The sequence below is a fragment of the Granulicella rosea genome, from assembly GCF_900188085.1.
Lineage (GTDB): Bacteria > Acidobacteriota > Terriglobia > Terriglobales > Acidobacteriaceae > Edaphobacter > Edaphobacter rosea.
The window spans coordinates 1-56,562 of sequence record NZ_FZOU01000005.1; the positions used below are offsets into that span (position 1 = coordinate 1).

53 protein-coding genes and 1 tRNA gene (1 of these 54 only partly in view) are annotated in these 56,562 nt (G+C 63.8%); 31 read left to right on the forward strand and 23 right to left on the reverse strand.

What is annotated here, in order from left to right; all coding sequences use genetic code 11:
* Window positions 1-62: 62 nt before the first annotated feature.
* Both CHB87_RS14160 and CHB87_RS14165 read left to right on the forward strand, forming a co-directional pair.
* Window positions 63-731, forward strand: a complete 669-nt coding sequence (locus CHB87_RS14160; RefSeq protein WP_089409321.1) for an HAD-IA family hydrolase — start codon at window positions 63-65, stop codon at window positions 729-731.
* A gap of 61 nt (window positions 732-792) precedes the next feature.
* Window positions 793-2,334, forward strand: coding sequence for a hypothetical protein (locus tag CHB87_RS14165; RefSeq protein WP_142988357.1), 1,542 nt, complete (start codon window positions 793-795; stop codon window positions 2,332-2,334).
* Here the strand turns inward: CHB87_RS14165 and kdsB are convergent.
* Window positions 2,324-3,055: a 3-deoxy-manno-octulosonate cytidylyltransferase gene (gene kdsB, locus CHB87_RS14170; RefSeq protein ID WP_089409105.1), complete on the reverse strand. Its 732-nt coding sequence runs from the start codon at window positions 3,053-3,055 to the stop codon at window positions 2,324-2,326. The two genes, CHB87_RS14165 and kdsB, sit on opposite strands and share 11 nt — an antisense overlap.
* 170 nt (window positions 3,056-3,225) lie before the next feature.
* Here kdsB and CHB87_RS14175 point away from each other — a divergent pair.
* The 4 genes from CHB87_RS14175 to CHB87_RS14190 all read left to right on the forward strand — a co-directional run bounded on the left by CHB87_RS14175 (window position 3,226) and on the right by CHB87_RS14190 (window position 8,576).
* Window positions 3,226-3,302: transfer RNA gene (locus CHB87_RS14175), tRNA-Met, on the forward strand.
* Between the two features lie 154 nt (window positions 3,303-3,456).
* A complete protein-coding gene (locus tag CHB87_RS14180; protein ID WP_089409106.1) occupies window positions 3,457-4,530 on the forward strand; it encodes a GNAT family N-acetyltransferase in 1,074 nt (357 codons plus the stop codon).
* Between the two features lie 96 nt (window positions 4,531-4,626).
* Window positions 4,627-5,862 carry a S41 family peptidase gene (locus CHB87_RS14185; protein WP_089409107.1) on the forward strand — a complete coding sequence of 412 codons (1,236 nt, stop codon included), beginning with the start codon at window positions 4,627-4,629 and terminating at the stop codon, window positions 5,860-5,862.
* Window positions 5,863-6,110: 248 nt separating this feature from the next.
* Window positions 6,111-8,576 carry a penicillin-binding protein 1A gene (locus CHB87_RS14190; protein ID WP_089409322.1) on the forward strand — a complete coding sequence of 822 codons (2,466 nt, stop codon included), beginning with the start codon at window positions 6,111-6,113 and terminating at the stop codon, window positions 8,574-8,576.
* A 191-nt stretch (window positions 8,577-8,767) separates the two neighbouring features.
* Here the strand turns inward: CHB87_RS14190 and ribF are convergent, their stop codons facing one another.
* From ribF to ygfZ, 5 genes are all read right to left on the reverse strand, one after another.
* Complete coding sequence (gene ribF / locus CHB87_RS14195; protein WP_089409108.1) at window positions 8,768-9,721, reverse strand: riboflavin biosynthesis protein RibF; 954 nt, start codon at window positions 9,719-9,721, stop codon at window positions 8,768-8,770.
* A complete protein-coding gene (locus CHB87_RS14200) occupies window positions 9,718-10,302 on the reverse strand; it encodes a hypothetical protein (protein ID WP_089409109.1) in 585 nt (194 codons plus the stop codon). Before CHB87_RS14200 ends, ribF begins: the two co-directional genes overlap by 4 nt.
* Window positions 10,299-11,120 (reverse strand): MBL fold metallo-hydrolase, encoded by an 822-nt coding sequence (locus tag CHB87_RS14205; protein WP_089409110.1) that lies wholly within the window; start codon window positions 11,118-11,120, stop codon window positions 10,299-10,301. The genes CHB87_RS14200 and CHB87_RS14205 overlap by 4 nt, the downstream gene beginning before the upstream one ends.
* A 122-nt stretch (window positions 11,121-11,242) precedes the next feature.
* Window positions 11,243-11,887 (reverse strand): DUF1844 domain-containing protein, encoded by a 645-nt coding sequence (locus CHB87_RS14210; protein WP_089409111.1) that lies wholly within the window; start codon window positions 11,885-11,887, stop codon window positions 11,243-11,245.
* 31 nt (window positions 11,888-11,918) lie between these two features.
* The gene (gene ygfZ, locus CHB87_RS14215; RefSeq protein ID WP_089409112.1) at window positions 11,919-12,953 is read right to left on the reverse strand and encodes a CAF17-like 4Fe-4S cluster assembly/insertion protein YgfZ; all 1,035 of its coding nucleotides are present in this window, start codon (window positions 12,951-12,953) and stop codon (window positions 11,919-11,921) included.
* Between the two features lie 60 nt (window positions 12,954-13,013).
* Between ygfZ and CHB87_RS14220 the strand changes: the two genes are divergently transcribed.
* The 9 genes from CHB87_RS14220 (at window position 13,014) to CHB87_RS14260 (ending at window position 23,315) form a co-directional block, all read left to right on the forward strand.
* A complete protein-coding gene (locus CHB87_RS14220) occupies window positions 13,014-14,549 on the forward strand; it encodes a hypothetical protein (protein ID WP_142988358.1) in 1,536 nt (511 codons plus the stop codon).
* A gap of 156 nt (window positions 14,550-14,705) precedes the next feature.
* Entirely contained in the window at window positions 14,706-15,569 is an 864-nt protein-coding gene (gene mtnP, locus CHB87_RS14225; RefSeq protein WP_089409114.1) for an S-methyl-5'-thioadenosine phosphorylase, read from the forward strand.
* Between the two features lie 119 nt (window positions 15,570-15,688).
* Window positions 15,689-16,663: a PfkB family carbohydrate kinase gene (locus CHB87_RS14230; protein WP_089409115.1), complete on the forward strand. Its 975-nt coding sequence runs from the start codon at window positions 15,689-15,691 to the stop codon at window positions 16,661-16,663.
* On the forward strand, window positions 16,650-18,311 hold the full coding sequence (locus CHB87_RS14235) for an ArnT family glycosyltransferase (RefSeq protein ID WP_176441771.1): 1,662 nt from the start codon (window positions 16,650-16,652) through the stop codon (window positions 18,309-18,311). Before CHB87_RS14230 ends, CHB87_RS14235 begins: the two co-directional genes overlap by 14 nt.
* 18 nt (window positions 18,312-18,329) lie before the next feature.
* Window positions 18,330-19,031: an MgtC/SapB family protein gene (locus CHB87_RS14240; protein ID WP_176441772.1), complete on the forward strand. Its 702-nt coding sequence runs from the start codon at window positions 18,330-18,332 to the stop codon at window positions 19,029-19,031.
* A 266-nt stretch (window positions 19,032-19,297) separates the two neighbouring features.
* On the forward strand, window positions 19,298-20,101 hold the full coding sequence (gene dapF / locus CHB87_RS14245; protein WP_089409116.1) for a diaminopimelate epimerase: 804 nt from the start codon (window positions 19,298-19,300) through the stop codon (window positions 20,099-20,101).
* Entirely contained in the window at window positions 20,098-21,039 is a 942-nt protein-coding gene (locus CHB87_RS14250; RefSeq protein WP_245818001.1) for a S66 peptidase family protein, read from the forward strand. The genes dapF and CHB87_RS14250 overlap by 4 nt, the downstream gene beginning before the upstream one ends.
* 24 nt (window positions 21,040-21,063) lie before the next feature.
* Complete coding sequence (mpl, locus tag CHB87_RS14255; RefSeq protein WP_089409118.1) at window positions 21,064-22,488, forward strand: UDP-N-acetylmuramate:L-alanyl-gamma-D-glutamyl-meso-diaminopimelate ligase; 1,425 nt, start codon at window positions 21,064-21,066, stop codon at window positions 22,486-22,488.
* 101 nt (window positions 22,489-22,589) lie between these two features.
* Window positions 22,590-23,315 carry a lysophospholipid acyltransferase family protein gene (locus CHB87_RS14260; RefSeq protein ID WP_089409119.1) on the forward strand — a complete coding sequence of 242 codons (726 nt, stop codon included), beginning with the start codon at window positions 22,590-22,592 and terminating at the stop codon, window positions 23,313-23,315.
* Here the strand turns inward: CHB87_RS14260 and rodA are convergent.
* Both rodA and mrdA read right to left on the reverse strand, forming a co-directional pair.
* On the reverse strand, window positions 23,312-24,406 hold the full coding sequence (gene rodA, locus CHB87_RS14265) for a rod shape-determining protein RodA (RefSeq protein WP_089409325.1): 1,095 nt from the start codon (window positions 24,404-24,406) through the stop codon (window positions 23,312-23,314). The genes CHB87_RS14260 and rodA overlap by 4 nt on opposite strands.
* 108 nt (window positions 24,407-24,514) lie before the next feature.
* Window positions 24,515-26,461 carry a penicillin-binding protein 2 gene (gene mrdA, locus CHB87_RS14270; protein ID WP_089409120.1) on the reverse strand — a complete coding sequence of 649 codons (1,947 nt, stop codon included), beginning with the start codon at window positions 26,459-26,461 and terminating at the stop codon, window positions 24,515-24,517.
* 322 nt (window positions 26,462-26,783) lie between these two features.
* Here mrdA and CHB87_RS14275 point away from each other — a divergent pair, with 322 nt between their 5' ends.
* Entirely contained in the window at window positions 26,784-27,848 is a 1,065-nt protein-coding gene (locus CHB87_RS14275; RefSeq protein ID WP_089409121.1) for a rod shape-determining protein, read from the forward strand.
* Between the two features lie 120 nt (window positions 27,849-27,968).
* On the opposite strand, the gene CHB87_RS14280 is transcribed toward CHB87_RS14275, so the two are convergent.
* Window positions 27,969-28,406 carry a hypothetical protein gene (locus CHB87_RS14280; RefSeq protein WP_142988359.1) on the reverse strand — a complete coding sequence of 146 codons (438 nt, stop codon included), beginning with the start codon at window positions 28,404-28,406 and terminating at the stop codon, window positions 27,969-27,971.
* 597 nt (window positions 28,407-29,003) lie between these two features.
* Between CHB87_RS14280 and CHB87_RS14285 the strand changes: the two genes are divergently transcribed.
* On the forward strand, window positions 29,004-32,879 hold the full coding sequence (locus tag CHB87_RS14285; protein ID WP_089409123.1) for an Rne/Rng family ribonuclease: 3,876 nt from the start codon (window positions 29,004-29,006) through the stop codon (window positions 32,877-32,879).
* A gap of 277 nt (window positions 32,880-33,156) precedes the next feature.
* Here CHB87_RS14285 and CHB87_RS14290 read toward each other — a convergent pair whose 3' ends face one another.
* Entirely contained in the window at window positions 33,157-33,615 is a 459-nt protein-coding gene (locus tag CHB87_RS14290; protein ID WP_245818002.1) for a GIY-YIG nuclease family protein, read from the reverse strand.
* Window positions 33,616-33,716: 101 nt separating this feature from the next.
* Here CHB87_RS14290 and CHB87_RS14295 point away from each other — a divergent pair, with 101 nt between their 5' ends.
* Window positions 33,717-34,751, forward strand: a complete 1,035-nt coding sequence (locus tag CHB87_RS14295) for a hypothetical protein (protein ID WP_089409124.1) — start codon at window positions 33,717-33,719, stop codon at window positions 34,749-34,751.
* Between the two features lie 162 nt (window positions 34,752-34,913).
* Here CHB87_RS14295 and CHB87_RS14300 read toward each other — a convergent pair whose 3' ends face one another.
* The 5 genes from CHB87_RS14300 to CHB87_RS14320 form a co-directional block, all read right to left on the reverse strand.
* Window positions 34,914-36,416: a cellulose synthase family protein gene (locus CHB87_RS14300; RefSeq protein WP_425432487.1), complete on the reverse strand. Its 1,503-nt coding sequence runs from the start codon at window positions 36,414-36,416 to the stop codon at window positions 34,914-34,916.
* A gap of 212 nt (window positions 36,417-36,628) precedes the next feature.
* The gene (locus CHB87_RS22930) at window positions 36,629-37,117 is read right to left on the reverse strand and encodes a PIN domain-containing protein (RefSeq protein ID WP_425432484.1); all 489 of its coding nucleotides are present in this window, start codon (window positions 37,115-37,117) and stop codon (window positions 36,629-36,631) included.
* On the reverse strand, window positions 37,047-37,403 hold the full coding sequence (locus tag CHB87_RS14310; protein WP_089409127.1) for an AbrB/MazE/SpoVT family DNA-binding domain-containing protein: 357 nt from the start codon (window positions 37,401-37,403) through the stop codon (window positions 37,047-37,049). Before CHB87_RS14310 ends, CHB87_RS22930 begins: the two co-directional genes overlap by 71 nt.
* 69 nt (window positions 37,404-37,472) lie before the next feature.
* The gene (mqnC, locus tag CHB87_RS14315) at window positions 37,473-38,519 is read right to left on the reverse strand and encodes a cyclic dehypoxanthinyl futalosine synthase (RefSeq protein ID WP_089409128.1); all 1,047 of its coding nucleotides are present in this window, start codon (window positions 38,517-38,519) and stop codon (window positions 37,473-37,475) included.
* 108 nt (window positions 38,520-38,627) lie between these two features.
* Window positions 38,628-39,104, reverse strand: a complete 477-nt coding sequence (locus CHB87_RS14320; protein ID WP_245818003.1) for a vitamin K epoxide reductase family protein — start codon at window positions 39,102-39,104, stop codon at window positions 38,628-38,630.
* Between the two features lie 69 nt (window positions 39,105-39,173).
* Here CHB87_RS14320 and CHB87_RS14325 point away from each other — a divergent pair, with 69 nt between their 5' ends.
* Entirely contained in the window at window positions 39,174-40,088 is a 915-nt protein-coding gene (locus CHB87_RS14325) for a metallophosphoesterase family protein (RefSeq protein ID WP_089409130.1), read from the forward strand.
* A 129-nt stretch (window positions 40,089-40,217) separates the two neighbouring features.
* Here the strand turns inward: CHB87_RS14325 and CHB87_RS14330 are convergent, their stop codons facing one another.
* A complete protein-coding gene (locus tag CHB87_RS14330) occupies window positions 40,218-40,601 on the reverse strand; it encodes a VOC family protein (protein WP_176441774.1) in 384 nt (127 codons plus the stop codon).
* Window positions 40,602-40,891: 290 nt separating this feature from the next.
* On the opposite strand from CHB87_RS14330, the gene CHB87_RS14335 reads away from it, so the two are divergent.
* Complete coding sequence (locus tag CHB87_RS14335) at window positions 40,892-41,374, forward strand: hypothetical protein (protein WP_089409132.1); 483 nt, start codon at window positions 40,892-40,894, stop codon at window positions 41,372-41,374.
* Window positions 41,375-41,472: 98 nt separating this feature from the next.
* Window positions 41,473-42,681 (forward strand): lactonase family protein, encoded by a 1,209-nt coding sequence (locus CHB87_RS14340; RefSeq protein WP_089409133.1) that lies wholly within the window; start codon window positions 41,473-41,475, stop codon window positions 42,679-42,681.
* A gap of 94 nt (window positions 42,682-42,775) precedes the next feature.
* Here CHB87_RS14340 and CHB87_RS14345 read toward each other — a convergent pair whose 3' ends face one another.
* From CHB87_RS14345 to CHB87_RS14365, 5 genes are all read right to left on the reverse strand, one after another.
* A complete protein-coding gene (locus tag CHB87_RS14345; protein WP_089409134.1) occupies window positions 42,776-43,828 on the reverse strand; it encodes an NAD(P)-dependent alcohol dehydrogenase in 1,053 nt (350 codons plus the stop codon).
* Between the two features lie 92 nt (window positions 43,829-43,920).
* The gene (locus CHB87_RS14350; RefSeq protein ID WP_176441775.1) at window positions 43,921-44,988 is read right to left on the reverse strand and encodes an energy transducer TonB; all 1,068 of its coding nucleotides are present in this window, start codon (window positions 44,986-44,988) and stop codon (window positions 43,921-43,923) included.
* A gap of 75 nt (window positions 44,989-45,063) precedes the next feature.
* A complete protein-coding gene (locus CHB87_RS14355) occupies window positions 45,064-46,152 on the reverse strand; it encodes an energy transducer TonB (RefSeq protein WP_089409136.1) in 1,089 nt (362 codons plus the stop codon).
* 13 nt (window positions 46,153-46,165) lie between these two features.
* Complete coding sequence (locus CHB87_RS14360) at window positions 46,166-46,702, reverse strand: adenine phosphoribosyltransferase (RefSeq protein WP_089409137.1); 537 nt, start codon at window positions 46,700-46,702, stop codon at window positions 46,166-46,168.
* Window positions 46,703-46,709: 7 nt separating this feature from the next.
* Window positions 46,710-46,991 carry an acylphosphatase gene (locus CHB87_RS14365; protein ID WP_089409138.1) on the reverse strand — a complete coding sequence of 94 codons (282 nt, stop codon included), beginning with the start codon at window positions 46,989-46,991 and terminating at the stop codon, window positions 46,710-46,712.
* A 218-nt stretch (window positions 46,992-47,209) separates the two neighbouring features.
* Here CHB87_RS14365 and CHB87_RS14370 point away from each other — a divergent pair, with 218 nt between their 5' ends.
* Window positions 47,210-47,821: a hypothetical protein gene (locus tag CHB87_RS14370; RefSeq protein ID WP_089409139.1), complete on the forward strand. Its 612-nt coding sequence runs from the start codon at window positions 47,210-47,212 to the stop codon at window positions 47,819-47,821.
* A 76-nt stretch (window positions 47,822-47,897) separates the two neighbouring features.
* Here the strand turns inward: CHB87_RS14370 and efp are convergent, their stop codons facing one another.
* Window positions 47,898-48,455, reverse strand: coding sequence for an elongation factor P (efp, locus tag CHB87_RS14375; RefSeq protein WP_089409140.1), 558 nt, complete (start codon window positions 48,453-48,455; stop codon window positions 47,898-47,900).
* Window positions 48,456-48,631: 176 nt separating this feature from the next.
* A complete protein-coding gene (locus CHB87_RS14380; protein WP_089409327.1) occupies window positions 48,632-49,219 on the reverse strand; it encodes an anthranilate synthase component II in 588 nt (195 codons plus the stop codon).
* Window positions 49,220-49,512: 293 nt separating this feature from the next.
* Here CHB87_RS14380 and CHB87_RS14385 point away from each other — a divergent pair, with 293 nt between their 5' ends.
* The 9 genes from CHB87_RS14385 to CHB87_RS14425 form a co-directional block, all read left to right on the forward strand.
* Window positions 49,513-50,268: a tyrosine-type recombinase/integrase gene (locus CHB87_RS14385; RefSeq protein ID WP_089409141.1), complete on the forward strand. Its 756-nt coding sequence runs from the start codon at window positions 49,513-49,515 to the stop codon at window positions 50,266-50,268.
* Window positions 50,265-50,702, forward strand: coding sequence for a hypothetical protein (locus tag CHB87_RS14390; protein WP_089409142.1), 438 nt, complete (start codon window positions 50,265-50,267; stop codon window positions 50,700-50,702). The genes CHB87_RS14385 and CHB87_RS14390 overlap by 4 nt, the downstream gene beginning before the upstream one ends.
* A 301-nt stretch (window positions 50,703-51,003) precedes the next feature.
* A complete protein-coding gene (locus tag CHB87_RS14395) occupies window positions 51,004-51,228 on the forward strand; it encodes a hypothetical protein (RefSeq protein ID WP_089409143.1) in 225 nt (74 codons plus the stop codon).
* On the forward strand, window positions 51,228-51,503 hold the full coding sequence (locus CHB87_RS14400) for a hypothetical protein (RefSeq protein ID WP_089409144.1): 276 nt from the start codon (window positions 51,228-51,230) through the stop codon (window positions 51,501-51,503). Before CHB87_RS14395 ends, CHB87_RS14400 begins: the two co-directional genes overlap by 1 nt.
* Window positions 51,504-53,039: 1,536 nt before the next feature.
* On the forward strand, window positions 53,040-53,795 hold the full coding sequence (locus tag CHB87_RS14405) for a tyrosine-type recombinase/integrase (protein WP_089409141.1): 756 nt from the start codon (window positions 53,040-53,042) through the stop codon (window positions 53,793-53,795).
* Window positions 53,792-54,229, forward strand: coding sequence for a hypothetical protein (locus CHB87_RS14410; RefSeq protein ID WP_089409142.1), 438 nt, complete (start codon window positions 53,792-53,794; stop codon window positions 54,227-54,229). Before CHB87_RS14405 ends, CHB87_RS14410 begins: the two co-directional genes overlap by 4 nt.
* Window positions 54,230-54,530: 301 nt before the next feature.
* Window positions 54,531-54,755 (forward strand): hypothetical protein, encoded by a 225-nt coding sequence (locus tag CHB87_RS14415; RefSeq protein ID WP_089409143.1) that lies wholly within the window; start codon window positions 54,531-54,533, stop codon window positions 54,753-54,755.
* Window positions 54,755-55,030, forward strand: a complete 276-nt coding sequence (locus tag CHB87_RS14420; RefSeq protein WP_089409144.1) for a hypothetical protein — start codon at window positions 54,755-54,757, stop codon at window positions 55,028-55,030. Before CHB87_RS14415 ends, CHB87_RS14420 begins: the two co-directional genes overlap by 1 nt.
* Window positions 55,031-56,323: 1,293 nt before the next feature.
* Window positions 56,324-56,562: the 5' portion of an FMN-binding negative transcriptional regulator gene (locus CHB87_RS14425; RefSeq protein ID WP_089409145.1), read on the forward strand. The gene runs 319 nt beyond the window's last position; 239 of the gene's 558 nt are visible here — the first part of the coding sequence; its start codon is at window positions 56,324-56,326; the stop codon falls past the right edge of the window.

Genomic DNA, 56,562 nt, shown 5'->3' on the forward strand with positions numbered 1-56,562 from the left:
AGCGTCGATCTGGTGCTAAAGGCGGCGCAGGCCTTCGTACTGAATGGAAGTGCGGCTTGAGCATGAACGTTTCGGCAAAAGGCCTGCTGTTCGATAACGACGGCGTCATCATCAGTTCGATTGCGTCGGTGAATCGCTGCTGGAAGCTGTGGACGAAGCACTACGGGATCGAGGGCTGGGAGTCGTACGTGATCCCGCATGGCGTTCGTGCGACGGATATCATGAAGTCGCTCCGGTCGGACTTCGGCCCGGAGCAGTTGGCGGAAGGGCTGCGGCGGATCGAAGATCTGGAGATCGCGGATGTGGCCGATCTGCAGGTGCTGCCGGGCGTTCGCGTGCTGTTGAAGTCGCTGCCGCCGGAGCGCTGGACGATCGTCACCTCGGCGACGCGTCGCCTGCTGGTGGGGCGCCTGAAGGCGGCCGACCTGCCGCTGCCTCCGCGGGTGATCGTGGGGGACGAGGTGGTGAACGGCAAGCCGCATCCGGAGCCGTACATCAAGGGCGCGGCCATCCTGGGCTTCGCTCCGGCCGACTGCATCGTGATCGAAGACGCTCCCAGCGGTGTTGGCGCGGGTGTGGCTTCGGGCGCGCGGGTGCTTGGCGTGCTGGGAACGCATGAGGCGCATGAACTGTATGCCGCCGGCGCGAGCTGGGTGGTGCAGTCGCTGGAGATGGTCACGGCGACGCTGGTTGGCGACGAGCTTTCGTTGACGTTGGCGGCTGTGCTGTAGTCCAAGTAAGAGATAGATTCACAGGGCCCGTACATGCTGTCGCGGTGAAGGCGGGGTGCCGATGCGTCGATTTGCGTTTGCGAGGGTGCTGGTTGCGGCGGGGCTGTCGTGGGGGGCGTATTCCGTCCGCGCGCAGTCTTCTCCGGCCTTGCCTCCACCACCTGTCAAGGCAGCGAAGCTGCGGGACGATCCTGCATTCGAATCGCTGCGGCGCGGTCCGTTGACCATCTGGGTTCTTTATCACGAGCCGAAGAAGCCGGCGACGAAGACGGTTGCGTTGCCGGCGGTCTCTCCTGAACAAACATCCGGGAGCTTCGGTCAGACCTCCAGCTCGGTTGGCGTACCGTCGAGCGAGACAGGCCAGACCGCCGGCGGCTTTGGCCGGACCTCGAGCTCCGTGGGGCAGATGTCGAGTGCGACGGGTCAGACGGCGGGCAGCTTTGGCGTCTCCGGAACGCAACTGAACCAGATTCCAGCGCGCAGCCGGCCACCCCAGGCGGCGCACCTTGACCGGTTTAGGCGGGAGCTGAACTATCGCGGACCCTCTGGGTTCCCCGCCGCTCATTTTGTGGAGATCGCCGATGACGAGCTGGAGGCGCGGCTCGCGGCGACGGCAGGCACGGACGACGCGCCGGATGTGCTGCTGGGCGATCCGCTGCTGCCGCAGGTGTGGTCGGCCGCGGACCCTGGACTGTCGCAGCGTTACGGCGCGAGGATGCTGGGAGACGGTGTCCGGGTGGCGCAGGTAGAGCATGGCGGGTGGAATCGCGATCGTCCGCAGGCGGTAATCCTGTTGAAGGCCCGGCATCCGGCGCAGGCCGGGGCGTACATCACGTGGCTGCGGGATGGGATGGAGGATCGCGACGGGTGTCTGGGCTGCTGGATCCGGACTCCCGAGACCGACGCGCCGGTCGAAGCCGCCACGCGTGCTCTGCGCGATGTGATGAGCGGGCAGTGGCCGGAGGGGGACGCCGATCCCGAGATGGCACGGTTCGACGCTCGGTCGGCCGCGCTGACGGCGCTGGGATTGAACGAGCCGCTCGACCTGAGTCTGGACGTGGCCGTTTCGGATGCGTGGTTGAATGATCGGCTGGCCGTGGTGCGGCTTCGCGGCACGGTCTATAACGCCTCCGCCTTTGGCGTGGTGCATGCTCTGGCGGTGCTGCGGAAGGCCGCCGACGGCCGGTGGCGGGTGCTGCAACTGACGCCGAATCTGGATTCGTCCGAGATTGGCGGAGCGGCCGGGATGCTGGCGCGCTACGCCTCGCCCAAGCCGCCGGGCGCCGAGGAGACGGCGCAGGAGAAGCTGGGCGTATCGTTGGCCGCGCCGGTCGATGGCGATGCGCGTCCGGCTGTCCCGGAGCTATGGTGGGACAACGCCGGCGGCGCGACGTTGCAGGTCGTCGAGTGGCAGACCTGCGGGCGAAGCTGCACGGACTCCAACCTGTTCTTCGTCCCCGACGCCGAATCGCGGTTGCATACGCGGGTGTTGGCCCAGTTTGCGAATGGGCCTGAACAGTACCGGTGGCGGGTCTGGTCGCTGGGGTTGGGCGGCGCCATGGCGTTGAGTCCGTGGCGCAGGTTGAACATTCTTATGCAGTAAGGATCGCCTCGACCTGCTGCAGGTCTTCTTCCGTGTCGACCCCGACGGTGTCGCAGGGGGTCGGTTCGACGTAGAGGTTCAGGCCGTTTTCGAGCAGGCGGAGCTGTTCCAGGCGCTCGGTCTGTTCAAGCTGGCTGGGGGCAAGGGCGTGGAAGCGTTCGAGCGCGGCGGCGCGGTAGGCGTAGAGGCCGATGTGCTTCCACACCGGCGGCTGCGGGCCTCCGTCGCGGTTGTAGGGGATTGTGGCGCGGGAGAAGTAGAGCGCGCGGCCGTCGAGCGCGGTGACGACCTTCACGGCGTTCGGGTTGTCGATGTTCTCGGGCGTGCAGAGGACTTTGAGGGTGGTCACGTCGACGTGCGGCTGGGCAAACGGCTTCAGCAGCGCGGTGATGTGCTCCGGGCGCAGCAGCGGTTCGTCGCCCTGGATGTTGACGTAGATCGCGGCGGGATGCGTCTGCGCCACGGCGTGGACGCGGTCGGAGCCGCTCTCGAGCGCGGGCGAGGTCATGGCGAAGGGCCAGCCATGAGCGCGGCAGAGTTCGGCGACCTCGTCCGAGTCGGTCGCGATGACGACCTCGTCGAGCTGTGGGCAGGCGCGCGCGGCGTCGTAGACCCAGGCGAGCATGGGGCGTCCGGCGATCGTGCGCAGCACCTTCCGGGGCAGGCGGGTCGAGGCGAGGCGGGCAGGGATGACGCCGAGGATACGGTTGGGCTGGGTCATATTTCTTTTGAGATCGTATCGCTTCAGCGAGGCATTGTCTCGGAATCGAGACAAGGGGAGCCCGCATCCCTGCGGGGTTTGACCTCGGGGGCGCGGATTCGTATCATTGGAGATGGCTGTGCCTGTGCGTACGAACCAGCGCGGATGATAGCGGCCCTTCCTCACACCAAGGCGGTGTAGCTCAGATGGTTAGAGCGACGGACTCATAACCCGTAGGTCGACAGTTCGATTCTGTCCACCGCCACCACAAATTGATCTCGTCATCAATTTCTCTCTCTCGCGCGACGTGTGTTCTGCAAGAAAAAATCGCGAGATGGTGATCTTTCAGCCTCGGCGACCGTATACTTGGCCGACACTATCTCCTTTTCAAAAAAGTCGCTGTGGATCGAAGACTTATTTTTGTGTTTCTCAAAGGGCCAGAAGCGCACGCCTCCCATGCGGTGACGCTGAATCGTCTGCGCTGCGCGACGGGGCAGGATGGCAACATCAGCACCGATCCCCTGGGCTTCGCGACGAGTTCGGTGGACTGGGGGCGCAGGCCGTGGACCATTCTGCTCAAGGAGGACGGTCAGCCGGTGGGTGCGGTTCTGTTGCGCGAGGTGGTGCAGAGCCGGATTCCGACGGGCTACTTTTTCGCCTCCGATGCGGTTGGGGAGGAGTTCGTCCTGGCGCCGGCCGCGGAGCGGGAGTCGATCTTTCGGCGATGTATCGAGGCGCTGGTTCAGCGTAAGCCGTCGGCGGTGATCTTTTTAGGGACGCAGGCCGATCAGAGCCATCTGGGCTGGAAAGAGTTGAAGTACGGGGCGGGCAAGGGAGAGGTGCGGTATCGGCTGCCGATCCGGGGGACGGTCGCGGAGACGCTCCGTGAGATTGGCACGCACACCCGAAAGAATCTGCGTTACTACGCGACAAGCGCACTGCGCGCGGGCATGGTCTTCTATCCGTCGCTCCGTCCGGAGCAGATGCAGGATGCGGTCGCCTCCCTTTATCCCAAGTGCGACTACAGCATATCGGAGCGGGGACTCGCAGCGATTCTGAACGCGATGGGTCGGCTGGAGGGCGGCTTTTCCTCTGGATTGCGATCCGCGACCGGTGAATGGCTCAGCGTGGCGATGGGCTGGCGCGAAGGCGGCACTACCAATGTTTTCTTTCTGATGCACCACACCGGCTATCGCAAGGCGTCGCTTTCGACCACGTTGCGCTCCTTCATGGTGACCCATGAGGTGGAGCGCGGCAGCCGGGAGCTGATCGTGGTGGGCGGTGCGAATGCCGTCGTTGGACGAGGCTGCGTGCCGGATATTCGTCACGATCTGCTCCTGGGCAGACCAGGCTGGCGGCTGGCGCTGACGATCTGGATTGGTCGGCGCCTTTCGCCGAAGCACAGGTTGCGACAGTTTCTGGACCGGCTCAGTGTGGAGCGGCAGGGCGTCGAAATTCGTATCGCGACGCGCGTCGATCAGCGGAGCGGGACCTGAAATTCGCCGCCCGCTCGCCGGAAGAGTATCATTTCGCTACTGGGACCGTCTAACCCCCAGATTCAGGTTTTGCCGTTTTTTGGAGACGACTTCCGCATGCCCAAGAGTTCAAAGGTTCTGTTGCTCGCCGTATCGGTTGTGCTGGTTCTGACGGTGTTCGTGGGAGTTCACTCCACGGGCGTCAGCGCTGCGTCTGAGCCACAGGACGGCGCCTATCGCCAGATCAACGTCTACAGCGAGGTGCTGCGGCATATTCAGTCGGACTATGTCAGCGAGCCGGACATTCCGGCTGTGACAAACGGCGCGCTGCGCGGTCTGCTGGAGTCGCTCGATGCGGACTCGAGCTACCTGACGCCGGCCGACTACACGGCCTACAAGTCGGGTAAGGCCGGCAAGGCGCAGGTGGGCATCGTGGTGTCCAAGCGCTACGGCTATGCGACGGTGGTTTCGGTCGTGCCGAACAGCCCGGCGGAGAAGGCCGGCCTGGTGGACGGCGACATTCTTGAGGCGATCTCGAACCAGGATACGCGCGAGCTTTCGCTGGCGATGATTCAGATGATGCTGGCCGGACAGCCGGGTACGGAGCTGACCGTGGCCGTCGTCCGCCCGCGCAAGACGGTGCCGGACAAGCTGACAATGACGCGCACGATGGTCGTGGAGCCGCCGGTCTCGGAGCAGATGTATGAGAACGCGTCGATCCTGTATGTGAAGCCGGTGATCCTCGATCACGAGCATGTGCAGGCGGTCGAGGCCAAGCTGAAGGCGATGCAGAAGGCCGGGAACAAGAAGATTCTGCTGGATCTGCGCGACGTCGCGGCGGGCGACATGTCCGAGGCGACGCGGCTGGCGAACTTCCTGCTGAAGTCCGGGACGATCGCCTCGCTCGAAGGCCAGAAGGTGGAGAAGGTGACCTTCAACGCCGATCCTTCGAAGGCGATCAATGCGACGGCGCCGCTGGTGGTGCTGGTGAATCGCGGCACGGCTGGCCCGGGCGAGCTGGTGGCGGCGGCGCTGCTCGACAACAAGCGTGCGGACCTGGTCGGCGAGAAGACCTTCGGCGAGGGCGCGCAGCAGAAGACCTTCGAGCTGCAGGACGGCGCGGCGCTGATCCTGTCGGTCGCGAAGTACGAGACGCCGGACGGAAAGAAGATTGAGGACGAGGGCGTGACGCCGGGAACGCTGGTCGCCAGCGCGATCGACGATCAGGGCGCAGGCGACGACGGGGACGATGACGCCGCCGACGCCACAACTACGCCGCAGAAGAAGAACACGATCACCATCGACGATCAGTTGAACCAGGCGCTGGATCTGCTGAAGGCAAAGACCGCGTAGGATCGTTCCGGTTCGAAGGAAGGCCTAACGCCGATCCGCAACGATGACACGGATTCAGGACAGAACACGTCCTGATCCGTGTTTTCGGTTTAATGCGTGGTCGAGCCTTTTGGCGGCTGCCGTGCTATGGTGAGAGGGCTGTGAGCACCCTTTTTCCTTCAAGACGGGAGATCCCGCAACGCACCCGATCGCGCCGGTGGATCTGGAGCAACCGGTCCTTGTGGCGCGCGATCTTCGGTCGCGCGACCATGACCGGCCCCGACTACCGGAGCCGTCGCATCGCGGTGCGCGCGACGTTCGTGCTGCTGCTCATCATGTCCGGGCTGTTTGGCGCGATGTGCGGGCTGACGGTGGTGTATTCGGTCGATCTGCCGCAGATGGCGGATCTGGCGAAGTATCGCCCGAACACCACGACCGAACTGCTCGATGTGAACGGCAAGGTGATCGGCTCGTTTGCGCTGGAGCGCCGGGTCGTCGTGCCGTATAGCGCCTTGCCGCAGGTGTTGCAGGACGCGATCATCTCGATCGAGGACAAGAGCTTCGAGAGCAACTGGGGCGTCAACCTGATCCGCGCGGTGGGCGCGGCGTATCGCGACCTGCATACGAAGGGTAAGGGTCAGGGCGCGTCGACTTTGACCATGCAACTGGCGCGCAACCTGTTTCTGTCCTCGCAGAAGACCTACGGGCGCAAGCTGCAGGAGGTGCTGCTGTCGGTGCAGATCGAGCGCCGTTTCACCAAGCCGCAGATCTTCACCTTCTATGCGAACCAGATCTATCTCGGGCACGGGACGTACGGGTTCGAGGCGGGGTCGGAGTTTTATTTTTCGAAGCACGTGAAGGACCTGACGCTGCCCGAGGCGGCTTTGCTGGCTGCGCTGCCCAAGGGGCCGGAGGCGTATTCGCCCATCAAGTATCCCGACCGCGCGATGAAGCGGCGGAACCTCGTGCTGAGCGAGATGCTGGCCGACGGCAAGATTACGGCCGCGCAGGCCGCCGCCGCGCAGGCCACAACGCTTGGCCTGAAGATCGAGCCGCCGCCGAACTCGGTTGCGCCGTACTTCGTCGAGGAGGTCCGGCGGCAGTTGGAGAAGGAGTATGGCGTCGACGAGGTGCATGGCGCGGGTCTGCGGGTGTATACGACGCTCGACCTGAATCTGCAGATGGTCGCGAACAAGGCGGTGCTCGACGGCACGGCGGCCTACGAGCGGCGCCACGGTTGGAAGGGCAACCTGCAAAACGTTGTACTGGCAGGACTTGACCCGGAGATCTACCGCCATCCGGACTGGTTCCAGCCGGTGGTGAAGGGCAGCTACCTGCACGGGATGGTGACGCAGGTGACGGCGAACCGCGTGGTGGTGAAGGTCGGCACGGTGCTGGCGGTGATGGGGCCGGAGGACTGGAAATGGACCGGCAACAAGGACGCGGATGAGTTTCTGAAGAACGGCGACCTGGTCTATGTGCGGATCGAGGAGGCGCCGGCGATCGCCGAGGGCGTGGCGAAAGCGTCGTTGCAGCAGGACTCCGGGGTGCAGGCGTCGATGATGGCGATCGACAATGCGAACGGCGAGGTGCTGGCGATGGTCGGCGGGCGCGACTTCGCGTTGTCGCAGTTCAACCGCGCGACCCAGTCGCAGCGGCAGGTGGGCTCGTCGTTCAAGCCGTATGTGTACACGGCCGCGGTGGAGGCGGGAACGAAGCCGACGGACATCATCGTGGACGCCCCGGTCAGCTTCTGGACGCCGAACGGCTACTACACGCCGCATAACTACGAGCCGGACTGGAAGGGCGCCATGAGCATCACGTTGGCGTTTGCCGAGTCGCGCAATATCCCGGCGCTGAAGCTGGCCGATCATGTGGGCATCCGCAAGGTGATCGAGGTCGCGCACCGGTTCGGCATCACGAGCAATATGCCGGCGTTTCTGCCGATCGCGATCGGCGCGGCGGACATCACGCTGGCCGAGCAGGTGGGCGCGTACGCGGTCTTCCCGAACGACGGCATTCGGATCGAGCCGCACTACATCAAGCGCGTAACGCAGGCCGACGGCACGCCGCTGGACGTGAAGCCGACCGAGGTCAAGGAGGTCATCTCGGTCGATACGGCGCGTACGATGATGACGCTGCTGCGTGCGGTGACGAGCTTCGGTACGGCGGCGGCGGTAGCGCCATTGAAGCATCCGTTCGGCGGCAAGACGGGCACGACGAACGACTTTACCGATGCGTGGTTCGTCGGGTTTTCCCCGTCGGTGACCTGCGGGACGTGGATCGGCTTTGACGATCGCACCAGTCTGGGGTCGAAGGAGACCGGCGCGAAGGCCGCGCTGCCGATGTGGATGGACTTCATGAAGGAGGCCATCAAGGGCAAGCCGGACGAGATCTTCCCGACGGGCGACATGCCGAAGAAGCAGTTGGAGGTGGCGGTGACGCCCGCAGGCGCAGCCCCGGCTGTTGCTGCGAAGGCTGCTGCGAAGGAGAAGGAAGAAGATCCGGATATAGGCGATGTAGACGATACGGGTGGGCCGCCGAAGCCGGCTGCAAAGCCTGCGATTCCTGTTGCACCGGTGACGCCGATCAAGCCTCCGGTCGACCTTCCGCAGGATGGACCGGCTGAGGCTACGCCTTCCGTGAAGCCGGTGAAGCCGATCGTCGTGCCGACAAAGCCAGAGGCTCCGCCGGTTGCGATTGAGCCGGTCAAGCCGCCGGGCGGAGCTAATTAACGTCACGCATTTTGCTGGATAGCTCGCAAAACGCTCGTCATCCTGAACGTAGTGAAGGACCCCCGTATTCGCCTTTGCTGTTGTCTGTTCTTGTATTCGGCAGGAACAAACAACGACAAAAACAATACGGGGGTCCTTCGCTCCGCTCAGGATGACGATATTTGTGGCGGGGCGTAAAAGGCCAAGCCAACCTAGCTGCGATTCAGGTCCGTTCCGCGCAGACTAAAAAATCTCTGGGCCTTACCCACGTCTTTCTTGATCTGCGTGAGCAGGTCTGCGGGGCTGGGGAAGCGGCGCTCCTCGCGCAGGCGATGGAGAAAGGCCAGCTCCAGCGGCGCCTCGGCGGTCAGCTCCAGCGGGTGGAAGTTCAGAATGTGCGACTCGACCGTGAAGGAGTCCGCGCCGAAGGTGGGTCGGTTGCCGACGTTCGTGACGGCCTCGAACTCTTCCTTCCCGACCTTCAGCGACGTGATGTAGACTCCGTTCGCGGGCAGCAGCTCGCCATACGGCGCGAGATTGATAGTAGGAACCGTGTAGCGCGTGCCATAGCCGCGGCCGGAGTGCGGCGTGCTCTGCACGGCAAAGGGCCGGCCGAGCAGCGCGCGGGCCTGGCTGACGTCTCCCGCGAGCAGGAGCCGGCGGATGCGGCTGGAGGAGATGGCCTCGCGCCGCAGGATCTGCGGAGCGTAGCACTGAACGGCGAATCCCAGTTCGCGTCCGAGCGCTTCGAGCGAGTCGATGTCGGCCGCCGCGCCATGTCCGAAGCGGAAGTTTTCGCCCTCATGGACCTCGCGGACGTGGACGGCGTCGCGCAGGATCTCGCGGGCGAAGGTCTCGGCGGTCAGGTGCGAGAGGTCGAGCGTGAAGGGCAGGACGAGCGTGGCGTCGACGCCGGTGGTCGCGAGTTGTTCGAGCTTCTGTGCCAGCGGCGTGATGAGGGTGTGGGGCTTCTCCGGCCGCAGGACGCGTGCGGGATGCGGATCGAAGGTGATGGCGAGCGACTTCAGTCCGAGTGAACGGGCGCGGGCGTTCACTCGGTCGATGACCCAGCGATGGCCGCAATGGACGCCGTCGAAGTTGCCGATGGTGGCGACGACGGGGCCAAAGTCCGGCGGGAGTTGGGCGAGGGTGTGGAAGATCTTCATGGCTTCGGCTCCGCCTTCTCTGAATGAGCGATGATCTCCTCCAGCACATTGGCGATCTTGTCTCGATGCAGTTTGGGATTGGCGTAGTGACGGTTGATCGCTGCCGTGTATCGATCAACTGCGCGTTTCGTCACCGGGGGTTGGCGGCAGGCAAGATAGCCCTCCACGAAGGCATTTTGCGAGTCTAGCCAGTGATTGACGGGGCCGGTTCCCCAATAATCGCCGTCCAGAAAACCATGCGGACCCGACCAATTCTCCCCGCCTTTCAGCACGGCTTTCGACTTCATCTCGCGTGTTGCACTTTGAATGGTCTTTGGAACAGAATCCGGTTGATCTGACACATTTGCGCTGACGTACTGGATATAGTCCGCGTATGAAGCTCCTAGATGCGCCGATTGCAAACAATCCAGATAGCCGGCGACGAAGCCCTCCCGTTCCGCATCATGAATGGCCTGATTCCACCACCGTTCGTCGAACCGCAGGGGTGAGGCAGTCTGAGCCACCGCCATGGAAGTCGCGAGCGAAAGCGCGATGAGCGTCGAGCTAGAGGTTGACAGCAGGCCACGCTTGGAGATCGTCACGGTTGTTGCTCCGATGGGGTCGCGATCTCGAAGTCGAGCTGCAGGCCGTCGTAGGCGAGGCGGATGTGCGGCGGCAGGGTCGCTTCGGTGGCGGCGTGGTCGAGGGTGTGGCCCATGTGGGTGAAGTAGGCTCGGCGGGGCTTCAGCCGCTCGACGTAGGCGATGGACTTTTCCAGGTGCGAGTGGCTGTAGTGCGGCTCGTGGCGCAGCGCGTCGAGGATGAGAATGTCGAGGTCTTCGAGCAGCGGCAGGCTCTCGGCGGGGATGTCGGACATGTCGGTCAGGTAGGCGGCCGCGCCGAAGCGGTAGCCGGTGATGGTCGTCCGGCCGTGGGTGACGGGGATGCGGCGAAAGTCCGCGCCGAAGAGCTCGACGTGCGCGCCGGGATCGGCGCCGATACGGTGCAGGTCGACACGGGCGCTGGTGGGGTAGCGGTTCGCCTTGTTGAAGGTGTACTCGAAGACGCTTTCGATGACCGAGGCGGTGTTGTCGTCGGCGTAGAGGGGCAGGTTGCCGGGGTTGTGGAAGCTGAGCGGGCGCAGGTCGTCGAAGCCGAGGATGTGGTCGGCGTGGGGGTGGGTGTAGAGGACGGCGTCGACGCGGCGGATGCGCTCGCGGACGGCCTGCGCGTGGAAGTCCGGGCCGGTGTCGATCAGGACGGTGCGGTCGTTATACGCGAGGCGGAGCGAGGCGCGGGTGCGGCGGTTGCGCCGGTCGCCGTCCGGCGAGACGGCCGAGTTGCAGACCTCGCAGTCGCAGCCCAGCGTGGGTACGCCCATGGAGGTGCCGGTGCCGAGGAAGGTGAGGGTCGCCTGCATTGCTTCGGTTCGTTCTCCTTCAGGCTGGTTCGCTTTGTTAAGGGCATGGCTTTAGCCGCCTGCCTCGGATGATGTTTCCGGCACGGCTGAAGCCGTGCCCTTAACAAAACGGTTCCAGACTCCTACCGGACGATGCTGGGGCGGGGCGGCGGGCCGCCTGCCGGTGCGCCCGGTGCGCCGGCGCGGGCCTGGGCGGAGCGGGCAAGCGCCTGCGTGATCTCAAGGAAGGCCAGGCGCAGCTCGAAGATGGCGGAGTTGAGCAGGAGATCTTCCTGGGCGCTGAGGTTGCCGGCGCACTTTTCAGCCAGGATGCCGAGCATGTCGATGCTCTGGCGCGCGCCGAGCAGATCGACCTGCGGCTGTTCGCCCTGCTGCGCGCCGCCGCCGAGCTGCAGGATGGCCTGCATGTAGACCGACTGGACGATCTGGTCGAAGCTCATGGCCGGCGGGTGGTCCATGCCGGGGTTGGCGGAGCGGATGGCGATGTCGATGCGCTCGGCCGTGGACTGGTAGGCGAGGCGGGACTGCTCCATCTGCTCTGGTGTGGGGGGCGGCGGCATGCCGGGATCGTTGGGGTCTTCGGCGGCCTGGGGTTCCGGCGCCGGCGGCGGTTCAGGGGCAGCGGCCACGGGTTCGGGAGCTGGCTCCGGAACGACGGCGACGGGACGCTCGCGTTCGGGCGTAGGGTCGGCGTCGGGACGCGGGGTGCCGTCGGCGGTGAACTTGCGGCGGTCGGTGATGACGAAGGGCTTGTTCTGCTCTGGCATTTGAACTCTTTCCTGGGCTGTGTGCTCCGCGTTAGGATGCGCGGAAGGGTAATACAGATGGGGTGGCGGCGCCGCCGGGATAGGCGAGGGGCAGGCTGCGTTCGAGGGCTTCGCGGCGGATGTAGCCCAGCGCGCAGGTCTGTCCGCCGATGGAGGCGGCGCTGGTGATCTCGCCGACGGGCTTGCCTTCGGCTTCGAGAATCGTGCCGGTTGCGGGGAGTTCCCCGGTCAGGGTGAACCCGGAAAAAGTCCTGTGGACGGCGCCGCGCGAGCGGATGCGCTCGACGATCTCCTGCCCAAGATAGCAGCCTTTGGCGAAGTGCAGGGCGCGGGTCTGGGCGGTCTCCTGCGGCAGTTCCTTGTCACGGATGTCCGTGCCGTAGAGCGGCGTGCCTTCGAGGATGCGCAGGTCTTCGAGATCTTCGGCGGTACAGGTCGCGGCGCCTTCGGCTTCAAGCGCGGCGGCGAGCGCTTCGGCTTCGGTGGGGTCGTCGGCGTCGATCCAGAGCTCGTAGCGTGGGACCAGCGGGCTGTGCTGGTGGACGACCGTCAGCCTGGCCGACTGCCAGGTGGTGTGGATGAGCTTTGGCGCCGGCTGCTGAACCCAGGCCTCGAAGTCGAAGGGCTCCGCGCCTGACTCGTCGGAGATAATCTCGGCGAGCAGCGCGGGGGCGTTCGGCCCGGCCAGCGCGTAGCCGATCTGGGTGGCGCTGACGTCGTGCAACTCCACGTCGTCCATGATGATGAAGCGGTCGAGCAGCGTCATCAGCGCGGGCAGGCGTTCGCGGTCGGTTTCGAGCAGGAGCGCCGACGGCGTCTCAAACGCAGTGCCGTCGCCCTGGATGCGTCCTTGCGCGCTGAGGATGAAGTTGTAGCAGCCTTCGCCCGGCTTCAGGCTTTGGATGGAGTTCGTCACCATGCCGTTCAGCCAGCGGACGCGGTCTTCGCCGGTGATGCGAAGCCAGCCCGTCGCCGTAAGTGGCGCAATGCCAGCGCCGTGGAGCAGCGCTTCGAGCCTGGATTGAAGGCCTGTAACCGGTACATCCGTATGTGTCGTCAAAGTCATCGCCAGTGTCCGCACAAACTCTGCGTACACTTGATTATAGCGATTGGGTGGAGGATTCATTTGGCGTTGGGACGGGTGTGGGGGCGTAGGCCGGCGGCGGCCGTCGGGGTGGCGTATTGTCTGCTGACGGCGGGGTCATGGGCGCAGGGAACGGTGGCTGCGCCGGAGAAGGCTCCGACGACGATGAGCAAGGAGCAGGTCAAGGACCTCTTCAACTCGGTCGACGACATCCTCTCCTTCGCCAGTACCGATACGAAGCTGCCGGTGCTGCACAAGGTGAAGCGTACTCTGGTCTCGCGCGACCAGGTGATCCACTACCTGACGAAGAAGTTCAGCGAGGACGAGAGCGCGAAGCGGCTTGAAAACTCGGAGATCGTGCTGAAGAAGTTCGGTCTGCTGGATCACGACTTTCACCTGCAGCCTTTCATGCTGAGCCTGCTGACGGAGCAGGTGGCTGGTTTTTACGACGAGAAGACGAAGACCGTCAACCTGCTGGACTACGTCGCCGCGGACGAGCAGAAGCCGGTGCTGGCGCATGAGCTGACGCACGCGCTGCAGGATCAGAAGGTGGGGCTGGAAAAGTGGTCGGCCTCGCCGGTGCAGGGCTCGAAGAACGTCGGCGAGGATAACCGCCGGCTGCAGGTAGACGAGCTTGAGACCGCACGGCAGGCCGTGACCGAGGGTCAGGCGATGGTCGTCTTCATCGACTACACCCTGCGCACGAGCGGCAAGACGCTGGCCGATATGCCCGAGATGGGCGCGAAGATGCGCGACATGGCGGCGGACACGAGCGGCTCGCCCGTGATGGCGCGCGCGCCGTTGCTGCTGCAGCGGTCTTTAACCTTCCCGTACAGCGATGGGCTGAACTTCGAGCAGCAACTGCTGCTGAAGGGTGGCAAGGATATGGCGTTTGCCGGGGCGCTGGATCGTCCGCCAGGTTCGAGCTTCGAGATCATCCACCCTTCGGCGTACATCGCGAAGGTTCCGGTTCCGGTGCTGCCGCTGCCCGACGTCCACGGGTTGCTGGACGCGGACTGGGCGCCGTACGACATGGGCGTGATGGGCGAGCTGGACGTGCAGATCATGACGGAGCTCTTCGGCGGACGGCAGATGGCGGTGGCGCTGTCGCCGCAGTGGGCGGGCGGCATCTACTACGCGGCGCAGAAACGCAGTGCGTCGGCGGAAGAGAAGCTGAAGACCTCGTCGATCGGGCTGATGTACTTCTCGAAGTGGAAGGAGCCGGACTCGGCGCGGTCGTTCCTGCACGTATATGGGTCGGAGCTGGCGCGGAAGTACGGGCATGTCGTGCGGCGGCCGAAGGACGAGAAGAGCGACGACATCGGCGACGACGAGGAGGTCTACACGACCGACGAGGGCGACGTGCTGCTCTCGATCACCGGGGCGACGGTGTTTGTGTCGGAGGGCTTTCCGCTGGCGACGGCGCGCAGGCTGCGGGATAGTGTGCAGGCCGTGCAGCCGACCGGGCGGGTGCAGTCGGTGCAACTCGATGCGCCAACGCTGCACGATCCGGCGCTTGGGCTGGTGCGCAGCTTCGCCAGCTATGGCGTGATGAAGGTGGCGACCCATGTTCCGTAGCCGGCCCGATATACTTTGAAGTGGCGCTGAGCCTGAGAACGGGCAACAGCAAAGACGAAATACGGGGGTCCTTCACTGCGTTCAGGATGACGAGCGTTTTGCGAGGGGCCAGCGAGACAGTTCAGCGGGATACAGAGGGACATAAGGAGCGGCGGCGTGCAGAAGGTTGAGATTGGAATCATCGGGGGCAGCGGGTTGTATGCGATGCCTGGGCTGACGGGGCTGCGCGAACAGGTCATCGAGACGCCCTTCGGCGCGCCATCCGATGCGTATATGGTGGGCGAACTCGACGGTCGGCCGGTGGCGTTTCTGGCCCGTCACGGGCGCGGGCACCGCATCCTGCCGAGCGAGCTGAACTTTCGCGCGAACATCCACGGGATGAAGCAGTTGGGTGTCGAGTACATCCTTTCGGTCTCGGCTGTCGGATCGCTCAAGGAAGAGCATAAGCCGACCGACTTCGTCATTCCCGACCAGTTCATCGACCGCACGTTTGCCCGCCAGGGGACGTTCTTCGGCGACGGCATCGTCGCGCATGTCGGCTTCGGCGATCCCATCTGTTCGGTCGTCGCGGAGGCCTTTGCGAAGGCGTGCGAGGAGGTGGGCGTCGTCGGCAAGCGGGGCGGCACGTACGTCTGCATGGAAGGTCCGCAGTTCTCGACGCGCGCGGAGTCGAACCTCTACCGGAGCTGGGGCGCGGACGTGATCGGCATGACCAACCTGCAGGAGGCGAAGCTGGCCCGCGAGGCGGAGATGAGCTATGCGACGCTCGCCATGGTGACCGACTACGACTGCTGGCGCGAGGGCCACGACGATGTGACGGTCGAGCAGGTGATCGCGGTGATGCACCAGAACTCCGCGAACGCCGGCAAGGTCGTGCGCGCGGCGGTCGCGGCGCTGCCCGCGCCGGGCGGCAAGAGCCCGTTCTCGGATGTTCTCAAGTACGCGATTATGACGGACAAGACGAAGATTCCGGCGGCGACGCGCGAGAAGCTGGACCTGCTGATCGGGAAGTACCTGTAACGGTGAAGAGAGCATACCCCAGGGGCTAAAGCCCCGCGTTATCGCTGGGTTTTGATGCCAAGGCTGAAGCCTTGGCCTACCTAGAAGCAAAGGCTGGCAGCAGCTTTCGAGGAGAAAAGATGTCGATTCTGGTTGTAGGTTCGGTGGCGTTCGATACGATCGAGACGCCGCATGGCAGGCGCGAGCGCTGTCTGGGTGGCGCCGCCACGCACTTTGCGCTGGCCGCCAGCTACTTTACCGACGTGCGTGTGATCGGCGTCGTGGGCGAGGATTTTCTGCCCGAGCATGAGGCGGTGCTGACCAATCGCGGCATCGACACGCGCGGCATCGAGCGCGCGCCGGGGCTCAGCTTCCACTGGACCGGAGCCTATGGCGGCGCCATGAACGAGGCGAAGACGCTGGGCACGGACCTGAACGTCTTCGCGACGTTCTCGCCAAAGATTCCCGATGCGTACAAGGACAGCGAGTTCCTCTTCCTCGCGAACATCGACCCGGTGCTGCAGGCGCAGGTGCGCAGCCAGATGCCGGATGTGAAGCTGGTCTGCGGCGACACGATGAACTACTGGATCGCGGATCATGCGGCGAATCTGGCCGTGGTGCTGAAGATGCTCGACGTGCTGTTGATCAACGACACCGAGGCGCGCATGCTCTCGGGCGAGACGAACATCGTCCGCGCGGCGGCGGGCGTGCTGGCGCTGGGGCCGAAGGCGCTGGTGATCAAGCATGGCGAGTACGGCGCGACGAGCTTCTTCTGCGACCGGTCGTTTCCGGGCGCCGACTCCGTCGCCAAGCCGTTCCGCGCGCCGGCGCTGCCGCTGGCCGAGGTGGTCGACCCCACCGGAGCGGGCGATTCGTTCGCCGGCGGCTTCTACGGCTACCTCGCCTCGCAGCCGAAGCTGACGCCCGAGGTCTTCCGCCGCGCACTGTTCTATGGCGGCGTGATGGGTTCGTTCGCGGTGGAGCGCTTCGGCACGGAGCGGCTGCAGAGTGTGACGCGCGAGGAGATCGAGGAGCGCTTCAACCTCTTCGTCGAGATCTCGCATTTGGACCTGGTTTCGAATGGCGCTGGAAACGCAGCCGATGCCGGCGCGTAGGCCTGGGCGGGTCTCGACCCGCGGCCGGCTGATGGCGGGTCTGATCGCGGGCACGACCGATGCGGTGCGTCCCGCGAGCCGCGAGGAGACGATGCCGGTCGGCCTCGCGGCGCTGGCGCTGGGCTTCATCGCGCTCTGGATAAGCTCCATCCACGGTTACATGTTGATGTATGGCGACGCTGTCGCTCATCTCGGCACGGCTCGCCGCATCGTCGACTCGCGCAACCCCGGCCTGCAGCAGCTTGGCGGCGTATGGCTGCCGCTGCCGCATCTGCTGATGACGCCCTTCATCGGGCGCATGGAGTGGTGGCAGACGGGCATGGCCGGCGCATGGCCTTCGCTGCTCTGCTACATCCTCGGCGTCATGGGCTTCTACCGGCTTTGCCGCCGCATGATGACGGGCCGCTGGTCGTTGATCGCGACGGGCTTCTACGCGACGAACCCGAACCTGCTCTATCTTGCGACGACCGCGATGACGGAGCCGCTGTTCCTCGCGCTGCTGATCTGGATCGTGCTGCTGACGCTCGAGTGCATCGCGGCCTTGAAGGCCGGCGCGGAGAAGCTGGTCGCGCGCCGGTTCGTCTTCCTCGGCATCCTCAATCTCTTTGCGGTGATGACGCGCTACGACGGCTGGATCCTCGCCGCGGCCGTGTGGCTGGTGCTGGCGATCCAGCTTGCGCGCAGCGGACAGTTCTCGCGCTACACGCGGTCGTTCGCGACGTTCACGCTGCTGACGGTTGCCGGTCCGCTCGCCTGGTTCTGGTACAACCAGCACTACTTCCACGACTGGCTGGACTTCATGCGTGGGCCTTACTCGGCCGTGGCGATCGACAGGAAGACCTCGCCGCCGGGCTCGCAGCATTACTGGGGCTGGCATCATCCGTTCAAGGCGCTGGTCTTCTACACGCGCACCGCGCAGGTGGATGCGGTGTGGTGGGAGCTTGGCTTCGCCGCGATGGTTGCGGCGGTCGCGGGTCTCTACAGGACGCTGCGCGACAAGGTCGAGATGGGCTCTCTGCTGCTGTGGCTGCCGCTGCCGTTTTATGTGTACTCGGTGTCGTATGGCTCGGTGCCGATCTTCATTCCGCAGCTCTATCCGCATGCGTATTACAACTCGCGCTACGGCATGGAGATGCTGCCCGCGCTGGCGCTCTTCGGCGTCTTTGCGGTGGAGTGGCTGCAGGAGCGGTTCAACCTGGCGCAGCCGCTGGTCGCGCGTCTGATGCCTCCGCTGGCGATGGGCTTCATCGCGCTCAACGCCATCGGCATGATTCACGCGACGCCGCTGGTGTTGAAGGAGGCGATGGTGAACTCGATCACGCGCATGGCGTTCGAGCGTTCGCTGGCCGACCAGCTGGTCGCGCTGCCGCCGGCGGTGCCGATCCTGATGCAGGAGTCCGACCACATCGGCGCGCTGCAGCAGGCGGGCATCCCGCTGCGTCGCACGATCAACGAGACGGACTGGGATAGCTGGTCGGCCGCGCTGGCCGACCCCGCGGGCAAAGCGGCGTTCGTCATCGCGTTCACGGATGGACCGGTTGCGAAGGCCGTGAAGGATCATCCCGGGGGGCTGACCGAGACCATGGTGCTTTGCACCCAGGGCCAGACCTGCGCGCGGATTTATAAGTCGGATAAGTACGGCAAGTAGTTTAGGATCGCAGCCAGCATGATTCTGCCCTCGAACTTTCATTTCAGCCAACTCGACCAGATGCACCTCTCGCCCGGCACGGCGGCGAAGCTGCTGACGGCGTGTCTGTGCGGCGGCGTGATCGGGCTGGAGCGCGAGGCGCGGCACAAGGCGTCCGGTCTGCGGACGAACATGCTGCTCTGCCTGGGCTGCGCGTGCTTCACCATGCTCTCGCCCCTGATTGCCGGCGAAGGTGGGAACCATGCGCAGATCGCCTCGAACATCGTGCAGGGCATCGGCTTTCTGGGTGCGGGGTTGATCCTGCATACGCGCAGCCGGGTGCTGGGGCTGACGAGCGCGGCGACGGTGTTTGTGGTTGCGTCGATCGGCATGGCATGCGGCGCGGGCCTGTATATCGAGGCGGGACTGGCGACGTTGATCGTGCTGATCGCGCTACAGTTCATCGGCATGCTCGAAGGCGGGATGAAGTGGAAGCGCTATCCGCTGCTCTACGAGGTGCGCGGCACGGACGCGGGGCAGATGTACCGGGCTATTCTTAGGGTGATGGATCACGCCGGCTACCGGATGAACGTCATCGAGCGAGACAGCCTGCCGGGCTTCGAGCGCGTGACCTTCGTGGTCACGGTGAATCGACATAGACACGCGGATCTGCTGGCCGCGCTGCGAGCGAGCGACGACACGGACCAGGTCGTCGCCTTCGCGGATACAGAACAGGACTAGAATCGAAGCAGAAAGCTATATACGCAACGCACACAAGACTGCCCTCGGTGGCTTGGTTAACGGCATGGCTTCAGCCATGCCGCATCGCCCGCCACGTGTCCGGCTTTAGCCGCTGGGGTACGGTTTCGCTTCGGTCGCCGCAGAAGAAAAGGCGTACCTCAGCGGCTGAAGCCGCGCTGCGAACGGCGGACGGTAGCACGGCTGAAGCCGTGCCCTTAAGCAAAGCACTGTCGTTTGAATCGTTGGAAAGAAACGGGACGGAAGCAATGATTTCTTTTGTAAAAGTGCACGCCTGCGGTAACGATTTTTTGATCCTCGAAGAGACGGTCGCGAGCCGCAATCACGCCGAGCTGGCGAAGAAGCTCTGCTCGCGCAACACCAGCATCGGCGCAGATGGCATCGAGTTCCTCGAACGCCGCTCGTACGATAACTTCTTCCTGCGACTCTTCAACGCCGATGGGAGCGAGGCGGAGCTCTCGGGCAACGGCACGCGCTGTGTCGCCGCGTGGCTGGCCAAGAGCGAGGGCATCACGGAGCTGACGCTGGGCACGCATGGCGGCCTGCGCACCTGCAAGGTGATCGACGCAACCGATCCGCTGTACCTGATCGAGAGCGGCATGGGCATCCCGCGCGTGATGCAGCGCACCATCGTCATCCCCGGCGTGGGCGAGGTTCCGGGCGCGATGGTGAACGTCGGCAACCCGCACTTCGTGCTCTTTACGGAGACGGAGGACTTCAGCGCGCATGGCCTGAGCTGGCAGCAGCTGGGCGCGAAGATCAGCGTCAGCCCGCTCTTTCCGCATGGGACGAACGTCGAGTTCGTCCGCGTCAACCGCCCGGAGGAGATCGAGTTTCGCATCTTCGAGCGCGGCTGCGGACCGACGACCTCGTCGGGCACGGGCACATGCGCTTCTTCGACTGCGGCGATTGCGCTGCGCGGCGCATCGCGTGAGCTGACGGCCATTGCGCAGGGCGGTCCGCAGCAGATCGTATGGCCGGCGAACGACCAGGAGATGCGGCTGACCGGACCGGCGGAGATCGTCTGCATCGGCGAGGCCTGGGGCCTGTGACTGCGTTGACGAAGCCGAAGACCTTGAAGCCCGGTAGTACGCTCGCGGTGGTCTCGCCCGCAAGCACGCCGAGGCCGGAGCTGGTGGCGCGTGGGCTCGAAGCCCTGCATGCACTGGGGTATAAGACGGTTCTGTATCCGTCGGCGTTACAGAAAGGTCCGCTCTACTACGCGGGCACGGTGGAGGAGCGGCTGCGCGATCTGCACGCGGCGTTTGCCGATCCAGCCATCGACGGCATCCTCTGCACGCGCGGCGGCTGGGGTTCGGCTGAGCTTCTGCCGCATCTCGATGCGGCGCTCATCCGGGCAAATCCAAAGGCTTTTCTGGGCTACAGCGACCACACCTCGATCCACATGTGGCTGTGCAACGAGGCGCAACTCGTCAGCTTCTACGCGCCGATGGTGGCGGCGGACTTCTCGCGCGAGAACGGCGGCGAGATGCGGAGCTGGCGCCATGTCTTCGACGGCGATGCCGAGTGGTCGCTGGGCGCGGCTGACGGCCTGCGCGTGCTGCGTCCGGGACTGGCCGAGGGGCAGGTACACGGCGGCTGCCTGTCGATCTTCGCCGAGGGTCTGGGCACGCCGTATGGGCCGCGCGCCGAGGGCGGCATCCTCTTCCTTGAAGAGGTGGGCACGAAGCCCTATCAGTGGGACCGGATGCTGCTGCACCTGAGGCTGGCCGGGATGCTCGAGGGCGTGACGGGCGTCGTCTTCGGCGACATGGCGCAGTGCGTCTCGTCGCCGGCCGAGGAAGAGCTGCTGGAAGGCGCGCTGATGCATGCGCTGCGCGACTTTGCCGGGCCAATCGCCATCGGGCTGCGTTCGGGTCATGTGAGCGCGCCGAACATCACCATGCCGCTTGGCATCCGCGCGCGGCTGGACCTGACCGATGCGGGGAACCCGCGCATGCACTTTCTCGAAGCGGCCACCGAGGGCTAGGCTGTACATAGCGCTGAGGGCCAAATGCAAAGCAAACACATTCATCTGATCGGCATCTGCGGCACCGCCATGGCGTCGCTCGCCGGCATGCTGCAGGCACAGGGACACCGCGTCACCGGCTCGGACGCCGCTGCCTATCCGCCCATGAGCGACCAGCTCGCGGCGATGAAGATTCCAGTCCATGAGCCGTACGCCGAGGCCAACCTCGCGCAGCGGCCCGACCTTGTCGTCGTCGGCAACGCCATCTCGCGCGGCAATGTCGAGCTGGAATACGTGCTCGACACGCGCATCCCGTTCTGCTCGATGGCGGCGATCCTGCACGACGAGTTCCTGGTCGGACGCGAGTCGCTGGTCGTCGCGGGCACGCATGGCAAGACGACGACGACCAGCATGCTCGCGTGGATCTACGAGGTCGCCTCGCGCACGGATGCGGCGCTTGCGCCGTCGTTCCTGATCGGCGGCGTGGCGGAGAACTTTGGCACGAGCTTCCACGTGCGGCCCACGCGGCCCTTCCTGCTCGAAGGCGACGAGTACGACACGGCCTTTTTTGACAAAGGGCCGAAGTTCCTGCACTACTTCCCGGACGCCGCGATTCTGACGCATGTGGAGTTCGACCACGCCGACATCTACGAGGATCTGAAGGCGGTGAAGACGGCCTTCAAGCGCTTCGTCAATCTGATCCCGCGTCGCGGTCGCATCGTCGCCTTCGATGGCGCGGAGAATGTAACCGAGTGCGTTGCAAAAGCCTTCTGCGCCGTGGAACGGTACGGCTTTGCGCCGTCCTCGCACTGGCGCGTGACGGGCATGACGCACGACGCGCATGGCACGCGCTGGACCGTTCTGCGCGCGGGCGAGCACTTCGCCGACCTGACCCTGCCGATGGCGGGCGAGCACAACGCGCTGAACGCGACCGCCGCCGCCGCGCTGGCCGCGGGGCAGGGCGTTCCGGTCGCCGCGATCGTCGAGGCGCTGGCGAGCTTCCGCAGCGTGAAGCGGCGGCTCGAGGTGCGGGCTGAGGTCGGCGGCGTGACCGTGATCGACGACTTCGCGCATCATCCCACGGCGATCCGCGAGACGCTGCGCGCGCTGCGCAACGCCTATCCCGGACGCCGGCTGTGGGCGGTGCTGGAGCCGCGTTCGAACACGCTGCGCCGCAATGTCTTCGAGGAGGCGCTGGTCGAGAGCCTCTCGCTGGCGGATCATGTGGTGCTGGCGGGCGTCTTCAAATCGGAGAATATTCCGGTCCACGAGCGGCTGGCGCCGGAGAACGTCGTCGCCCGGCTGAACGAGGGTGGAACGCCGGCGGAGCTTTGCGCCGACGCCGATGCGATTGTCGCCTCGATTGCGCCGCGTCTGGCGGCGGGGGATGTCGTGGCGATTCTTTCGAATGGCGGCTTTGGGGATATCTACCACAAGCTGCCGGCGGCGCTGGAACAGGTCACTGCATAGTCTGGGCGTCTCACCCTGTGCCGGGTACGGAAGAAGCAGATTCCCTTTGGGAATGACCAACAAGAAAAGCCGAAGCGCGTTGCGATAGTCTGGTAAGCGGAATGTTTGCGACCTTCAAGCTGCTCTTCGTCTACCTGTTCTTCGGCATCCCGACTGGGCTTGTCGGCATCCCGTATACCGTTTTGTCTGGCGATATCCGGCCGCTTTACCGGGTCACCATGTGGATTGTGGCCGCGGGTGTGCGCGCGGCGGGGATTCGCGTCGAGGCCTCCGGTCTGGAGCTGCTGCCGGAGGGCCGGCCCTGCATCTTCATGTGCAACCACGTCTCGAACCTGGACCCGCCGGTGCTGCTGCCGTCGCTGCCGGGCATGTCGTCGGTGCTGCTGAAGAAGGAGTTGATGAAGATCCCGATCCTGGGGACGGCGATGCGTATCGGCAAGTACGTGCCGGTGGGCCGTGGCGGCAGCCGGGCGGAGGCGCAGGCGTCGGTGGTCGCGGCGGCGGACGCACTGAAGTCCGGGCTGCATATCCTGGTCTTCGCCGAGGGCACGCGCTCGAAGGACGGGCGCCTATCGAGCTTCAAGAAGGGCCCGTTCTTCCTGGCGCAGCAGACCGGCGCGCCCATCGTGCCCATCGCCATCGCGGGTACGCAGACGATGATGCGCAAGGGCAGCGCGGCGATTACGCCGGGGTTGGCGACGGTGAGGTTTCTGGCGCCGATCGAGCCTGGCGAATACCGGTCGCGCGAGGATCTGATGCGCGCCGTGCATGAGGCGATCGCGGCGGCTCTGCCGGAGGAGATGCGGCCGCTGCCGGCTGCGGACTAGTTCACAAACCGCCGCATGCGGATGTTCATCACGATTCCCAGCGCCAGAAAGGTGAACAGCACCGACGAACCGCCGTAGCTGAGCAGCGGCAGCGGGATGCCCGTGACCGGCATGATGCCGACGACCATGCCGACGTTCACCGCGATCTGGAAGACGATGACTCCGGTGACGCCCATGATGATGAATGTGCCGGGCAGGTCCGACGCGGTCTGCGCATTCTGAATGAGCCGCATCAGGATGAGGAAGTAAAGCATCAGCACGACCAGCGCGCCGACGAAGCCGTGCTCCTCGCACAGCGCGGCGAAGATGAAGTCGGTGTAGGGGATGGGCAGAAAGTCGCCCTGGGTCTGCGTGCCCTTGTTCGCGCCCTTGCCCCAGATGCCGCCGGAGCCGACTGCGATCAGCGACTGGCGAATCTGGTAGCCGGAGCCGCGCGGGTCGTCGTCGGGGTTCATGAAGCTGGTGAGCCGCTGCACCTGGTAGGCCTTCAACACCTTGCCGGACTTCAGAATGCCGCCGCCGATCAGCGCGAACGCAAGCAGCAGAATGCACGCCTTGCGCCAGTCGATGCCGCCGAGGAACAGGCCGACGATCAGCACCGGAACATAGGTGAGCGAGGTGCCGAGGTCGGGCTGTTTGAGCACCATCAGCAGCGGCACGCCGACGAGCGCGAAGGCCTTGAAGATGTCCGTCCAGGCGAGTTCGCGCCCGGCGCGGGACCAGAAGAAGCGCGCGACGACGAGGATGAGGACGAGCTTCATCCATTCGGATGGTTGAAAGTGGATGGGGCCGAGGCGAATCCAGCGGCGCGCGCCCAGCACCTTCGTCCCGACAAACCGCACGGCGACGAGCGAGACGATGCCGACGCCGTAGGCCCAGGGCGCGATGTCGACCAGCCGGTGATAGTCGATCAGCGAGATAAGGAACATCAGCACGATGCCGATGGCCAGGAAGCCAAGCTGCTTGTGGTCGAAGCCATGAAACTTCGTCATGGCCGTGGCGGAGCGGATCTCCAGCACGCTGACAAGCGAAAGCAGGAGCACGAAGCCCAGAAGAACCCAGTCGAAGTCGCGGAAGGAAGAGAAGCGCATGTGTGCTGTCTTCCAGTTTAGACGGGCGCGAGCAAAATGATTGTGATCCTTCGCGAAGCTCAGGATGACAATCATTTGTGGCAGCCGGCTTCCTGTCGGCAGGTCGCTCTAGTGACTGTACGAAGTTGGCGTCAGCCTGGCTGGAACGTCGGCCGGCTGGGGCTCCGCGCCCGGTGCGGCAGGCTGCGGCGCGGGTTTCGGCGTCTCGGCGATGCGCAGGTTGTTGTCCTTCTTCCTCTGCTTGGTCACGAAGGCGTCGATGATCTGGGACGCCAGTTTGGCGGAGTTGTTGCCCCAGTTGCCGTGCTCCCAGAGGACGGCAACGACGATGTCCGGATTGCGGCGCGGCGTCATGCCGACGAACCATGCGTTCGGCAGCGTGTTATGACCCTTGTTCGTGCGGGCCAGCGCGTCGTGGCCGATCACCTGTGCGGTTCCGGTCTTGCCGGCGAAGTCGATGCCTTCGAGGTGCGCCGCGGCGGCCGTTCCCGTGGCGGTGACGGCGGCCATGCCGTCGGTGATGGTCTGCCAGTTTTCGGGGCTGAGCTGAATGGTCTTGTCGCCGGAGCCAGGGAAGTTTTCGAGGATCGACTGGGTCGTCCGCGGGTCGATCTGGCCGGGCATGACGACATGCGGACGCCGCAGGACGCCGCCGGAGGCGATGCCGCTCAGCGCGCGCGCCAGTTGGATCGGCGTCGCCGTGACCGCGCCCTGGCCGATGCCGACCGAGATCGTCTCGCCGGCGAACCACTTGGCGTGCTGCGTCTTGAGCTTCCACTGGGTCGAGGGCACGGTGCCGACGACCTCGTCGGGCAGGTCGATGCCGGTGCGTACGCCCAGGCCGACCGAGTTCGCATAACGCGCGATAGTGTCGATGCCGAGGCGGTTGGCGAGCGTGTAGTAATAGGTATCGCAGGAGAGCGGGATGGCGTTGTGGATGTCCACGCCGCCGTGGTGCGCGTCGCAGCCGTAGAAGTGACCGTAGAAGCTGGCGCCGCCCTGGCAGTTCACGCGCATGTCCTGCGCCGCGCCCTCCTGCAGGCCGGCGACCGACATGATGATCTTGAAGGTCGAACCCGGCGCAAGCTGGGCCTGGATCGCCTTGTTCAGCAGCGGATGGTCGGGGTTGTTCAGGATCGAGGTCCAGTAGCTGTGGGTCAGGCGGACGGAGAACTGGTTCGGATCGAACGTCGGCCGCGAGACCATGGCGAGAATCTCGCCCGTATGCGGGTCCATGGCGACGATAGCGCCGGTCTTGCCATCGAGCGCGCGCTCGGCGACCTTCTGCAGGTCCAGGTCGATGGTCAGCTTCAGATCCTGCCCGGGTACGGCGAGCTCCTGCCCCAGGTGGCCGACCTCCTTGCCGTGCGAGTTGACGATGATGTCGCGGGAGCCGTCGGTGCCGCGCAGCACGGCGTCGTAGGTGGCCTCGACGCCGGACCGGCCGACGACGTCGCCGGGGGAGTAGAGCGCGTAGCGGTCGTCGTTGGCAAGCATCTGCTCCGACACCTCGCCGACGTAGCCGATCAGGTGGGCGGCAAAGCCGTCGCGCGGATAGAGGCGGCGCTGCTCGTCCTGCGTCTCCAGCTCGGGCAGCTCGTTGCGGTGCGCCTCGACGAAGGCCTGCTCGTCCGGCGTGATGTCCAGCTTGATGGGGATGGGTTGATACTTGGCGTTGCCCTGGTAGCGCTTCAGCACAGCCTGAATCTGCTCGATCGGAATGTGCAGGCCGGCGGCGATCATGGGCAGCTCGACATCGGCGTCGCGGATCTGCTCGCGCAGGATGTAGCAGGAGGTGGACGGGTAGTTGTCCACGATGATGCGGCCTTCGCGGTCGAAGATCTTGCCGCGCGGGGCGAGCACCGGCACCTTGCGGATGCGGTTAGCCTCGGCGAGCGACTTGTAGTTCTCCGCGCCCAGCACCTGCAGGCGCCACAGGCCGACCAGCAGAATGCCCAGAATCGCCACCACGACATACTGCGCCGCGTGCAGCTTGCCGGGGGCCAGCTTCTCTTCGCGGTCGATGCCGCCGGCGCTTTGTGGGGTAGTTTCCATGGATGTCGTCCGCTGCGTGTCTGGGTGTGTCGCACCGCCTAAGGACATGGCCGAAACCATGTCCTTAAACACGATCGAGCCTTGTTGCAGTGAGGCAGTGTCCTCTCCCTATAGTTTAGACCGTCCACGCGCACAAAGGTACTGGGTTAGTTACGGGTCCGTGCGCGGCGATTCACCGCGTCGGAAGCCGTTGCGTGCGGGTGTGGGTTCGGTTTTTTGCGGTTGTTTGCGATTGCTTCAGGCCTTTTCCGGTTCACAGACGCGTGCTACCAATGGGGGATACACTGTATGTAGCGTCCAAGTCAGCGAAAGAGCCTCACCCATGTCTTCGAACAATTTTCAGATGCGTTATTCGCGTGTGCATAACATGCGCTCGCTGTTCAGCCTCTTTTCTTCCGACCTCGCCATCGATCTCGGAACCGCGAATACGCTGGTCTTCGCCCATAACAAGGGCATCATCGTGAATGAGCCGAGCATCATCGCCGTCAACTCGGTGACGGGCGAGGTGGAGGCCGTCGGCAAGGAGGCCAAGGAGATGCTCGGCCGCACGCCGGGCAACATCGTCGCCATCAAGCCGATGAAGGATGGCGTCATCGCCGACTTCAAGCAGACGGAGAAGATGCTCAATTACTTCATCCAGAAGGCGCACAACCGCAAGATGATGGTGCATCCGCGCATCGTCATCGGCGTCCCCAGCGAGATTACGCAGGTGGAAAAGCGCGCCGTCATGGACTCGGCCTATCGGGCCAAGGCCTCCGAGGTGCATCTCGTCGAACAGGCGATGGTTGCCGCTATCGGCGCCGGTCTGCCGATCACCGAGCCGGGCGGCAACATGGTCGTCGACATCGGCGGCGGTACGACCGATATCGCGGTCATCTCGCTCGCCGGTATCGTCTATTCCCGGTCGGTTCGTATGGCGGGGAACCAGATGGACGAAGCCGTCATCACCTACATTAAGCGGAAGTACAACCTGCTGATCGGCGAGCGCACGGCCGAGCAGATCAAGATGGAGCTCGGTTCGGCCTTCCCGCTCGACAAGCCGATCACGAAGATGATCACCGGGCGCAACCTGATCGAGGGCGTGCCGAAGACGATCCAGATCGACGATTCGGAGATCCGCGAGGCGCTCGGCGAGTGCATTGCGACGATCATCAACGGCATCCGCGTGGCGCTTGAACGCACCCCGCCGGAGCTTTCGGCGGATATCTCAGACCGCGGCATCGTGCTGACGGGCGGCGGCGCGCTCATCAAGAACCTCGACAAGCGCATCCGCGAGGAGACGGGCCTGCCGGTCTCGGTCGCCGACGATCCGCTCGCGTCGGTCGTGCTGGGCACGGGCAAGATGCTGTCGGACTTCAAGCTGCTGCGGAAGATTTCGATCGACTAACTGCAACTCCTTAACACCGATCTGCACCGACAACACCGATCAAAGACAAGGCTTGAGAGCTTTGTCTTGATCGGTTTTGCATTGCTTGTTGTCATTCCCGCAGGGAATCCGCTTTGCTTTTTACATCTTCATCCACGGCGTGGGGTCGGTGGAAACCACCGTCTCGGGCATGCAGGTACGGTAGCTTTCGGTGATCTTCGACGTATCGGCGTAGAGCTTCACGAAGGCGTCGAAGCCGGCGTCGCGCACGGGTTCGGTGGCCGGTGGGTTGATGTGATAGGTGATGAACTTCGTGCCTGAGTACGCGCCGTGGTCCTCGATCCGGGCGACGACGATCTGGTTGTCGCGTGCGCCGTGAGCTTTGAACCATGCGCGGTGCGCCGCGACGGCAGCCATGAACTTCTCGGCGCTGCCGCCGGGGGTGATCTCGGAGACTCGGACCATCACGACGACGCCGTCGCAGGCGGGGGCAGCGGGTTTCGTCGGAAGAGGAGTTTGAGCGTGAGATGCCGGGGCGCAAAGTGCGGCGGCGAGAGCAAAGACGCGGATGAGACGCATGGACGAGACCTCGAACCGGGATTGGGTCGATCTTACGGCATGTCCTCCGGAACCGCCCAAAAATGAATGCTGCGTTACAAATCCTTCGGTGCGGCTCCCCAAATCACCGTCTCTGGTGCATACTACAAATAGATAGCGCGAGCAAAAGCTGCTCGCAGCATCCTCCGCTCCCTTTGGCGCCAGGCGCCGGCAGCGGAAATAAAGACTTTAGATAAAGGCCGGCCAGGCTGAGATCGACTCCGTTGGCCGGACAGGTTTGGGAATGATCGCATCCGGATGGATAACGGCCCCGCCTCAGCACGAGGTTGTACTGGTCACAAACTCCGCATGCCATGCTCCGCAGGAAGCTCCCCCCCGTAGCGCCGATTTCTCCTGTTCCGCCGCACGCACCGCCTCGTTTCTTTTCAGAAACTTAGGCCGTGCCGAGGCAGGGTTGTCCGCAAGCCCACGACACCTCGTAACAGCATTCGACTCTGCAGCTTCCGCACTTCCATCCATGTCCGCACTCACGGTGGGCCGCGCATAGCATCCTGCTAGCGCCGTCCGCGATCTCTGCCTGCCCTGCCGCCCACAACCGGGCAGAAAGCAGAACAGAGCATGTCGAAGGAAATTTACATCTCTTCCACGCCGCATGAGACGCGGCTTGCCATCGTCGAAAACGACGCCCTCACCGAGATCTACTACGAGCGCGAGAACGAGTACACGCTTGCCGGCTCCATCTACAACGGCAAGGTGACGCGTGTGCTTCCGGGCATGCAGTCGAGCTTCGTGGACATCGGCCTCGAACGTGATGCGTTCCTCTATATCACTGATTTCATGGAAGAAGCGGGCGATTCGGCCGACTTCGAAGGCGCCTCCGCCAATGGCGACGGGCAGCGCGCGGCGCGTCCGGAAGGCGCCCAGAACGGCAATCGCGACGGCGGTCAGCAGCGCCGGGATCGCGGCGGCGACCGGGGCGGACGTCCCGACCGCAACCAGGAACGCGGCGAGCGCCCGGAGAAGACGCAGGAGCGCACCGACGCCGAGCTGTTCAAGGCCGCGGTCTCGGACCTCGATGAGTCCGCCGCGCCTTCGCGCCAGAATGAATCCGGCGATCGTCCGGAGCGGAACGACCGTGGCAACCGCCGTGGCGGACGCAACCGCCGCGACCGCGGCAACCGTCCCGACCGCACGCCCGAGCAGCAGAACCGTCCCGAACAACTGGCTCGCCCTGCCGCTCCGGCGCCGTTCGTTCCCGAAGAGACCAGCTTCATGCCGCCTCCGACCCGCGTCGACACCGACGAGGTAGGCGAGGGCGCCCCGGGCGCTGATGGCAGCCGTCGCTGGCGCGGTCGTCGTGGACGCCGTGGAGGCCGTGGTCCGGGCCGCGAGGGGTTCGTCCCCGCCGCCGCCGCGCAGCCGATCGCACCGGAGCCGGTCGACCTTTACGCAGCCGAGGAGCCAGTTGCCCCGCCGGTGATTGAGGCCGCCGCGCCCGAGACTCCGCGCTTCGAGCGTTCGGAACGCCCCGAGCGCAACGACCGTGGAGACCGTGGTCCGCGCCGCGACCGGAATCAGGGAGGCAAGGGAGATCGCGATCAGCGTTCGCCTCGTGGCTTCGAGCCGCGCAGCTTCGCACCCGCCGAGCCGGTCTACGGCCAGGAAGTTTATGCCGAGACGCCTGCCGAGCCGATCATTCTGCCGGGCGAGTCGCTCGGAAAGTACCGCAAGGACGCCTCCGGGGCTCCGGCGCCGGAGGCTGCAACGGTAGTTGCCGCGCCGGTTTCGACCGAGTTCGTCCTTCCCGGTGCGTGGGATGGCGGCGCGGTTCTGCCGGGCGAGACGATCCGTCCGCGCAGGCCGGAGCAGTCCGGTCAGAATCCGTCCCGGCCGCAGCGCGAGCAGCGTCCTCCGCGTGAGCCGCGCGAGTTCCGCGAGCAGGCCAGCCACCAGGCGCCTGCGCCGGTCAGCCACTTCACCGCGCCGGTTGCGGAGCCTGAGACAGCGCCTGCCGTCGAGCCGGTTTCGGAGCCGGTATATGTTCCAGAGTCAGCGGAAGCTGCAGTCCCGGCGGAGGTCGCGATTGAAGCGGCGGCGCCGTTCGAGCCGATCGCCGAGCCCGCTGCCTTCGAGCCCGAACCGGTAGCCGAGGCAGCCCCTGAGGCGGTTGAGGCGGAGGCGCCTATCGCCGAGATTCCCCAGGAGTATGAGCCGACCGAGGCGTCCGTCTCGTTCAAGATCGACCCTGTCGCTCCGCGCGAGTACCGCCAGTCGGCCCCTGTGGCCGAGGCGGAGCCGGTCGCCGAGACGGTAGCCGAGATTCAGGCTGACGAGCAGCTTGTGCCGGTCGAGTTCGCGCCGGAGCCGGTTGCGGAGGTCGCGACCGAGGCGCACCACGACATCACCAGCATCCAGGCTACGGGCGAGATGATCTCCGAGCCGGTTCACGAGACCGTGGAGGCGGCTCCGGTGACTCACGAGGTAGCCGAGGAGTCTGCCGCGCCTGTGATCGAGGAGCCTGTGATCGAGGAGCAGGTTGTCGCGGAGCATTTCGCTGAACCCGAGACGCCGGTTGTGGAGCTTCAGGAGACCGCCGTCGAAGAGGATGAGATCTTCGAGGAGGCTGTCGCCCAGCAGATCGACGCCGAGGGCGGCGTTGAGATTGCCGCTCCGTATGTCCCGCCGGTTCAGCACTTTGCGCCGGGCGCGGGAGATCTGGAAGAGGAAGAGATGGAGGAGTTCGACGAGTCGGAATCCGACGACGACGCCGATCTCCGCATCGTTCACGCGCGCAGCGTGGCGCAGGCGCTGGCCGAACAGCAGGTCGAGACGCTCGAAGGCGCGGCCGATCTCGGCACGATGCTGCGCGACCTGTCGATCGACGAGGAGACCGACGAGGACGAGGAAGACTTTGAGGAGGACTTCCTCGAAGAGGATCAGGACCACACGCTCGAAGAGGCCGACGACGAGCCGGGTGTGGACGACTTCGACGACGCCGAGGCTGAGAGCTATGCCGCGGATGAGGCCGAGGGCGAGGAGTTTTCGGGTGAGGAAAATGACGGCGCCGGCGCACCGGTCGCCGAGGGCGCGACGCGTCCCGAGGGCGGACGCCAGGAGGGCCGGGGCCGTCGTGAGGGCCGCAACCGTGGCCGTCGCGAAGGACGCGGCGACCGCAGCAACGCCGCGCCGTCGCAGCCGCAGGAACGCAGCGAACGGAGCAACGGCGGCGGACGCGACAGTGGCCGGCGCGATCACCGGGGCGGCGGGCGCCAGTCGATGCAATCGACCAACCTGCCTGCAATCAGCGAGTTGCTGAAGCCGGGCCAGGAGATTCTATGCCAGATCGCGAAGGAGCCCATCGCCAAGAAGGGCGCCCGCATCACCTCGCACATCGCGCTGCCGGGCCGGTTCCTGGTGTTCATGCCGACGGTCTCGCACACTGGCGTCTCGCGCAAGATCGAGTCGGATGGCGAGCGCCGCAGGCTGAAGGAGATTCTGCTGAGCGAAAAGGGTGAGGCCGCGGGTGGATTCATCGTCCGCACGGCCGCTGCTGGAGCAAGCGAAGAGGAGCTGCGCAGCGACCTGCGCTTCCTGCTGAACCTGTGGGCCGACATCAAGACGCGCTCCGAGGCGAGCAAGTCGCCGGCGCTGATCTACCACGACCTCAACCTGATCGAGCGCATCCTGCGCGACCAGGTGACGGACAACTTCTCCGCCATCTGGGTCGACACGGAGACCGAGTACGAGCGCGTCCTGCGCTTCCTGCAGCGCTTCCAGCCGTCGCTGATCCGCCGCGTGAAGCTCTACACGAAGGAGACGCCGCTCTTCGAGCAGTTCGGCATTACGGAGGAGATCAACAAGGCGCTGCGCTCGAAGGTATGGCTGAAGTCCGGCGGCTCGATCGTCATCAACCAGACCGAGGCGCTGGTCGCCATTGACATCAACACCGGCAAGTACGTCGGCAAGACGGCGCGGCTCGAAGACACGATCGTGAAGACGAACCTGGATGCGATCCCCGAGATCGTACGCCAGATCCGGCTGCGCGACCTGGGCGGCATCATCATCATCGACTTCATCGACATGGACGAGCGCAAGAACCGGAACAAGGTGATGGCCGCGCTCGAAGAGGAGTTGAAGTCGGATCGCGCGCCGTCGAAGGTATTGCAGTTCAACGACTTCGGCCTGGTGGCGATCACGCGCAAGCGGGTGAAGCAGTCGCTGGAGCGGACGCTTTCGACGACCTGCGGCGTCTGCGCGGGCACGGGCATGGTCAAGTCGCCGATCACGGTCTGCAACGACATCTACGTCGAGATGCGCAAGATGCACAAGCACCTGGACCGCGGCGATGTGATGCTGCGCGTGCATCCCGAGGTGGTGAAGCAGTTGAAGTCGCCGCAGACGCACTGGCTGCAGGAGATGGAAGAGATGTGCGGCAAGACGATCCTGGTGAAGAGCGATCCGAGCCTGCATCCGGAGCAGTTCGACATTCACTAAATTGTTGTTTATTTGAAGTGAACGGTGGGCCCAACGCGGGTCCGCCGTTTTTTTGCTTCACCCAACATCTCGTCATCTCGACCGTAGCAGCGCGGCTTTATCGCGATGCGGAGCGGAGAGACCCCCGCATTACGTCTTTGTTGTTGTTTGTTCTTCGCGCGAAAAGCAAGAACGAAAGCAAAAGCGAAATGCGGGGGTCTCTCCGCTGCGTCGCGGACGATGAAGCCGTCCACTACTCCGGTCGAGATGACGGAGTTTTGGGTTGAGCGAAGGAAAGCTATTCCTGCGGCGGGCTCGGGTCGGAGTAAAGTCTCATGGGCTTGCCCCAGTCTTCACTCAAATCTCGCCATGTAGGATTCTCCGCGACGATCAGGCGGATCTTTTTGATTCTCGACCAGCGCTTCAATTGCTTTTCACGAGCAATCGCCGCCGTCATCTGGCCGTAGGTTTCGAGGTAGACGAGTTGGTCGATCCGGTAGCGAGAGGTGAAGCTATCCGGAAAGATGGCGTTCTTGTGCTGCCATATGCGGTTCTCTATCTCCGATGTGACGCCGATGTAGAGATGTTTGAAGCTACTCGCGAGAATGTAGACGTAGCCGTTGCCGGGCATGGCGGCATTGTCGCAGTTTGAATTGGAAAAGCAAAGGAGAAATGCGGGGATCTCTCCACTCCGCTGCGCTTCGGTCGAGATGACGAAAGTTTGGGTTGGGCTGCCGATGAGGCGGCAAAACGCCATGTGGTCTAAACTTGGGATTTACGCGTCCAACACAACATGATCCGCACGTTCGGGTTGAAAGAGAATATAGATTCGGCAGCACCCATAGGGAGTCTTACACGATGCATATTCCTCGTCTCAACGTCGTCAACCCTTTTGTCTTCGCACGCCGCGCCGCAGGTTTAGCGGTGTTCGCCGGTGTGGCCACGCTTGGCCTGCACGCCGAGCAGCCGGTGGTCGCGGCCAGCCAGCCTGCGGCGCCGTTTTCGTCCTATCTGAATGCTTCCTCCCCCGTGGCGTTCAACCTTTCGCCCATCTCCTCTTCGAGCGATTCCGACATCGCCTATAGCTCCAGCACAGGCTCCGCGGAGACGTCCGCCGCTGAGTCCTTCATGGCGACGACCGATGCGACGCAGCCTCCTCCGCGCCGTCGCTACGGTCGTCCGCGCTACTCGGACGGCTCGCACAATGCGGATGGTTCGAACAAGTGGACCGGCGAGGCTGGCGTTGGACTCACGATTCCAGTGGGCAACACACACGCCTATTACACCCCGAGCTATGCGTTTCAAGTCGGCTTTGGACGCAACTTCAACAAGAACGTCGCGCTTCTAGCCCAGTTCGACTGGGACAACCTCGGGCTGCAGGGCAAGACGATCAATAACGAGAGCGAGCTTTACTTTGGCGTGACCGGCGTGGGACTCGACGGACACGCTCACGACTGGTCGTTCACGCTGAACCCGATGTATACGCTTTCGACGACGGGCTCGGTTGGCGCGTATGTCGTGGGCGGCGTGGGTTTCTACCATAAGGTGACTGATTTCACGGTTCCCGGCAGCGCCTGCGCTGACTACCTCTGCGAGTTTCAGTACACGGTGAACGAGACTTACGACCACTACACTTCGAACGCCATCGGAGTCAACGGCGGCCTCGGCTTCACCTACAAGCCGTCGCGCTTCGCCAACGAGCGTTTCTTTGTCGAGGCGCGGTATGTCTATACGGCCAACTCGCAGCGGCAGGGAATTACCGTGGCGAACGAATCAACTCCCCCGTACGGTACGCCTGCTCTCCCTGGCAGCACTTATACGGGCTACAACTACTTCCCGGCTAGCAGCCACCGTACGACGTACATTCCGATCAAGTTCGGTCTGCGCTTCTAACTTCCGCTGCTTCGTAACAAGAAATGGCCCGGCGATCTTCGCTGGGCCATTTCTGTTCTGATGGGTGTGTGGCTTCGTGCGGGAAAGAGAAAGCAGATCCTTCACTCCGTTCAGGATGACAAGCATTTCTGGCCGGCGTTGGGTAGCGGAAGATAACCTGTTCTAAATTCCCACCGGATACGGCTTCTCGTGCGCGTCCGCTCGGCCTGAGCGCTCGAAGCGGCCCTGCAGCAGGCTCAGCAGGCCGGTGTACCAGTAGCCGAAGACGAACAGCAGCAGGAACGGCACGGTGAAGTAGTTCTCGCTCGTGACCGCGTACCAGACCGTGACGACGAAGTAGCATCCGATCGACAGCTCGACCCACGGCACCCAGCCCAGGCGCTTGCGATACTTCTGCGCCTGGCTCTTCTCGCCCTTTTTCTGGACGCTGTACTTCGGCGTGCGGGCGAAGGCGCTCTGCACGCCGAAGAGCGCTTCGAGCACGGCCTTGGTGTTGGTGATGGTCAGGCCGACGCCGAGCGCCATCAGGCACGGCAGGTAGAGAAACGTCTTGTACCAGCGGCCGGGGAAGAGCTCCTTCTGGCTGACGAGGTAGAAGCTCGAGACGCTCATCGTGCTCGCCATAAAGAGCGGGAAGTCGATAAGCATCATCTGGATCCAGCCCTGGTAGCTGCGGATGATCATCGCCGGCATCAGCAGCGTGCTGAGCACGATCATGAGCGGATAGCTGAGATTGGCGGTGAGGTGGTACCAGGCCTCCAGCTTGATGTGGAAGGGCGCATCGGATCGTAGAACGCGGGGAAGAATTTTCTTGCCGGTCTGGATGAGCCCCTTGGCCCAGCGCGCCTGCTGGGTCTTGAAGGCGGTCATCTCGATGGGCAACTCGGCGGGGCACTCGACGTCCTGCAGGTATTTGAACTTCCAGCCGATAAGCTGCGCGCGATAGCTGAGGTCGGTGTCCTCGGTCAGGGTGTCGTGCTGCCAGCCGCCGGCCTCGCCGATGACGCGGGTACGCCACATGCCGGCGGTGCCGTTGAAGTTGAAGTAGACGCCCGCGCGCGAGCGGCCGCCGTGCTCAAGGACGAAGTGGCCGTCGAGCAGGATGGCCTCGACCTGCGTAAGGAAGCTGTAGTTGCGATTCAGGTGCGTCCAACGCGTCTGCACCATGCCGACGCCGGGCTCGGCGAAGTGGTGGATGACCTGGTGGACCCAGTTCACGGGCGGCACGAAGTCGGCGTCGAAGATGGCGACGAACTCGCCGCGCGCAACCTTCAGGCCCGCGTCGAGCGCTCCGGCCTTATAGCCGTAGCGGTTCGTGCGATGGAGGTAGAAGATCGGCTGCGGGGCCATTGGATTCGGCCCGTCGAAGCCCGCGGCGTAGCGCTCGACGATCTCGCGTGCGACGGAGGTGGTCTCGTCGGTGGAGTCGTCGAGGAGCTGAATCTCGAAGCGGTCGCGCGGATAGTCCAGGCGGCAGCAGGCCTCGATCAGGCGCTCGATGACGAACTGCTCGTTGAAGATAGGGAGCTGGATGGTGACGAAGGGCAGCTCGTCTTCAGGGAACTTCGCGACGGGCTCGGCCCAGCGCGCGGTGTTCTTCTTGTTGCGGTAGTAGAGCCAGACGAGCTGGTAGCGGTGGATTCCGTAGAACGCCAGGATGACCATGACGATAAAGTACGGAATCAACAGGCAGAGATCGAAGCCGTTGAGCTGGTAGATGCCCTTGAAGGTCTGGTCGAGATAGTGCGACTTCCAGTAATGGCCCAGCCCCTTGGGGGCGAGCGCGAAGGCAAGGATGTGCAACTGATTGAGCAGACGAGGCTCCGGTACAGGGATTCTGGGCGTTGACCGCCCCTAGAGATTGTACGCGAGCCGATTCAAGGAATCAGCCTGCTTGCGTACTTGGTAAGGAAGCCGCGCGGACTGACGATGTTCAGATGGAGAACTCGTGTGTTATGCAGGTGGCCGAAGTGATGGAAGTCGCCTGTAACGAGGTAATCGACGCGCGCAAAGAGAGCGGACGCCAGAATCGGGCGATCTTTTTCGACGAGTATGATGCCGCGTGGGATGGTATCAATGGGGCCATCGCCGACGGTGGCAGTCTGCCTGAGCAATTCATCCAGTCGCGAGCGGTGGTCGGCGGATTCTATGTGGTTCGCGATCTCCCCCAGTACAAATGGGGAGACCACCGGTGTGATGCGGGCAAGCTTCCAGAATTTGAGGAAGTCGGCATTCGCTGAGCGAGATGCGGAGAATAAGACGTTCGTGTCCAGGTAGACGCGTAGCGGATGAACGTCATGCACTGCGTTTCTCCCGCGCGGTTCTGAAGTGTGCGTCCCATTCCGCTTCGGTAGGCAGAGTGTCACGGTGGCTCGGGGAGAGACCCCGGATGTTCGCCGGGTCAATGCCCATCTCCAAAACGTCAGGCAGATTACGATCCCACTCTTCCTTGGTCATGGAGTTGATCAGGATGAAGTAGCTGCGTTCCTCATCGGACCACACCTCAGGTTCGTAGGCGTAGGCAGGGCGGATACTGATCTTTCCGTCTACGACATCGACGTTCAGCAGCGATCCATCTTCCAGCCCAAACTGCTTGCGCAGCTTCGCCGGCAGAACGATGGTTCCACGCTTACCCATTTTGATGGTTTCCATGGCTGGCCTCCTGAGACGTCAGAATCTCTGAATGTCAGAATATCAGAGGTTCTGACGTCCGATCGAAGGCTAGTTCAGGAACATCGTGCGGTAAAGCGTATCTCGCTGCACCGGCTTGAAGCCGGCGTCGCGGATGATGCGGCGTAGCTCTTCTTCGGTCGTGCAGTTGCTGGTGCCGGCCGCGCGGACGACGTTTTCCTCGATCATCACCGAGCCGACGTCGTTGCCGCCGAAGCGCAGCCCCATCTGCAGGACTTTGAGGCCCTGGGTGACCCAGCTTGCCTGCACGTTTTCGATGTTGTCGAGGTACATGCGGGAGATGGCGAGGGTCTTCAGATACTCGACCGAGGTGGCCTCGTCCCAGCCGCGTCCGCCGAGAGCGGTGTTGTTCGGCTGGAAGCTCCAGGGAATGAACGCGGTGAAGCCGCCGGTCTCTTCCTGGAGACGGCGGACTACTTCGAAGTGGTTCACGCGGTGCTCGATGCGCTCGCCGACGCCGAACATCATCGTGGCGGTCGTACGCATGCCGAGCTGGTGAGCCGTCCGGTGGACGCTCACCCAGTCTTCCGTCCGGCACTTCAGGCGGGCGATCTTGAACCGCACCTCATCGTCCAGAATCTCGGCGCCGCCGCCGGGAATCGAGTCCAGACCGGCGTCGCGCAGGCGGGCGATGGTCGTGCGCAGGTCGAGCTCGGAGTACTCCGCGATGGCGAGGATCTCGCTGGCCGAGAGGCAGTGCAGCCAGATCTCCGGGAAGCGCTGCTTGATGCCGGTGAACAGGCGCTCGAACCAGTCGATCTTCAGGTCCGGGTGGATGCCGCCCTGCATGAGCACGCCGGTGCCGCCCAGCTCGACCGTCTCACGCACCTTGTCGTAGATGGTGTCGAAGTCGAGGATGTAGCCCTCGCTGGCGAGCTTGCCCTTCAGCGGCCGGTAGAAGGCGCAGAAGGTGCAGTATTCGGTGCAGAAGTTCGTGTAGTTGATGTTGCGGTCGATGATGTAGCTGACCACGCCATCCGGATGCAGACGGCGGCGCACCGCGTCGGCCTCCATGCCGATGCCGATCAGGTCATCGCTTGCAAAGCAGTCCAGAGCTTGTTCCCGGCTGATACCCATGAGTAAATTCTACGCCTGCGCAAGATTTTGGTGTGCTGTCGTGAGAATCGTTGGCGCCCTGTGAAATCTGTCATCCTTTACTTCCTTCAGGATGACAGGCAGCGGGGGTCAGGGCGCGGTCGGCGTGGGCATTTCAAGCACATACCGGCTGCGTTTGCGCAGGATCAACGCGACGATCGTCGCCAGCACCATGGCCGTGATGATGCACTGCGACCAGACGCAGTAGATACACCACTTTTCGATCACGTAGGCCTCGAGATAGGTCAGAAAACAGGCGAAGGCGAAGCCGATCTCGGCCAGTTGCAGCACCGCCCACAGGCGGCCCGTCAGCGCCAGCACCAGCATGACCGCGTATCCCGCGATGCCGAGCGCCGCGACCGGCACGTGGAGCTTGCCGGACTTCACATCCTCGTCGAAGGTCTTGGGCGGAAAGACGGCGAAGCGGCTGTGGTTGACCGCGCCGCAGTCCCAGTGCTCGTCCACGGCGCAGGGTGGCGCGGCGCCGGGGTCCATGTTGTGGACGCGCAGGGCCAGGGTGCTCACCACAAGGCCGGCCACGGCCAGGGCTGCAATCAGGATTCGCATGATGGTGTTCCGCATCTGTCTATCTTACCTTTCACGCGCAGGTCCCATGCGGGAGATAAAATCCAAACCATGATCGCGCACACACGTAGAGACTTCGTTTTCAGCCTGGGCGTTAGCGGCGTGGCGTTGGCCGCGCCCGGTAGCCTGCTGGCCGCGCCTTCGCAGGAGTTCACCTTCCTCTTCGTCACCGACGCGCACATTCAGCCGGAGTTGGGCGGGGATCGCGGCACGGCGATGGCTTTCAAGAAGGCGCGTACGATCAAGGCCGACTTCGCCATCCAGGGCGGCGACCATGTCTTCGACGCGAACGCGGTGAGCAAAGAGCGCGCCTTCCAGCTCTACGACCTGTACGGCAAGACCGAGCAGGATCTGGGGTTGAAGGTCCACCACACGCTGGGAAACCACGACCTCTTCGGAACGTCTCCACAAGGCGTGGCGAGCGCGACCGACCCGCTCTACGCACGCGGCCTGTATACGGAGCGGTTTGGGAAGACGTATTACAGCTTCGACCACAAGGGCCATCACTTCGTTGTGCTGGATTCGATCGGCATCACGCCGGATAAGAGCTTCGAAGGACGCATCGACGCCGATCAGGTTGCGTGGCTGAAGACGGATCTCGCCGCGTTGCCGCTGCATGCGCCGGTGATCGTGGTGTCGCATATTCCGCTGATGTCGGCGTACCGGTCGCACTTTCCGCCGCCGGCGAAGCCCTTCGATCACAACTACTTTACGGTGCAGAACTCGGCCGAGGTGATCGAGGCGCTGGAGGGGTACAACGTGCTGGGCGTGCTGCAGGGACACACGCACATCAACGAGACGATCTGGTGGAAGGGCGTGCCGTACATCACCTCCGGCGCCGTCTGCGGGGACTGGTGGAAGGGCGCGCATGTGGGCATTCCCGAGGGATTTACGGTGGTGACGGTCGCCGGCGGCAAGCTCACGACGCGGTATGAGACGTATGGCTGGAAGGCTGTGAAGGGGTAAGAATGCCCGGGTGCCCCATCCTTCGCGGTTTGCGAAGGGTGGGACGTAAGACGCGCGGGCCGGACAGTTTACGTCCCACCCTTTGCGATACGGCTGCAAAGGATGGGGCACCCGGGCTTGATTGTCCCGTCAGGCGGCCAGGTCCATCGTGCTGACCTCGACGACCACGCCGCCGGGCGCGGTGCAGTAAAAGCCGAAGACCGGCGGCCCGGCGCGTTCGATCTTGGCCGGCTCTGGCGAGTCGAAGCCCGCGTCGATCAACCGTTGGTAGTGCTGGTAGACATGCTCGACCGAACCGGCATCGAAGCCGACGTGGAACAGGGCCGGGTAGCTGCCGAGCCGGGTATTCCGGTCCTGCATCAGGATGAGCAGGAAGTTCTCCTCGTTGCGCAGCACGGCGAGCTTGCCCTGGTCGCGGCGTTCGACGACGCGGAAGTTGAAGCCAACCTCGAAGAATCGACACAGCTCGGGTACGTGGGGGACGGCGAGATTGATGTGATTGAGAGTTGCCATGGGTGCGAAGCTCCTGTCGGTTAGGGGAGTCGCATGGGTTGGGGATGTGCGAAATGCCTCTCCGACCCATGCGACAGTCAGACAGTGCACGCGCACTGCCGCCATCGCCGTGGGTCTTACCCGGTATGCCGGGTAGACAGAGGCTGCGGAGTGGAACTTCCGCAGTGGGCCGGGCTTACCGAACCGGCTATGCCTTTTTCGACAACTTTATGATGTGGCAGATTGACTGGCGATGCAAACGATTTTGTGTCGGAGTTGCCGCGTCCACCCACGTCCGATAAGCTAAAGCCATGTATGAAGACTTCACGGTAACCGATCGCTGGACCGGCGAGCCTCTCCACTGCACGTGGAAGGGCACTGTCGTCGCAATCGCCACGCGTCATGCCGACGCGACCGATATCCGCTTTGCCGTCAACGGCCGCCCCGTCTGGATCGCCATGCCGAACATGGCGTGGGTCGAGATGAAGCGCACGAACGGCCATGTGATCACGGACTACCTGGCCGCGCAGGCCGCCGGACGCTACCTGAAGACGGCCATCGAAAGCGGCTACGACAACGGTCGCGAGATGTACACCATGACCGTCGCCGAGGTGCTGGAGCATGCGCACGCGGTGGTGAAGGAGGCGGGCCGGACGGACAATCTGCCGTCGCTGCCGGTCATCTCGGACGACATCAAACCGGAGAAGTTCTTGGGCCACCTGCCGGGCGATCCGGGCAGCGCCGCGTACTTCGGTACGGCGGAGCCGAACGTCAACGAACGCGTCAAGCTGTAGACTCGCCACGGAAGCGGGCGCCCCACGTCTTGCTTTCGAGACGTGGGTTTTTAGTGCCGAAAAGACCGTCCGAGCATCTTAGGGATGGAGGACATGCGATGAACGAGACCATCACCCGGCGCAGCCTGTTGATCACCGGCGCGGCCTTTGCGGCTGCCCAGACCATGCAGGCGCAGTTCTTCCGCAAGCACACGCCGAAGCCTGCTCCGGGCTTTGTGTACATCGGATGCGACACGTCCAAGGGTGTGGCGAAGGGCATCTATCTCTGCCGCTTCGATGCGGCGACCGGGCATCTCTCCACGCCCGTGTTGGCCGCGCCTTCGTTGCGTCCCGCGTACTTCGCCTTCGGCCCGGTGCATAACGGGCGGCGAATGGTCTATGTGGGGAACGAGGGTCCGGACGCGGCCTCGTCGACGATCACGACCTATGCGGTCGACCCGGTGACGGGCATGCTGCGGCAGTTGGCGCAGGTCTCGTCCGGGGCTTCGGGGCCCGCGTATGTCTCGGTCGACGCGACGGGTAAGTCGGCCTATGTGGCGGACTATGCGGGCAGCGCGGTGGCGGCATACGGGATCAAGTCCGACGGCCTGCTGACGCCGCCGGTCGAGGTGCTGAACTATAAAAAAGACGACAGGTTCGGGCCGGTGGGTCCGCAGGCGGATCGCCAGGACGCGCCGCATCCGCACTGCGCGACGATCTCGCCGGACAACCGCTTCGTCGTCGTCTGCGACCTGGGGACGGACAAGATCTCGATCTTCGCGATCCACCCGGAGACGGGCAAGCTGGGCGAGCCGACCTTCTTCCAGTGCGATCCCGGCACAGGGCCGCGGCATGTGGCGTTTCATCCCAACGGTCGCTGGGTCTATGGGATCGACGAGCTCTCGAACAAGATCGACCAATACCTGTGGACCGCGACCCACGGCGCCGAACCGAAGGCGATGCTGGTCGATACGAAGCGCTCCGTCGCGACGCTGGCGGAGGGCTATAGCGGCGGCACGAACACCGCCGCCGAAGTGGTGGTGTCGCCGAACGGCTTTTACCTGTATGCAAGCAATCGCGGCGAGAACACGCTGGTCGTCTTCGCGATCGACCAGGAGAGCGGCGCGCCGTCGGTGGTGCAGCGCATCGGCTGCGGCGGCAAGGGGCCGCGGCAGTTCACGCTGGACCCGACGGGCCGCTGGCTGCTCTGCGGCAACCAGCTTTCGGCCTCGGTGACGGTCTTCGCGCGCGACCCGACGAGCGGCAAGCTGACCGGCCCGGTGCAGACGCTCGCGATCGATTCGCCCATGTTTACGTGCTTTGGATAAGAAGGCATAACGCCGATCGTCACCGATGAAACCGATCAAAACAAGAGAGAGAGATCTCCATCTGTTTTGATCGGTTCAATCCGCTTTTTCGGTGTTAAGCCTTAAGGGTGCCCATGTCGATGACGAAGCGGTACTTGACGTCGTTCTTCACAACGCGGTCGTAAGCGACGCCAAGCTGGTCGACGCCGACGAGTTCGATCTCGGAGACGATGTCGTGCTCGGCGCAGTAGTCGAGCATCTCCTGGGTCTCCTTCATGCCGCCGATGGATGAGCCCGCCAGCCGCCGGCGGTTGGTCACCAGGCTGAAGGCTTCGACCTCGATCGGCTTCTCCGGCAGTCCGACCGAGCAGAGCGTGCCGTCGATCTTCAGCAGGTTCATGTACAGGTTCATGTCGTGCGGGGCCGAGACGCAGTCCAGGATGAAGTCGAACGTGCCCCTGTGCGCGTCGAATGCGCCGGGCTCCCTGGTCAGGATGACCTCGTCCGCGCCGAGCTTCTTCGCGTCCTCGGCCTTGGCGGCGGAGGTGGTGAAGAGGACGACGTGTGCGCCGAAAGAATGGGCAAACTTCAGCCCCATGTGGCCGAGTCCGCCGAGTCCGACGACGCCGACCTTCTGCCCCGGACCGACCTTCCAGTGCTTCAGCGGGCTGTAGGTGGTGATGCCGGCGCAGAGCAGCGGAGCGACGGCCGCCAGCTTCGGCTCCAGCTTTTTGCTGATGGTGTGGACGTAGCGCTCTTCGACGACGATGTTGTTCGCATAGCCGCCGAAGGTCAGCTCGCCGTCGTAGTCCTTCGCGTTGTACGTGCCGACGAAGCCCTTCTCGCAGTAGGCTTCCTCGTCCGCCCTGCAGTTGTTGCAGACCTTGCAGGAGTCGACCATGACGCCGACGCCGGCGAGGTCGCCGACCTTGAACTTCTTCACGTCCGAGCCGACTGCCGTGACGTAGCCGACGATCTCGTGGCCGGGCACCATCGGGTACATGGACTGGTTCCACTCGTTCTTCACCTGGTGAATATCCGAGTGACAGATGCCCGAGTAGGCGATCTCGACGACGACATCGGCGGGACCGGGATCGCGGCGCTCGAAGGCAAAGGGTTCAAGGGCGGAGGTGGCGCTCTGGGCGGCGAAGCCCTGGGACGGAATCATGGTAAGGCTCCTGAAGCAATTTCTATAGGTCTACTCAAACGGTTATACAACGTCGAGGGCCGCGCAGGGATAACAGCTTCCGCTCGGCTCGCCTAGACCCCGGCATGGAGCGAAAAATGCACGACAATCGTCGTCATGACCTCAACCGGTCTGCCGTTGATCTTGTACGGCGTGTAGCGCCACTCCCGCACCGCGATGAGCGCCGCAATCGCTAGATCGCCGTCGGGCACCTTCTCCAGGTGCAGTGAGCGCACATGACCGTCACGGCCGATGATCGCCTTCATGACCACATCGCCCTGCACATGCCTTTGCACAGCGCTCTGGGGATAGGGCACCTCGGTCTTATTGAGGATCGTCCCGGCCACGGCGTCAGCACCCAGCGTTGCCGAGCTGAGGCGCAGATCTTCCAGGTCGTCTCCCGGATTGAAGTCGTCGGGAGTCATGGGCTTCGTTTCGAGCGCAACGATGCGCTCCTCCGCCACTTTGACCGACTTCTGCCGGATGCCGATCGTCGTGGCCAACACTTTGTTCTGGAAGTGTCCCTCGCCGTCGCGCAGAATGGTCTCCGAGCCCAACTGGTAGAAGGCTCGCAGAGAGTCTTTCCCTGCATCCAGACAGTAGGTAGGCAGCAGACCAAGCGGCAGCGGGTCTTCCCCTTTGATCGGCTGGTCGAGCATGATGCAGTCGAGCGGCACTTTGCCCAGGTTGGAGCGCTTCAGCGAGGGCGTCGACTGATCGATTTCATAGCGGATCGGCATGGGACGGACCGCCTGCGCGAGTAGCGTTTGTAGAACCGACGGAGGAGAATCGGTATCCCTGGTGCGGTAGAGATGTCCGTCCTGATCGACCTCCGTCGCCTTGTAGGAGGGCAGATTGTAGACGACGCGGCGGGTGCCGAGCTTCAACCACCACTCTTCGATGGCGCCCTCTTCCGTGGGCTTACCCTTGCTGTCGAAGAGTTGCACGTTCAGCTTCATGTGCCAGGGCGAAAGTCCTTGTACTTCGAGCGTGGTGTTCGCTCTCGTGCGCATCAGGCGATCGGCAAGTTCGTTCGGCTTTTGCGCGGAGGCTGCATGGGCGACTAACAGGCTGAAAAATACAGCGGTGGTGGCAAAGATCCTGCGGCGATTCCGCATGGGGCGGTTCCAGGCAGCGTGCATCTCAAGAGCTCCTTTTTGGTGGCAACCCATGATAATGCAGGAGGTTGAGGAGATCGCGCCGCTACGATCGGCTGGCTAGTGAGCAACAAAGTTTACGAATACATTTGTCATCACCTCAACCGGCTGCCCGTCGAGGAGATAAGGCCTGTAGCGCCACTGCTTCACGGCAGTAATCGCGGCCTGCGAGAAACCTGCACTCGGGGAGGAAGCCGCCTCGGCGTCTGCGACGGCGCCATCTCGCGAGATGATCGCGGAGACGATGACGGTCCCGGACGCACGCTTGACTCTCTCGATCTCCGGATAAACCGGCGGAACCTTGCTGATGACCATGCCCTCAGCCACTCCGGCTGGTACATCTTCGATGGACGGAGTATGAAGAGCACTTGTTTGAGGGATGAAATCGGAATCCACTGGATCCCATGGAGCCATACTGTCGATCTCCAACTTCGCGCGGACTGTCTTTTCCTCGGTGATTGAGATTCGATGGGCTACCGACTTGTCTCCGAAAGGCTCAAGTCCGTTATAGGTAATTGTCTTGTCCGGAGGAGCCTTTGCCAATCGCAGGGTTGAATCTTCGAGGGTCAGGCAGTAGGCGTGTGCTCCACCTGCCGGAGTTGGATCGCGAAGAACCTTGCCGCCTACGACCATAGGCTGGGGAGTAGCGATGATGCATCCTGCCGGTAAGCCGCCCAAAGTTGTGGGCTTGTATTCCAACGCGATCTTTGGCTGGCTGGGAAGATGTGGCACGGGGTTCAAAAGAGCATCGAGCAGATATCTCTCGGATAGCGAGGAGCGAAAAGGCTCTGAGCTGGTGAAGCTCCCATGCGCCTTGATCAGGGTCTGCGTAAGACCTCGATAGGTGACGATCCGCTTCACTCTTTCATGACCATCCCACCAGATTGCTAACTCTCCAGACCCATCCGGCTTACCATTCTTGTCGAAAGTTTCAAAGGTCGCATGAAGATGAAAGGCGCCGGTGGATGGCGATTCAAGTTTCGTCTTATCTCTTGCTGTGTCCAGCAATTTTTTCAGCTCGGTTGCATCAGAAGGCGGTGGGACAGGCGCAGCCCGTCCCACCGCAAAGAGAGCGCTTCCAGCGAGAACGATACCGATGTAAATAGCGTGCCGACTGCATGACGCTCGATTCAACCTGAAGATGCTCATCTCGCTGCGTCCTCTACTCGTCGTAGTGCAGCAGGCTGAGGACGTCGTACTCCTGGAACTTGGCGCGGCCCTTCAGGAAGTCGAGTTCGATGGCGAAGCCGATGCCGGCGATCTCGCCGCCGAGCTGGCGTACTAGCTTTACTGTCGCCTGCATGGTGCCGCCGGTGGCGAGCAGGTCGTCGACGATCACCACGCGCTGGCCGGGCTGGATCGCATCCAGGTGGATTTCCAGAGAATCCGTGCCGTATTCGAGGTCGTAGCTGACCTTGGCCGTCGCGGCGGGCAGCTTCTTCGGCTTGCGCACGGGCACGAAGCCGGCGTTCAACCGGTAGGCCAGCGCGGGTCCGAAGATGAAGCCGCGCGCCTCGATGCCGAGGACCAGGTCGATGTCCTTGTCGATGTAGTAGGCGGCGAAGGCGTCGATCAACTGCGCCATGCCGACCTTGTCCTTCAACAGGGTGGTGATGTCGTAAAACAGGATTCCCGGCTTGGGGAAGTCGGGTACGGTGCGGACGAGTTCTTTCAACGGTTCACAGTTCACAATGCTCATAATTGCTTTACCAGGCTCCTTCAATCTCAAATGGTCCGAGCGTTGCGGCTTCGCTCTCGACCAGCTCCTGCTCCTGGATGGCGTCGACGCGGCTGCCGCGCGAGCCCTTCCGGAGCGATTCTTTCAGTTCGGCGATCTCATCCGGTTCGCCGGCGGCGACGAGTTCCACCTCGCCCGTGTCGAGATTGCGCACCCAGCCGCGCAGGCCGATCTCGGCCGCCTCGCGGTGAACGAACCACCGGAACCCGACGCCCTGCACGCGGCCTTTGACGAGGAAATGGACGACCATTGCCCCAGTGTCGCACCCCCGACCGGGCGACGCAACCGGAGTCCCCATCGGGCAACCCAGCGAAAGCGGTGACCGTCTGAATAGCCAGACAAAATGACTACAGCGGAGCACGACCAGCTGTGATCGACCCAGCGAGGATGCTGCGCACGTTTCTGGCTGATGACTCCCCGAGCACCCCGGCAGAATGCAGATCCTCCTCAACTTTTGGAGGCAAGACCATGAACTTTTCGTTCTCCCCCAAGTGCGTTTTTGCGCTTGCAGCAGCTCTGTGCGCCACGACCGCCGTTCAGGCCCAGGTTTATAAGCTCCACAATGCCGACGTGGCGGTGGGCGCGACCGGCGTCTTCACCACTACGCTCTCCAGCCAGGGTACGAACAGCGAGGGCTCGACCGACACGACGGGCTTTCTCTTCACACTGCGCGACCATCCGGTGTCGTGGGCGGGCGTGGAGGTGAACTACGGCTATGCGAAGTTCACGGAGCGCTTCGTTTACACCCCAGCCCGGACCAGCTACTCCTATGTGCGGACCGACATGCATGAGGCGACGGGCGCGTACCTGATCCATCCTCACTTCCGCCATCTGCAGCCGTTCATCGGTCTCGGCGGCGGTGCCATCGACTTTCAGCCGCTCGACAAGGGCTTCCACCAGTGGCGCGGAACCGGTCTGGTCGAGTTGGGCCTGGACATTCCGGCCGCGAAGCACATGGGCTTCCGGCTGCAGGCGCGCAGCCTGCAGTACCGCGCGCCGAACTTCGGTACGCCGCAGGTCTCGTCGCAGCGCTGGGTCATTACGGATGAACCGTCGGCAAGCGTCTACGTGCGGTTCTAAGTCGGAGCATGAAAAAGCGGCAGAGCTGAGGAGCTCTGCCGCTTTTCTGTGGCCGAAAGACTACGTGGCCGAAAGACTACGCGCGGCTCATGTAGGCGCCTTCCGCCGTATCCACGCGAATCTTCTCGCCTTCGTTGATGAACGGCGGAACCTGCACGACGAGGCCGGTCTCGGTCTTGGCGGGTTTGGTGACGGAGGACGCCGTCGCCGACTTGATGCCCGGCTCGGTCTCCATCACGGTCATGATGACCGCCGTGGGCAGCTCGATGCCGACGGCCTTGCCATCGTGGAAGCTGACCGCGATGTTCAGGTTCGGGGTCAGGTAGTCGACCGCGTCGCCCAGGATGTCGCGCTTCAGCATGGTCTGCTCGTAGGCCTCGTCCATAAAGTAGTAGTCGTCGCCGTCGTTGTAGAGGAACTCCATCTTCACCTCGTCCACGTAGACGCGGTCGATGGGGTCGGGCGAGCGGAAGCGCTCGGTAAAGCTGGCGCCGGTGCGGACGTTGCGCAGCTTGGCCTGGATGAACGCGCGCAGGTTGCCCGGTGTGCGGTGCTCGACCGAAAACACGAGGTGAAGATCGTCCTTGTACTTGATGATCATGCCCGGACGCATCTGCGTGGCTGGAATCGACATAGAAAACCCTCTGATCCTGAAAGCTGAAATTTGGTTGAGTGGGGTGGTCCCGGTAGCGCTGGCGGAAAACCAGTCGCTTCAACCCTTCGATTGTACCGCTTCGCGCCGGATTGCAGCACAGTATCCTCCCGCGACCAACGGGAGCGCCACGCGAAGCCCAGGACGGCACGAAGTGCCTACATCTTGAGGAAGTTTTCGATCATCCGGCGGCCGTTCGAGGTGAGCACGCTCTCGGGGTGGAACTGCACGCCTTCGATGGGCAGCTCGCGATGGCGCAGCGCCATGATGGTCGAGCCGTCCTCGGTGCGCGCGGAGATCTCCAGCTCCTCCGGGACGTCTTTGTCCTCGACGATCAGCGAGTGGTAGCGCGTGCAGGTCATGGTCGAGGGGATGCCCTCGAAGATCGTCCTGCCGTCGTGCGCGACCTCGCTCGTCTTGCCGTGCATCAGCTTCGGCGCGCGGATGACGTTGCCGCCAAAGGCCGCGCCGATGGCCTGGTGGCCCAGGCAGACGCCGAGAATCGGCACGCGCCGTCCGCCGGCCTGCTGCAGCGCGGCGAAGTGCTTGATGAGGTCGATCGTGATGCCGGCGTCCTGCGGGGTGCAGGGGCCGGGCGAGATGAGAATGCGGTCCGGGTTCAGCGCCTCGACCTCGGCCGGCGTCAGCTCGTCGTTGCGCTTGATGACCATCTCCGCGCCCAGCTCGCCCATGTATTGCACCAGGTTGTAGGTGAAGGAGTCGTAGTTGTCGAGGACGAAGACCATGCACTCGATCATACCGAACCCTCGCTAGAATCGGCTATTCCCGCCTCCTCAGAGGTGTCCAACGAGGTGTCCACGATGTACCAGAAGGGCAATACATACTACGCAGACTGGCGCGACCGCAAGGGCGTGAGAAAAAGGAAAGCCTTCACCGATGAGAATCAAGCCCAAGCCTACGAGGATCATCAGAAGGGTGTTGCCCGCCCAAAAACCCGGCGGGAGGGGCTACAGTCGCCGAAGCCCTCACCCGCTTCACGCACGGCAAACGCCCGCGTCACTCCGCCGACGTCGCCGACATGCTTGTCAGGATCGCCGGCCAACTCCCGGCAAAAAGCATCGGGCCGACCCAAACGAACCTCCTCAATCGCTGGATCGACCGGTACCCCAGCGCCTTCACGCGCCACCACAAAGCCATTGCCGCAAAGACAGTCCTCCGTCACCTCGTCGAGTCGTGGGGTTCCAAAAAAGAGCTGATCGGCCAAATCAACAAGCCATCGAAACCGCGCCCGCGAAACGTAACCGCGACACCAGCAGAGAGGGCGGCTATCTTGCAGCACGCGCGGCCACACATGCGCTGCTGGCTGCTGTTGTGCTCGGACCTTGCAATCCGGTCCGGCACGGCTATCGCGCTAACACCATCGTGCTACGACAAGGACGCAGGTGTGCTGCGGTTCCGAAGCAAGTACGAGTCAACCGTCGCACTGCCGGTAACGGCGGAACTCGCGGCGCTGCTCAACAAATGCGACGACCCGTGCCGCCCGTTTATAGCCCAACTAAGCGGGCGGCGGTCAACCTATGGCTCGCTCAGTGTGCAGTTCAGGAAGCTGCGGAAGTTGGCTGGGGTGACGCGGCAAATCACGCCGCACGATCTGCGCAGGACGACGGCGCGGAACGTGTACCAGATAACGAAAGATTTGCGCATCGTCCAAGCCCTGCTCGGGCACGCCGACCTGGCTCACACCGCTTGGTACCTGCAGGACGACATGACACCCGTGCTCTCGTCAACCCTGGAACTCGCCAAGCTCAACCCCACGACGGAGGTGATTCAATGACAACCCTGCTCCGCGAGGACTATTCCGATTCGGTGCTGGGCTGGATTCAGTTCGCAACCGACGCGGCCAAAGAGGCTGAGCAAGCCTCAACGGAGGCCGGCGAAAAGCCGCGCGGCTCGATAGGCCGGCAGGCCTTCAACGCGGCCACACGTGCCAGGGCGTTCGACGAGGGTCTGTACAGGACCCTGCGGGCCATAGAGGAACAAGTCGGCCCGCTCGAGCGCGCCGGGGGAAAGGTTGGCCCCAACCCGGCAGTGCGTGACGCCTTCATTGCCTGCCTGCCTCCACTCACCACCCGGCAACGGGTCAAAGCCTTCATCGCCTGCATCGTCCACGGCCAACTCCATGGCTACCTCGAAGGGGCGGAGGTCAAGTCTCTGCTCTACGCTGCCCAACTGGCCCTATCGGCCCATCACAGAAAGGAAGCCCGTTGAACCTAACTCAGTCCCTTACCCTCGGCTTCGTGCCTGCCTGCCGCTTCTGCGTCCTGGAAGTGGAAACCACCGTCGCCCAAGCTATCCGTGAGCCTGGCGTCCGCGCGATCAGCATCCGCGCGGAGAATCGCTGCCAGCACGAAACCGCGAAGGATTTGACGGCCCGGCTTCAGTCCAGCAAGGTTACGTCGATGCCAAAACCCGCGCCGGACGCGGCTACTGCCGCATCCGAACCCGCACCCCACCCCCCTACCCAGCCCGCATTGCCTGGCGTGGCATCGCCGCTCAACGGGCTGGATGGATGATCTGGGACGGGCGGGAACGCGCCAGCGACACAAACGGCTCGCACCCTGACCTGGTGCTGGCCCAAACCCTAGTCTACGAGGTAGCCATGGAAGAGAAGCTGAAACAAGAGGTCGAGGCCGCAACGAAGCGGTCTCAAGTCGCAGAGAAAGCCAAGCACGACGCGGCCATGGAAGGCCGGGTCTACACGCCACCCGAGAAGCAAAAGGGGGTGACGGCCTAATGCTCACATCAAGTCAACAGAAGAAAGTCGACGAAGCGGAACGGGCAAGGCAGGCGGGAATCGCCAGCGCGCCGAAGCTCTCGGCTGCGACGGTGGAAGAGTATCTCAACTGGCTCGTCCACCACCTTCACCTACTGTCGAGCGAGAACATCGCCCATCGCCTCGCGGCGGCAGAACTCGTGGTCCGCATGCACATGGGCAACGCTCAAAACAAAGCGACTCAGCACACGCTCGTGGAGGACGGCGTAATCAAACCGCCACCGCAAGCAAGCTGAGGTCAGCCATTCCAACCACCCCCCGCCCCCCGGTGGGGGGTGGTTTTGTATCTACGGTTTGGGCAAAAAAGAGACACAAGACTTGCGGGCCAGATGCCTCGCTCTGGCTCGCATCCTGGAAGCGCGTCGGCTACGCTCGATCTTCATCCTGGTGCGGTACCCTACCACCGCACCTCTCGCCTTCGGAGTCGTCCCAACGGGTACGGGAACTACCGCTTCAGCGGCCAGCAAAGGCACCTCAGAGGCCGCAGGCGGCGTCGCTGGCTCCCACCTGGGCCTACGACACATCCGAATCGCGGCGGCGGCAACAGAGAGTCCGGGGGCCACGTCGTGCTCACCCTTCACAACTGGCCTACTCAATCTGTGCCGCCGCATGCCGTGGATCATACCACCTGTTGTGGTAGATCGCTCCTGGACGCACCCGTGCCTGTCCGCCGTGACAAAACGCGCAAATCCACGTCGCAGGCTGTGAAGCTGTGGATTCGCGCGTTTCGCACTGCGAGGACAGACAACCGCAAAAGCAAAGGGTGAACCTCTCGTGCCGGGCTTCGCCCGCCACTCGCCCACGGACGCGGTGGCTTCGCGCTCATCTCCGCCTCGCCTGTCCGGGCTTTCGTTTGCCTCGGCGGTTTCGTCGCCTGGTGTGGGTCGTCCGCTCCGCGGGCCTGGCTCCGTTCGCGCTCGCGCCATGCACCCGGCCCGTCTCCCTGCGCTGCGCTTCGGTCGCGGCTCGCGCCGCCTGCGGCGGGCCGGGCTGCGGCCTGGGCCTCCGCCGGCGCTTCGCTCGGCTCCGGGCGTCGCGATGTTGCCGCGCCGCCCCTCCGGGCTACGGCCTTGCCGCCTTCGGCGGTGCCCTCCGCTCCTTCGCTCCTGCCTCGCTCACCCGGCTGCGCCGGGCACGCGGGGTCCCCCGTCCCCGCTGGTCGCTCCCCCGTGCGGCGGCACGCCGGGCCTCGCCCCTCCCGGCGTGTGTGCCCCGCCGCAGTGTGCCGCCCCGGTCGGCGTGGGCGCGCCTCGGGCATCTGCTCGCTGCCGCTCGCCTCGGTCTCGCACCGCCCCTCTGGTCGCCGCAAGGGTCGGCGCGGGTGTAGCGCCTGGGTTCCGGTCGACACCATCACCCGCGCCCGCGACGCCAAAAAGCCAGCAAAAAGAGAGGTGTCCACTTTTTAATGGACACCACGTGGACACCGCATTAATACTGGTCAAACCGATCAGCGTCAGGCTTGTCGAGGACGAAGACCATGCACTCGATCATACCGAACCCTCGCTAGAATCGGCTATTCCCGCCTCCTCAGAGGTGTCCAACGAGGTGTCCACGATGTACCAGAAGGGCAATACATACTACGCAGACTGGCGCGACCGCAAGGGCGTGAGAAAAAGGAAAGCCTTCACCGATGAGAATCAAGCCCAAGCCTACGAGGATCATCAGAAGGGTGTTGCCCGCCCAAAAACCCGGCGGGAGGGGCTACAGTCGCCGAAGCCCTCACCCGCTTCACGCACGGCAAACGCCCGCGTCACTCCGCCGACGTCGCCGACATGCTTGTCAGGATCGCCGGCCAACTCCCGGCAAAAAGCATCGGGCCGACCCAAACGAACCTCCTCAATCGCTGGATCGACCGGTACCCCAGCGCCTTCACGCGCCACCACAAAGCCATTGCCGCAAAGACAGTCCTCCGTCACCTCGTCGAGTCGTGGGGTTCCAAAAAAGAGCTGATCGGCCAAATCAACAAGCCATCGAAACCGCGCCCGCGAAACGTAACCGCGACACCAGCAGAGAGGGCGGCTATCTTGCAGCACGCGCGGCCACACATGCGCTGCTGGCTGCTGTTGTGCTCGGACCTTGCAATCCGGTCCGGCACGGCTATCGCGCTAACACCATCGTGCTACGACAAGGACGCAGGTGTGCTGCGGTTCCGAAGCAAGTACGAGTCAACCGTCGCACTGCCGGTAACGGCGGAACTCGCGGCGCTGCTCAACAAATGCGACGACCCGTGCCGCCCGTTTATAGCCCAACTAAGCGGGCGGCGGTCAACCTATGGCTCGCTCAGTGTGCAGTTCAGGAAGCTGCGGAAGTTGGCTGGGGTGACGCGGCAAATCACGCCGCACGATCTGCGCAGGACGACGGCGCGGAACGTGTACCAGATAACGAAAGATTTGCGCATCGTCCAAGCCCTGCTCGGGCACGCCGACCTGGCTCACACCGCTTGGTACCTGCAGGACGACATGACACCCGTGCTCTCGTCAACCCTGGAACTCGCCAAGCTCAACCCCACGACGGAGGTGATTCAATGACAACCCTGCTCCGCGAGGACTATTCCGATTCGGTGCTGGGCTGGATTCAGTTCGCAACCGACGCGGCCAAAGAGGCTGAGCAAGCCTCAACGGAGGCCGGCGAAAAGCCGCGCGGCTCGATAGGCCGGCAGGCCTTCAACGCGGCCACACGTGCCAGGGCGTTCGACGAGGGTCTGTACAGGACCCTGCGGGCCATAGAGGAACAAGTCGGCCCGCTCGAGCGCGCCGGGGGAAAGGTTGGCCCCAACCCGGCAGTGCGTGACGCCTTCATTGCCTGCCTGCCTCCACTCACCACCCGGCAACGGGTCAAAGCCTTCATCGCCTGCATCGTCCACGGCCAACTCCATGGCTACCTCGAAGGGGCGGAGGTCAAGTCTCTGCTCTACGCTGCCCAACTGGCCCTATCGGCCCATCACAGAAAGGAAGCCCGTTGAACCTAACTCAGTCCCTTACCCTCGGCTTCGTGCCTGCCTGCCGCTTCTGCGTCCTGGAAGTGGAAACCACCGTCGCCCAAGCTATCCGTGAGCCTGGCGTCCGCGCGATCAGCATCCGCGCGGAGAATCGCTGCCAGCACGAAACCGCGAAGGATTTGACGGCCCGGCTTCAGTCCAGCAAGGTTACGTCGATGCCAAAACCCGCGCCGGACGCGGCTACTGCCGCATCCGAACCCGCACCCCACCCCCCTACCCAGCCCGCATTGCCTGGCGTGGCATCGCCGCTCAACGGGCTGGATGGATGATCTGGGACGGGCGGGAACGCGCCAGCGACACAAACGGCTCGCACCCTGACCTGGTGCTGGCCCAAACCCTAGTCTACGAGGTAGCCATGGAAGAGAAGCTGAAACAAGAGGTCGAGGCCGCAACGAAGCGGTCTCAAGTCGCAGAGAAAGCCAAGCACGACGCGGCCATGGAAGGCCGGGTCTACACGCCACCCGAGAAGCAAAAGGGGGTGACGGCCTAATGCTCACATCAAGTCAACAGAAGAAAGTCGACGAAGCGGAACGGGCAAGGCAGGCGGGAATCGCCAGCGCGCCGAAGCTCTCGGCTGCGACGGTGGAAGAGTATCTCAACTGGCTCGTCCACCACCTTCACCTACTGTCGAGCGAGAACATCGCCCATCGCCTCGCGGCGGCAGAACTCGTGGTCCGCATGCACATGGGCAACGCTCAAAACAAAGCGACTCAGCACACGCTCGTGGAGGACGGCGTAATCAAACCGCCACCGCAAGCAAGCTGAGGTCAGCCATTCCAACCACCCCCCGCCCCCCGGTGGGGGGTGGTTTTGTATCTACGGTTTGGGCAAAAAAGAGACACAAGACTTGCGGGCCAGATGCCTCGCTCTGGCTCGCATCCTGGAAGCGCGTCGGCTACGCTCGATCTTCATCCTGGTGCGGTACCCTACCACCGCACCTCTCGCCTTCGGAGTCGTCCCAACGGGTACGGGAACTACCGCTTCAGCGGCCAGCAAAGGCACCTCAGAGGCCGCAGGCGGCGTCGCTGGCTCCCACCTGGGCCTACGACACATCCGAATCGCGGCGGCGGCAACAGAGAGTCCGGGGGCCACGTCGTGCTCACCCTTCACAACTGGCCTACTCAATCTGTGCCGCCGCATGCCGTGGATCATACCACCTGTTGTGGTAGATCGCTCCTGGACGCACCCGTGCCTGTCCGCCGTGACAAAACGCGCAAATCCACGTCGCAGGCTGTGAAGCTGTGGATTCGCGCGTTTCGCACTGCGAGGACAGACAACCGCAAAAGCAAAGGGTGAACCTCTCGTGCCGGGCTTCGCCCGCCACTCGCCCACGGACGCGGTGGCTTCGCGCTCATCTCCGCCTCGCCTGTCCGGGCTTTCGTTTGCCTCGGCGGTTTCGTCGCCTGGTGTGGGTCGTCCGCTCCGCGGGCCTGGCTCCGTTCGCGCTCGCGCCATGCACCCGGCCCGTCTCCCTGCGCTGCGCTTCGGTCGCGGCTCGCGCCGCCTGCGGCGGGCCGGGCTGCGGCCTGGGCCTCCGCCGGCGCTTCGCTCGGCTCCGGGCGTCGCGATGTTGCCGCGCCGCCCCTCCGGGCTACGGCCTTGCCGCCTTCGGCGGTGCCCTCCGCTCCTTCGCTCCTGCCTCGCTCACCCGGCTGCGCCGGGCACGCGGGGTCCCCCGTCCCCGCTGGTCGCTCCCCCGTGCGGCGGCACGCCGGGCCTCGCCCCTCCCGGCGTGTGTGCCCCGCCGCAGTGTGCCGCCCCGGTCGGCGTGGGCGCGCCTCGGGCATCTGCTCGCTGCCGCTCGCCTCGGTCTCGCACCGCCCCTCTGGTCGCCGCAAGGGTCGGCGCGGGTGTAGCGCCTGGGTTCCGGTCGACACCATCACCCGCGCCCGCGACGCCAAAAAGCCAGCAAAAAGAGAGGTGTCCACTTTTTAATGGACACCACGTGGACACCGCATTAATACTGGTCAAACCGATCAGCGTCAGGCTTGTCGAGGACGAAGACCATGTGACTAGTTTACTCCCGACATGGGAGCGGCGACCCGATATGCTGTTGGCATGTACACGCCAAAGCACACCGCCGAGACCGATGTCGACACCCTGCGGCAGTTCGTACGCGAAAATCCTCTCTGCGCGCTGGTGACGCAGACCGCGGCAGGGCTCGTCGCGACGCATCTGCCGCTGATCCTGCATACCGAGGGCGAAGGCTTCGGCGTGCTGCGTGGGCACATGGCGCGGGCCAACCTGCATTGGCGCGACAGCCTGCAGGGGGTGCAGGCGCTGGGCATCTTCACCGG

Coding starts and splice junctions, on each gene's coding strand:
- CHB87_RS14205 (WP_089409110.1), bottom strand. CDS start 11,120: ATGCAGGCGACCCTCACCTTCCTCGGCACCGGCACCTCCATGGGCGTA.
- ygfZ (WP_089409112.1), bottom strand. CDS start 12,953: ATGACTTTGACGACACATACGGATGTACCGGTTACAGGCCTTCAATCC.
- mrdA (WP_089409120.1), bottom strand. CDS start 26,461: ATGGAAACTACCCCACAAAGCGCCGGCGGCATCGACCGCGAAGAGAAG.
- CHB87_RS14355 (WP_089409136.1), bottom strand. CDS start 46,152: ATGAGCATCTTCAGGTTGAATCGAGCGTCATGCAGTCGGCACGCTATT.
- CHB87_RS14390 (WP_089409142.1), top strand. CDS start 50,265: ATGACAACCCTGCTCCGCGAGGACTATTCCGATTCGGTGCTGGGCTGG.
- CHB87_RS14230 (WP_089409115.1), top strand. CDS start 15,689: ATGTCGATTCTGGTTGTAGGTTCGGTGGCGTTCGATACGATCGAGACG.
- CHB87_RS14235 (WP_176441771.1), top strand. CDS start 16,650: ATGCCGGCGCGTAGGCCTGGGCGGGTCTCGACCCGCGGCCGGCTGATG.
- CHB87_RS14410 (WP_089409142.1), top strand. CDS start 53,792: ATGACAACCCTGCTCCGCGAGGACTATTCCGATTCGGTGCTGGGCTGG.
- CHB87_RS14160 (WP_089409321.1), top strand. CDS start 63: ATGAACGTTTCGGCAAAAGGCCTGCTGTTCGATAACGACGGCGTCATC.
- CHB87_RS14325 (WP_089409130.1), top strand. CDS start 39,174: ATGATCGCGCACACACGTAGAGACTTCGTTTTCAGCCTGGGCGTTAGC.
- CHB87_RS14190 (WP_089409322.1), top strand. CDS start 6,111: ATGACCGGCCCCGACTACCGGAGCCGTCGCATCGCGGTGCGCGCGACG.
- kdsB (WP_089409105.1), bottom strand. CDS start 3,055: ATGACCCAGCCCAACCGTATCCTCGGCGTCATCCCTGCCCGCCTCGCC.
- CHB87_RS14165 (WP_142988357.1), top strand. CDS start 793: ATGCGTCGATTTGCGTTTGCGAGGGTGCTGGTTGCGGCGGGGCTGTCG.
- CHB87_RS14340 (WP_089409133.1), top strand. CDS start 41,473: ATGAACGAGACCATCACCCGGCGCAGCCTGTTGATCACCGGCGCGGCC.
- CHB87_RS14360 (WP_089409137.1), bottom strand. CDS start 46,702: ATGAGCATTGTGAACTGTGAACCGTTGAAAGAACTCGTCCGCACCGTA.
- CHB87_RS14400 (WP_089409144.1), top strand. CDS start 51,228: ATGCTCACATCAAGTCAACAGAAGAAAGTCGACGAAGCGGAACGGGCA.
- CHB87_RS14210 (WP_089409111.1), bottom strand. CDS start 11,887: ATGCCAGAGCAGAACAAGCCCTTCGTCATCACCGACCGCCGCAAGTTC.
- CHB87_RS14260 (WP_089409119.1), top strand. CDS start 22,590: ATGTTTGCGACCTTCAAGCTGCTCTTCGTCTACCTGTTCTTCGGCATC.
- CHB87_RS14420 (WP_089409144.1), top strand. CDS start 54,755: ATGCTCACATCAAGTCAACAGAAGAAAGTCGACGAAGCGGAACGGGCA.
- CHB87_RS14300 (WP_425432487.1), bottom strand. CDS start 36,416: ATGGTCATCCTGGCGTTCTACGGAATCCACCGCTACCAGCTCGTCTGG.
- CHB87_RS14275 (WP_089409121.1), top strand. CDS start 26,784: ATGTCTTCGAACAATTTTCAGATGCGTTATTCGCGTGTGCATAACATG.
- CHB87_RS14280 (WP_142988359.1), bottom strand. CDS start 28,406: ATGCGTCTCATCCGCGTCTTTGCTCTCGCCGCCGCACTTTGCGCCCCG.
- CHB87_RS14395 (WP_089409143.1), top strand. CDS start 51,004: ATGATCTGGGACGGGCGGGAACGCGCCAGCGACACAAACGGCTCGCAC.
- CHB87_RS14350 (WP_176441775.1), bottom strand. CDS start 44,988: ATGCACGCTGCCTGGAACCGCCCCATGCGGAATCGCCGCAGGATCTTT.
- CHB87_RS14185 (WP_089409107.1), top strand. CDS start 4,627: ATGCCCAAGAGTTCAAAGGTTCTGTTGCTCGCCGTATCGGTTGTGCTG.
- CHB87_RS14405 (WP_089409141.1), top strand. CDS start 53,040: ATGCTTGTCAGGATCGCCGGCCAACTCCCGGCAAAAAGCATCGGGCCG.
- CHB87_RS14295 (WP_089409124.1), top strand. CDS start 33,717: ATGCATATTCCTCGTCTCAACGTCGTCAACCCTTTTGTCTTCGCACGC.
- CHB87_RS14380 (WP_089409327.1), bottom strand. CDS start 49,219: ATGGTCTTCGTCCTCGACAACTACGACTCCTTCACCTACAACCTGGTG.
- CHB87_RS14385 (WP_089409141.1), top strand. CDS start 49,513: ATGCTTGTCAGGATCGCCGGCCAACTCCCGGCAAAAAGCATCGGGCCG.
- CHB87_RS14310 (WP_089409127.1), bottom strand. CDS start 37,403: ATGGAAACCATCAAAATGGGTAAGCGTGGAACCATCGTTCTGCCGGCG.
- CHB87_RS14320 (WP_245818003.1), bottom strand. CDS start 39,104: ATGCGAATCCTGATTGCAGCCCTGGCCGTGGCCGGCCTTGTGGTGAGC.
- CHB87_RS14370 (WP_089409139.1), top strand. CDS start 47,210: ATGAACTTTTCGTTCTCCCCCAAGTGCGTTTTTGCGCTTGCAGCAGCT.
- CHB87_RS14285 (WP_089409123.1), top strand. CDS start 29,004: ATGTCGAAGGAAATTTACATCTCTTCCACGCCGCATGAGACGCGGCTT.
- CHB87_RS14335 (WP_089409132.1), top strand. CDS start 40,892: ATGTATGAAGACTTCACGGTAACCGATCGCTGGACCGGCGAGCCTCTC.
- CHB87_RS14290 (WP_245818002.1), bottom strand. CDS start 33,615: ATGGCGTTTTGCCGCCTCATCGGCAGCCCAACCCAAACTTTCGTCATC.
- efp (WP_089409140.1), bottom strand. CDS start 48,455: ATGTCGATTCCAGCCACGCAGATGCGTCCGGGCATGATCATCAAGTAC.
- CHB87_RS14330 (WP_176441774.1), bottom strand. CDS start 40,601: ATGGCAACTCTCAATCACATCAATCTCGCCGTCCCCCACGTACCCGAG.
- CHB87_RS14345 (WP_089409134.1), bottom strand. CDS start 43,828: ATGATTCCGTCCCAGGGCTTCGCCGCCCAGAGCGCCACCTCCGCCCTT.
- CHB87_RS14415 (WP_089409143.1), top strand. CDS start 54,531: ATGATCTGGGACGGGCGGGAACGCGCCAGCGACACAAACGGCTCGCAC.
- ribF (WP_089409108.1), bottom strand. CDS start 9,721: ATGAAGATCTTCCACACCCTCGCCCAACTCCCGCCGGACTTTGGCCCC.
- CHB87_RS14240 (WP_176441772.1), top strand. CDS start 18,330: ATGATTCTGCCCTCGAACTTTCATTTCAGCCAACTCGACCAGATGCAC.
- mpl (WP_089409118.1), top strand. CDS start 21,064: ATGCAAAGCAAACACATTCATCTGATCGGCATCTGCGGCACCGCCATG.
- rodA (WP_089409325.1), bottom strand. CDS start 24,406: ATGCGCTTCTCTTCCTTCCGCGACTTCGACTGGGTTCTTCTGGGCTTC.
- CHB87_RS14365 (WP_089409138.1), bottom strand. CDS start 46,991: ATGGTCGTCCATTTCCTCGTCAAAGGCCGCGTGCAGGGCGTCGGGTTC.
- mqnC (WP_089409128.1), bottom strand. CDS start 38,519: ATGGGTATCAGCCGGGAACAAGCTCTGGACTGCTTTGCAAGCGATGAC.
- dapF (WP_089409116.1), top strand. CDS start 19,298: ATGATTTCTTTTGTAAAAGTGCACGCCTGCGGTAACGATTTTTTGATC.